Below are 51,290 nucleotides of genomic sequence, written 5' to 3' on the forward strand. Positions count from 1 at the left end.
GGCACGACTACCACGGCCGGATCGCCGCACTGGCCGATGCCGCTCGCGAAGGTGGGTTGAAATTCTGATGCGTAGCCTGCGAAGCATCCAGGAAACACAGCTGAGCGTTCAGCTGATCATGAACGGAAGGAACGTCTGATGCCGGGACGTCAGAGGCGTGACGGCGGAAGCGGACCCGCCGGACAGAATGGCAGCGCCCCCGAGGGCGGCCGCGGCGACCGCCGCGGTGGTGGCGACCGTCGGGGCGGCGGCGACCGTCGCGACAACGCCGCCGAGAAGAACCAGCTCGAGCGGGTCGTCGCGATCAACCGCGTCTCCAAGGTCGTGAAGGGTGGTCGTCGCTTCAGCTTCACCGCCCTCGTGATCGTGGGTGATGGCAACGGTCTGGTCGGCGTCGGCTACGGCAAGGCCAAGGAAGTTCCCGCGGCCATCCAGAAGGGTGTCGAAGAGGCTCGCAAGAACTTCTTCCGCGTCCCGATGATCGGCTCCACCATCACGCACCCGGTTCAGGGTGAGGCCGCGGCCGGTGTGGTCATGCTGCGCCCGGCCTCGCCGGGTACCGGTGTGATCGCCGGTGGCGCGGCTCGTGCCGTGCTGGAATGCGCCGGTATCCACGACATTCTGGCGAAGTCGCTCGGTAGCGACAACGCCATCAACGTCGTGCACGCGACTGTCACTGCCCTCAAGCAGTTGCAGCGTCCGGAAGAGGTCGCGGCCCGTCGTGGCCTGCCGCTCGAGGACGTCGCCCCTGCCGGCATGTTGCGTGCGCGCGCTCAGGCTGCCGGAGGTGTCAAGTAATGGCAGATCTCAAGGTGACCCAGATCAAGAGTTCGATCGGCGCCAAGCAGAATCAGCGGGACAGCCTTCGGACCCTCGGCCTGCGCGGTATCCGCAAGACCGTGGTCCGCGAGGACAATGCCCAGAACCGCGGGCTGATCAACGTCGTGCGCCACCTCGTGACCGTTGAGGAGGTCTGACATGACCATCAAATTGCACCACCTGCGTCCGGCTCCCGGCGCCAAGACCGAGAAGATCCGCGTGGGTCGCGGTGAGGGCTCCAAGGGCAAGACCGCGGGCCGTGGTACCAAGGGAACCAAGGCGCGCAAGAACGTCCCGGCCGCCTTCGAGGGCGGGCAGATGCCGCTGCACATGCGGCTGCCCAAGCTGAAGGGCTTCACGAACCCGTTCCGCACGGAATACCAGGTCGTGAACGTCGGCGCCATCGCGAAGCTGTTCCCCGAGGGCGGCGAGGTCGGCAAGGCCGAGCTCGTGGCGGCCGGCGCGGTTCGCAAGAACCAGCTGGTCAAGGTCCTCGGCGATGGTGAGATCGGCGTCGCGGTCCAGGTGACCGTGGACAAGGTCACCGGCTCGGCGAAAGAGAAGATCACCGCCGCCGGTGGCACCGTCACCGAGCTGGGCTGACGGTACTCTGCATGACAGCGGCACCGGACGAGTGAACGGCTCGTCCGGTGCCACTGTTAGAGTTCAATTGTTGTCTGCCAAGCCTCGTCGTGGTTTTCGGCGTCCCTTCTGTGTCGAGCAGGGACATCGCTGAACATCCATGTCATGACCATGTCGTTCGCCAGGAGGATCAGTGCTTTCCGCCTTCGTATCGGCCTTCCGGACTCCGGACTTACGGCGGAAGATTCTCTTCACGCTGGGGTTGATCGCGTTGTACCGGCTGGGTGCCTCGCTGCCGTCCCCCGGCGTCGACTACAAGGCTGTCCAGGAGTGTATCGACCTGGTCTCCGGTGGTGAATCGGGCGGCATCTACCAGCTGATCAACCTGTTCTCCGGTGGTGCGCTGCTGCAGCTGTCGGTCTTCGCGATCGGCATCATGCCCTACATCACCGCGAGCATCATCATCCAGCTGCTCACCGTCGTCATCCCGCGGTTCGAGGAACTGCGCAAGGAAGGCCAAGCAGGCCAGACGAAGATGACGCAGTACACCCGATATCTGTCGATCGCCTTGGCGATCCTGCAGGCCACCGGTCTGGTCGCACTGGCGGCCCGCCGCCAGCTGCTGCAGGGCTGCGAGAAGGACATCCTGGCCGACACCAGCATCTTCGGCATGATCATCATCGTGCTCGTGATGACTGCGGGCGCGGGTCTGGTGATGTGGTTCGGCGAGCAGATCACCGAGCGCGGCATCGGCAACGGCATGTCCCTGCTGATCTTCGCCGGTATCGCCGCCCGCATCCCGAGCGAGGGCAAGGCGATCCTGGACAGCCGGGGCGGCCTGGTGTTCGGCCTGGTGTGCGTCGCCGCGCTGGCGATCATCGCCGCGGTGATCTTCGTCGAGCAGGGCCAGCGCCGCATCCCGGTGCAGTACGCCAAGCGTGTGGTCGGCCGCAAGATGTACGGCGGCTCCTCGACCTACCTGCCGCTGAAGGTGAACCAGGCGGGTGTCATCCCGGTCATCTTCGCCTCGTCGCTGCTGTATCTGCCGAACCTGGTTGCGCAGCTGACGGGCGCGCAGAACAACCAGAACCCGAGCTGGTGGCAGGAGATCATCCAGAAATACCTGGTGAACCCGGGCAACCCGGTGTACATCGCGATCTACTTCAGTCTGATCGTGTTCTTCACCTACTTCTACGTCGCGATCACCTTCAACCCGGAGGAGCGCGCCGACGAGATGAAGAAGTTCGGCGGCTTCATCCCGGGCTACCGGCCCGGCAAGCCGACCGCCGACTACCTCAACTTCGTCCTGAGCCGTATCACCCTCCCCGGCTCGATCTATCTCGGTCTGGTCGCTGTGCTGCCGAACCTGTTCCTCGACATCGGCGCCTCCGGTGGTACCCAGAACCTCCCGTTCGGCGGTACCGCGGTGCTGATCATGGTGAGCGTCGGTTTGGACACCGTGAAGCAGATCGAGAGCCAGCTGATGAATCGAAATTACGAAGGGTTCCTCAAGTGAGAGTTGTACTGCTCGGTCCGCCGGGCGCCGGTAAAGGCACCCAGGCTGTCCTGCTGTCGGAGAAGCTGGGCGTTCCGCACATCTCCACCGGGGACCTGTTCCGCGCGAATATCAGCCAGCAGACCCCGCTGGGCCGCGAGGCGCAGAAGTACATGGACGCGGGCGACCTGGTGCCCAGCGACGTGACCAACCGCATGGTCGAGGCGCGGGTCAACGAGCCCGACGCCGCCAACGGGTTCGTACTCGACGGATACCCGCGCACGGTGGACCAGGCCGACGCGCTGGAGAAGATCCTCGAGGACATGAGCACCAAGCTCGACGCGGTGCTGCGCTTCGTCGTGCCGGAGGACACCGTGGTCGAGCGGATGCTCGCCCGTGGCCGCACCGATGACAACGAGGGTGTGATCCGCAACCGCCTGCGGGTGTACCGCGAAGAGACCGAACCGCTGCTGGAGCACTACGACGGACTGGTCGTCTCGGTGGACGGCGTCGGCGAGGTCGATGACGTCAACGCGCGGGCACTGCGCGCGCTGGGCCACTGAGTCGGTTCGCGATGGAGCGCTGAGGCGGGATGGTCTTCAACCGCAAGAAGAAGGTCGTGCCGTTCCGGACGGCAGGCGAACTGGATGCCATGGCGGCGGCCGGCGCGATCGTCGGCCGCGCCTTGGTGGCCGTGCGCGCGGCCGCCAAGCCCGGGGTGTCCACCCTGGAACTGGACGAGGTCGCCGAGCAGGTGATCCGGGACGCGGGCGCGGTGCCATCGTTCAAGGGCTACCACGGCTTCCCCGCGTCCATCTGCGCGTCGGTGAACGATCGCGTGGTGCACGGGATCCCGACGGCGGAGGAGATCCTCACCGAAGGCGACCTGGTCTCCATCGACTGCGGGGCGATTCTCGACGGATGGCACGGTGATTCGGCCTGGACTTTCGGTGTGGGCATGATCATCGAGGCCGACCGCCTGCTCAGCGAGGCGACCAAGTCGTCGATGGAGGCGGGTATCGCGGCGATGCTGCCCGGTAACCGGCTGACCGACGTTTCGCACGCGATCGAGCTGGGCACCCGGGCGGCCGAGAAGGAGCACGGGCGCGCCTACGGCATCGTCGACGGCTACGGTGGGCACGCCATCGGCCGCGAGATGCACCTCGACCCGTTCCTCGCCAACGAAGGCGAGCCGGGTAAGGGCCCGAAGCTCGTGGTCGGGTCGGTGCTCGCGATCGAGCCGATGCTCACGCTCGGCACCACCCAGACAAAGGTGCTCGACGACGACTGGACCGTGATCACCGTGGACGGCAGTCGTGCGGCACATTGGGAGCACACTGTCGCCGTCACCGAGGACGGACCCCGGATCCTGACGCTGCGTCCGGAGTAGCGGCCGTCGGGCGGCCCGGTTCGGTAACACTGCGCGGCGAGGAAACGAGCCGCACCGACGCCAGTCTTCCTGGTCGATCTCGCCGCGTCTCCGCGTGCCGACACCTTGCGCCGACACGCCCATCGGGCGATACCCAGCTTTCGCTGGATCGGTGACGTCGTTCCTTGCACCCGCGTCCTGCGCGTTGAGCCGAAGCGGTGCGCCCGGGGCGGTGCCCGTGCGGGGTGGAACGGTTACTTTCTCCTTGGTTCGATACGGTTCTGAACGATGCCGTCAGCGTATGGCCGGGAGGGTCACCCGCACGTGAGTAGGCCGCTACTCGAATTGGCTTGGCGCGGTCCGCAGTTCGATGCGATCGGGCTCGTTCGCCGCCTCCGCCTTGGCGACGGGAGCGTTGTGGCCTGGGCGTTTCGTCTGCGTAAGTAGCCGTTCAGTCCGCGGTGCGCAGGGTGGCTCGCGGTGCCGATGTGATGATGGGCAGGTCGAATTCGCCCTCTGCTGTCTGCGGCCGCGTGCGCAGATAGTTCATGATCCGGTCGAGCAATTCGGCCCGTTCCTCGGGCGGGATCACCAGTGTGTGCGATTGCGTGCCGATCGTCGCCGTCAAGGACTCGGCCGTGCGCCGATGCCGATGCGGGAACGTCGATCGTTCGAACTCGTGCTCATCGAACAGCGGGTGCGTGGGCAGAACGATTTGTCCGCTCGGTGGCTGCGCCGCCGACACGCTCGACCGGTCTACCTCTTTCAGCCCGGCGACCCACTCCACCGAGTCGTCGGCGGTGTTCCACAGGGCCGCGAGAGCGCCGCCCGGCCGCAGCACCCGGAGGAATTCTGGATAGGCACGGTCCAAGTCGAACCAGTGGAACGCCTGCCCGGCGACGATCGCGTCCACCGAACCATCCGGGAGCGGGATTGCTTCGGCCTACCGATGTGGGCGGTGACGTCCGGGAACCGGCGGATCAGTTCGGCGAGCATGTGCGTGTCGGGTTCCACCGCGATCACCGACGCACCGGTGGCGAGAAGCCCCCGGGTCAGTTTGCCGGTGCCCGCGCCGAGATCGAGGACGACGGGTGGTCTCCGATCGGCGACGCGAGCCAGAGCCCAGCGGATGGCCGCGGCCGGATAGTCGGGCCGGTGCTGCGCGTAGGCCGCGGCACGGGCGCCGAAGGAAACCGCCCTGCTGTTGTGCAGGGCGAGCGCCTCATCGGCATGGTCGTCCGGACTCCCCACCCGTCCCAGTTTACGGATGGGGAGCCGCGGCGGAACCTACGATGCGCCAGGGAGTCTGCGCACGCCCGCGCAGACCTCGGCGGCCAGGTCGTCGTAACCGACGGCCAGCTCGGCCAAGCGCTGCCAGGCGTCCCACAGATCCCATTCCGAGGCGCTGGCCAGCGCCGCATAGGCGTTCGCGGTGAACTGGGCCAGGCGGTCGATCACGGCGCCGACGGTCTCGGTGTGCACGTGTGCGGCGCCGTGCGCGGGCGGCAGCTGCACGGTGATCCAGCGATCTATGTCACGAATCAAGCTCGCGCGCAACGCGTCTATCTCGTCGAGCGAATCTTGCGCCGCGCCGAGCCTGCGTTCGTGCAACGTGGTGAGTTCGTGCGCACTGCGCAGCAGCGGGTTGCTTTCGGGCAGTTCGCCTCGGCAGGCTTGCAGTACTTGATGTTTGGCGGGCAGTGCCCCGGTCGTCATCGTGCAGCCGTTCTCGTGCAGGAACGGACGGCATCGACGATGGACGAGCCGGAAGGCCGGAAACCGTTCTGCGGAGCAACGATCCAGTGCCGGTAATCGGAATCGGCAGCGGCGGGGGAAGGTAGGGCGATCTCACCGCCGCTGGGCACGATCGAGACGTTCAGGCGGAACAGCTCGGCGAACAGCCGGACGTCGTCGGGTAGGTCGGGGCGAGTCAGAAAGGTCCACCGTTTGGACCGGACGTGCGAGATGATCGGACCCAGACCGATTCGGCGATGGGTGAGATCGTCGCGCACTCGCTGCCCCAATGCGGCGGGCATCGTGATCGCGCCGACGAATCCGGCGCGTAAGACGATTCGGCCGATCTCCGGATGAACTCCGGCGGGCAGGTCGCAGGTGTGTCGATAGAAGGCGCATCGGGCGGTCGGGGTGTCCGCCAACGCCAGTTGGTCCATGGGGCCCTCGGGTAGCTTCGTGTGACTTTTTCCAAGCCGCTCGGACGATGCTGCGGCATCAGTGCTGTGATCCGGTACACCGTGCGAGCGTTGTTTCAGTAGAGCACTCCATGGAGCGGATCAAACATTCCGTTCAATTAGTTCTCCAAAAATTGGTTTTCGTGCTGGTTACCGGCGGGTGCGGTGACCGGCCGGGGGCGCGGCACAGCTCCCCACCCACTTCGGCAGATGCATGACCTGGTCGAATTACCTGTGGCGACGCGGGGTGGGACGCCGGGAATTTTGTTCAGCGCCGCCGCGGCGACATGTGCTACGTTGCCGCAAATCCGTGCCGCGACAGGCGTATCCGGAGTCGGCCTCAGGGTGTCGTACGGAAGAACAGCACGCGGTCGCCGTGCTCGGACAGCGGCGTGTCGACACTGATCTGGCGCAGGCCGCAGTCCGGCAGATAGGTGAGGTTGGCGAACACCTTGGTGTTGCCGAAGGCCGCGCGCAGCTTGCTCTCGGTCGCCCGGTCGGGGTTGTACAGAGCCAGCGTTTCGAAGTTCAGTGGCGCGAGCGGCTTGTCGAGGGGCGCTTGCCCGGCCGGACGGCCGAGCGCGGCGTACTGGGTGGCCGCGCCGTGCTCGTACCAGCACAGCTCATAGGCCACGTTCTCGGTGACCGTGATCGCCGCGACCGGCCAGTCCTGGGACAGGCGTAGCGCCAGCGGGTTTTTCGCCACCGGCGTGAGTTCCCAGTTCAGGCTCATGACCGTCACCCAGCCGCCGTAGGGCTGATCGATCAGCACGATGTCGTCACCGAGGGTGGGCGAGGTGTTCAGCTCGGGCTCGCGGATCTTCCACTTCGACTCGTGCGTACCGAGGTAACTCTCCCGGTCGAGAGGGTAGGCGTCGTCAACGGCATAGGCCGCGATGATCGCGGCACGTACCTGGGCTATGGCGTCCCGTGCCGGCAAGTACACGCTCAGCGCGCCGAAGGTGGAGCCGATCTGCACGGGCGTGGCCGGCTGATCCTGTTCGGTCCCCGGCGCGAGCGGGCGCAGGCCGACCAGGGCCAGTTTCCAGTTGATCTCCTCGACGGTCGACAGGTCGCCGGAGGACTTGAACATGACCTGCTGCTGGGTGAGCCGTCCCGCCTGTTCCAGCGTTCGGCAGCCGAGTTCCACCAGCGCCCGGTGCGACTTCGGGGTGAGGTCGAGGTCCTGGATACCGCACGCGCGCAACCGGATCGACATGGTGGTCGAGGTGAACGCGGCGTACCGCTCCCGGTACATGGCGATGGCCTGCTTGCGCGACCGGCCGACCATGAGCGTCCGCAGCAGCGTGCTCAAACTGGCCAGGTACTTGCCGGACAGTTCCGGGTTCGCCGCGGCCAAGGCGGCGCGGATGCGGGCCGCCTCCTCGGTCGCGGCCACGGCGGCGTCTTGGTCCAGCCTGCCCAGCCAGACGCCGCATTTGGACAGGCCGTCGGCGCACGGGCCAGCGACCTCGGGATGCTCGCGCGCCACTTGACGGTAGACGTCACAGGCACGACGGATCGTCGTGGTGGCCAGTTCCCTGCGGCCGCTGTGCCGTGCCGCCTGCTCGAAGGAGCGCAGCGCGTCGTTCAACTCACCCGCCAGGCGGGCGGTCAGCACTTGGCCCCTGGACAGCAGGCGCAAGCGGATCGCCACCGCTTCCTCGGCGGGCGCCAGCGCCTCCCGCGTGCGATCGCGCATCGAACCATTGGTCTTGGTGGCGATCAGTCCCTTGGCGAGTTCGCCGAGGGAGGTGGCCAAGCGCAATTCGGATTCGACCGTACGGTCGAGTGCCGCATATCGATCCGCGGCGATCTGGCGCTCCATCGCGTCCAGATCCATCGCGCTCCTCGTTTCCAGCATGATCCTCCGCCAACGCGCGGCAACCGCGCAACATAACCTTCTGCGCACCGAGTTTGTCACGCTTGCCGCCTGCGCGCACCTGTATCCGGCCAGGCTGGCGGGGTCGTTCGGCAGACCGCCACCCGTGCGGCGGCGACTGCCGCAGCGGCAGGCATGATCGAGGGTTGTGCGAGCCCTATTGCAGCGCGTCAGTTCGGCGCGGGTAACCGTCGACGACCAGGTCGTCGGCCGGATCGACCCGTCGGCCGACGGTATACCGCACGGCCTGGTCGCCCTGGTCGGTGTGACGCACTCCGACACCCAGGCGACCGCGACGGCCTTGGCCGACAAGGTGTGGCGGTTACGCATCCTCGACGGCGAGCGCTCGGCCGCGGATGTGCGCGCCCCGATCCTGGTGGTCAGCCAGTTCACGCTGTACGCGGACACGAAGAAGGGCAGGCGCCCGTCCTGGTCGGCGGCTGCTCCCCGAGCGATCGCCGAACCGCTGGTCGACGTCTTCGCACACGCGCTGCGCGAACTCGGCGCAACAGTCGCTACGGGGCGATTCGGTGCGCACATGCACATCGACTTGGTGAACGACGGCCCGGTCACCGTCATGCTGGAGTTGTGAACCGGAGCCGCATTGCCCCGAGAATTGGGGTCCTGTGGCCCGAGGGCACGAGGACCAGATGTGGGCCTCGGGCGGAGACCGGCGCACCGCCGCGAGCGAGTCGCGCTCGGTCATCCCCGATATCGGGGCGGCGCACGGCTTGTCGTGCGGCATCCACCTGATGATCGCCGTGCCGCCTGGACTCCGACTCCGATCCGGGCAGTATGGCCGACGGTGTCGCGCGAGCGCGGGCCGGACTCGAGCAGCAGTACCCGCGCATTCGAGTCAGTTGTTCGGGCGTGGCGTGCGCAGGAACGGCGAGGGTGCCGCGTGCGCCACCGCCGAAACCGGCACGGGCAGTTCGTCGTCCCAGCTGTCGACCCGCCGTTCGAACAGCGCGCGAGAAGGCCCCACCGCGAGCGGCCCCGCGATGCGCACCAAGCGGAACCCCGCCGAGCGGTAGTAGTCGTGCAAGTCGGCATTGGTGGTCCAAGCGTCCAGCCGGACCCACTCGCGTTGCTGGTGGCGGGCGAGCATGCCGGCGTGGGCGAGCATCCGGTGACCGACACGATGGCCCGCGAAGCGCAGGTCCACGATCATGAAATGGACGATCACCGCCCCGTCGAGTTCCCACCGCGACCACAGACCGGCGTCGGCGCGGTCGTTGACCGTGATGGTTCCCGCGGGCTCGCCCGCGATCTCGGCGATCCAGGTCTCACCGGCGTCCAGCGAGCGTCCGACGGCGCGGGCGAAGATCTCGATGGGTAAGCCGCGTCCGGCGACCGTCCACTGGTCGGAGCCGCGCGCCGTGAGCCATGCCGTGCGCTGCACGCGCAGGCGGCAGATCATGCCGAGATCTCCTATTGTGGCCTGGCGCAGCACGATCGTCATGGGCTAAGCCGAACCGGACCCGGGCGGATTGGCCAGCGTGGTCCGGATGACCGCGGTGCCTTCGGCATCGCCGAGTTCGTAGGCGAGCCGGTTGCCGGTCGCCAGCGAGCGATGCCGCGTGGCCCGGGTGACCCGCTCGTGGGTGGCGCCGATACGTAGGTGGTCGAGCAGGATGGTGCCGGTGGCGACGCCGAGCACCAAGGCTTCCTCCGCACTGGCGGGCCGTGCGACGAGGGTGTCGCGGTGCGCGGTCTCGGCATGCCCCCGGTCGGCGAGGCGGCGGGTGGTGCCCTCCGGAATGTCGTGCGGAGAGTCGATCCCGGTGGCTTCGGCCAGGTCCCGGGGATAGAAGCTGACCTCCCACGACCACGGTTCGTGGTCGAGGAACTGGACCACGGTCCTGGCCAGCACCCACGACTCCGGCGGTATACCCAGCCAAGTCGCGACTTCGGGGCTGGCCGGCTCCATCTTCGCGCTGAACTCCTTCGACGGTTCCCGGCCCGCGGCCCGCGCGATCTCCTCGAAGATGTCGTGCGGTGTCTGCGGCCGGTCAGGACGGATAGAGTCGGTGACCACGGATTCCAGAACTTCTTGGTTTCGAACGATCGTCCCGCGGGAAGTAGCTGTATAGACCAGATTTTCGGTCACCAGGACCTGGATCGCGTTGCGGGCGGTGGTTATCGAGACCTGCATTTGGTCGGCAAGCTCGGAATGACTGGGCAGTCGGTCACCCGGTTTCCACTTCGCTGCGCGGATCTCCTCGCGGAGGAGGTCTGCGATCCGGTGATACGTCGGACCGTCCGCCATCATGCTCCTCGGTTGGTCATGCAGGTAACGAAGTGTACTCTTCGTGACTCCCTACGGCCGGGTAACGCTTGACAGGTGCCTTCAGAGGTTTATTGTAATGAAGTCCTGATCCGGTGTTGTGCGGCGATGACGGCGAGGCAACGTGGCAGGTTCGGATACAACGGTCGTAATGGCCCTCCCCGGCACACCAAGGTGTGTCGATCCTTCGGTGCGCTCTCCGGCACCGGGATTGCTTCCCACGTCCGACCTATTGGTTCGGGCGTGTCGCGGGCACCGGGTAGTCGGTGGCCCGCTCCTGTGGTTCGCTCGTGATCTGGCAGTGCTACATGAGCGCCGCCTGGTCGGCCGCGGTGGATCGGTGGATACCGCCGTGGCGGTGATCCGCGAAATCGAGCGTCGCAGAGTCGAATTGGTGATGGCCATCGATGACTGGGTGATGCGCAGCGTGCCGCAGCATCGGCTCGGCGCCACGCTGCACACCGAAACGGTGGGCGCGGTGATCGATCGCCTCGCCGAGTCGTCGGTGCGCGCGCACCACGCGTTGATGACGCTGAACGCGCACGACGAGTTGTTGCACAACGCTTGGCATCATCTCGCCGAACTCGCGGACGCCTACGACGATCTGGTGCGCGACGTCATGGCGGGCAGGCGGCGTCTGCCCGAGTGGTGAGCGGCTGATCCGTTCGCCCTTCTTGCCCGCCGGGCCACGGCCCGGCGGGTGTCAGGGGTGGTAGCGGCGGTGATCGGTGGCGAAGTCGTCGGCGACGGTCGCGGCCAGTTCGACGTAGGCCCGCTTGGTCTGCTTGTGCAGCCGGTGCAGATCGATCTCCGCGCCCTCGGACATATGCGGGTCGAACGGGATGATGTGCACCGCGCGGCACCGGGACAGGAAGTACTCCCGTAGTTGCTGGATACCGACATTCGGCGATCCGGCCCGCGGGGAGTTGATCACCACCACCGCGTTGCGCACCAAGTGGTCGTGGCCGTGCAGCGACAGCCAGTCCAATGTCGCTGCGGCGCTGCGCGCTCCGTCGATGGCCGGCGAGGAGATCAGCACCAGCGAGTGCGCCAGGTCCAATACGCCTGCCATGGCCGAATGCATGAGTCCGGTACCGCAGTCGGTGAGGATGATGTTGTAGAACCGCTGCAGGATCCGGGCGACCGCACGGTACTCGTCTTCGCTGAACGCCTCCGACGCAGCCGGATCACGTTCGCTGGCCAGCACTTCCAGACGGCTCGTCGCCTGCGAGGTGTGCCTGCGCACGTCCGAATAGCGCTGGATGGACGAATCGAGGAGCAGGTCGCGCACGGTGGACCTGGTTTGCAGCGGCACCCGCTGCGACAGTGTGCCGAAGTCGGGATTGGCGTCCACCGCGATCACCCGGTCACCCCGGATGGAGGCGAAGATGGAGCCGATACCCATTGTGGTGGTGGTCTTTCCGACGCCACCCTTGAGCGAGAGCACCGCGATCCGGTAGTCGCCGCGGACGGGCTGCCTGATCCGCGCGACCAGTTCCTGGAGTCTGCGCTCCTCGGCGGACATGCCGGGGTTGATCGAGCCGCCGGACACGTGGTGCACCGCCTTGCGCCACCCCGATCCCGGCGCTTTCTTGGCGCGGCGCAGCGGCACGTTGTCCAGCGAAGGCTGCTGGAACGGCGCGCCCGGCGGCTGCGTGTGCGGCTGCGGGTAACCCGGCGGCGCGCCCCACTGTCCGGGCTGCGGTGCGGGTTGTCCGGCGACGCGATGCTCGGGGTGATACTGCGGAGGCGCGGAATGCGGGCCTGCCGGACCCGATTCAGGCGCAGGAGCCGGTGCGGCGGCATTGCCCCACTGGTCGACGGGGGCCTGAGGTGGGATACCCGGCGTCTGACCGCTCGCGAACTGTGTTGGCACACCGGCGGGTACGCCGCTCGCCGCGTGCGGGCCGCCGGCGTTGTAGGCGGTCTCCGGCTGGTGCTGCGGAACCGGCTGCTGGTCGGCATTCGGTGCTTGCTCGACCGGTGCCTGCGGAGCCGATGGGTCGCTGGACTCGGCGGACAGCCGATGCCGCCCGCCACCGGCGACGGGTCGCATCGACGCCGGACCGGCTTCCGTCGTACTGATCCAGCTCGGTGCGGAGGCCCCCGGATCCCCTTGCGCACGAGTCGTGTTCACCCACCCGGCCGGATCCGGCTGCGCGTCGGTTCCCGGCGCAGGGACGGAGACAGGCGCGGCGCCGATCGCGGAGGCGCTTCGGGTTGCGGGCGAAACCGGGACGGCCTCGCCCTGCGGGACGGTCGCGGAGGGGGCGAGGAACGGTTTCGTAACACCGTGATCGGCGGGCGCTTGATGCGATGCAGGTGGGGAATCGACAGGCGGATGGGGTTCGCGCGTAGCGCTGTCGGCCTGTGCGACAGCCTCGTTCGGTGCGGGCGGGAGACCGGGCCGACTCGGACGACCGGTCTGTTCCGACGCGGTGTGACCGAGCCAGGGTGGCGGCCCGTTCGTACCGCGCGTCGGCCGGTGCTCGTCGTGCGCCGGAGCCGTCGCGGGCGTGCCGGACCCGCCGCTGTGCGGCCGCTCGTGCGGCGCGGGCGGATCGGGCAGTGGTGGAAGACGAGGTGCGTCCGTCGCGGATGCCTCGGCCTGTGCGGGCTGCGGCGCGGCGAGCCAGGGCGGCGGCCCGTCCGTCGTCACCGCGGCGGGCCCGGCCTGGGCGGCCTGGGGTGCCGGCGCCCGACGATCACCCGGGAGCGTCCGGTGGGCATCGATCGGCGGCGCGGCGGTGTCGCGCGCGTCCGGAGTCGGACCACCCGTCGGTGTCGTCGGAGGCTGAACCGGCGGCGCGCTCGACTTCGGCACAGCAGCGGTGTTCTGGTCGCGCGCCTGCTCGGCCGGGCTTTCGCCGCTGGGCGGCATCGCCGGGTCGACGGCAGGCGGCGGCGCGAATTGTTGCGCGCTCGTCGGCGGGGGTCCGCTCTGCCGAGCCGTGGGGTCGGGGGCCGACTGGTCTCCGACCCGGGGCGGCGGAGCGGACGGGTCGCCGCCGGTCGGAGCGGTCGGCTGGTTGCCGGTCGGCCACGCCGAATTCGGGCCGGTCGCCGGTGTCGCCCGGGGGTCGCTACCCGGCTGCGCGGGCTCGACCGGGGCCATCGGTGCGGCGGCGGCCTGGCCGGGCGGTGTCGAGGTGGGCCATTGGCTCGGCCGCACCGCCGATAGCGCGGCGTCGAGCCGAGGGTTGCCCGTGGACGGCCATCCGCCGATCTGCGGTCCGAACGCAGGTCGGCCGCCACCGGCGACCTGGGCGCTCTCGCCGCGCGAGGGCGGAACGGGCTCGTCGTTCGGTGCCCGACCGGGCTGCTCGTCGGCCGATTGCCGCGGCGGCGGTGGCGGGAGATCCGGCCTTTCGGGCTGCCGGTGCGTCGGCTGGTCGTTCGATACGGGCGGGTTCGCGGCCCTGCTGCCCAGCGGCTGGAAACCGGGGGAGGGCTGAGAGGGGTTGCGGGTGGGCAGGCTGTGCTGCGGAGTGTTGTCGCGCTGCGGGATGTGGTCGCGCTGGGGCGGTGCCTGCCACGAGTTGTCCTGCGCCGGTGGTGTGCGGTCGTAGCCGGGGTGCTGCCAGGTCTCGGGTGGGAGCTGAGCCGGTGCGGGCTCGTCCGGGACCGGCGCCGGCGCGCGGCTCGCCTCGCTCTGCCGCTGTTCCTCGTCGGCGGCCCCCTCGTGCTTGTCACGGCGCCAGCCCTTGCGGCGCTTCTCCGGGCGCGCGGCGTCCGGGCGGTCCGCCTCGGGCGCGCGGTTCTTGAAACGCCCGCGCCTGCGGCCGGGGGTTTCCTCGATGAGTTCTTCGTGCGGAAGGTTCTGTACCGGCGCTTCGTAGCCGCTCTGGCCGACCTCGCTCTCCGACAGCCAGGGCGGCAGCATGGGCAGGCCGTCGTCGCTACGGCTCACGACTGCGCCTCGCTGCCGCTCGGCGTGCCGACGACTCGCTCGCTGCGTTCACTCACGACTTCCCTCGCTGCCGCTCGGCTCGGTCGTGGCCAGGGGCGCTCTGCCGGTGACTCGCTCGCTACGCTTACTCACGGCCTCGCCTCCCTGCCGCTCGCTTCGACCCTGACCGAGGGCGCCTCCGCCGGTGGCTCGCTCGCTGCGCCGGCTCACGCATCCCCCTCGATCTGCTCGACCCAAATACCTGGACAGCGGCCAGTTTACGCGACAACCCGGCCCGGTCGCGGCGCAGCGTCCGAGGCCCGCCAGGAGTGGGAAGGCGGCTGCGGAACACCAGGCGACACGGGTATACAGGGAGGCATTTTTGCCCGATCCGGAACGGATCGGTAAGCTGGAGCGGCGGTGCACCTACGCGCCGCCTGTTTGTGTGCGAGCGGTCCGCTCCGGCGGTCGATCCATTCGAGCAGACTCAGGCAAACAAACCAGGTTGAGCGTAACCGGGATCGCGGAGGACATGGCGAAGAAGGACGGGGCCATCGAGGTCGAGGGTCGAGTTGTCGAACCGCTGCCCAATGCGATGTTCCGGATCGAGCTCGAGAACGGGCACAAGGTTCTCGCGCACATCAGTGGGAAGATGCGGCAGCACTACATTCGCATCCTCCCCGAGGACCGTGTGGTCGTCGAGCTCTCGCCCTACGACCTGTCGCGCGGCCGGATCGTCTACCGCTACAAGTGATCGTGCCCGGCGCGATCGGGTCGGTGCGAACCCGGCAGTCCCGGCGTGAGCCGGGGCCGAGTCGAAAGACTCACTACAGAACTTCCCCAGTCGCCGACTGGGGAAAAACTGTGTTCACACCCCTGTGAACCACAACAGATTGGACGGACGTGAAGGTTCAGCCGAGCGTCAAGAAGATCTGCGAGAAGTGCAAGGTGATCCGCCGTCACGGCCGGGTCATGGTGATCTGCGACAACCTGCGCCACAAGCAGCGTCAGGGCTGAGCGGAGGCGAGGGAGACCTCGTCCCACCCGCCCGAGGCTTGCCGAAGGCGCCGCTCGACGCAACACCAGCCAAGCACCGAACCGCAGTTCGGATTGGCAAGAAGAACTCCCAGCACCAGCCGCACGCTGCGGATATCAGGGTTCGCCCTGGGCGTGTGCGCCTACCACCGGTTCGGAGGCCGGTGCCCCACCAAGACGAGGGGACGGACAGGGAGCAGACCTCCGCAACGATTAAGGAAGCTGCCAGATGGCACGTCTCATGGGCGTCGACCTCCCGCGCGAGAAGCGCATGGAGATCGCACTGACCTACATTTTCGGCATTGGCCGTACCCGCTCCAAGGAGATCCTCGACGCCACCGGCGTCAGCCCGGACCTGCGTTCGAAGGATCTCAGCGACGACGATCTGACGAAGCTGCGTGACTACATCGAGGCTTCGGAGTTCAAGGTCGAGGGTGACCTGCGCCGTGAGGTGCAGGCCGATATTCGCCGCAAGATCGAGATCGGCTGCTACCAGGGTCTGCGCCACCGTCGTGGCCTGCCCGTGCGTGGCCAGCGCACCAAGACCAACGCGCGCACCCGCAAGGGCCCGAAGCGCACCGTCGCCGGCAAGAAGAAGTAGGGATAACCGATGCCTCCGAAGTCCAGGGCCTCCGGCCCCAAGAAGACCCAGAAGTCGCGTCGCCGGGAAAAGAAGAACGTCCCGCACGGCCACGCGCATATCAAGAGCACGTTCAACAACACGATCGTGTCGATCACCGACCCGAGTGGCAACGTCATCTCCTGGGCGTCGTCGGGCCACGTCGGCTTCAAGGGTTCGCGCAAGTCGACTCCGTTCGCCGCGCAGCTCGCCGCAGAGAACGCCGCCCGCAAGGCGCAGGAGAACGGCGTCAAGAAGGTCGACGTGTTCGTAAAGGGCCCCGGTTCGGGCCGCGAGACCGCGATCCGCTCGCTGCAGGCCGCAGGCCTCGAGGTGGGCACGATCTCCGATGTCACCCCGCAGCCGCACAACGGCTGCCGTCCGCCCAAGCGGCGTCGCGTCTAGCGGGAAAGGAATAGCGAACAATGGCTCGTTACACAGGCCCTATCACCCGCAAGTCGCGTCGTCTGCGCGTCGACCTCGTCGGAGGCGACCAGGCGTTCGAGCGTCGCCCCTACCCGCCCGGCCAGCACGGCCGCGCGCGGATCAAGGAGAGCGAGTACCTGCTCCAGCTGCAGGAGAAGCAGAAGGCCCGCTTCTCCTACGGCGTCATGGAGAAGCAGTTCCGCCGGTACTACGAAGAGGCCAACCGCCTCAAGGGCAAGACCGGTGACAACCTGCTGCGTCTGCTCGAGACCCGGCTGGACAACGTCGTGTACCGCGCCGGTCTGGCGCGTACCCGCCGCCAGGCTCGCCAGCTGGTCTCGCACGGCCACTTCCTGGTGAACAACAAGAAGGTCGACGTTCCCAGCTTCCAGGTCACCCAGTACGACATCATCGATGTCAAGGAGAAGTCGCTGGGCACCCTGCCGTTCCAGGTGGCGCGCGAGACCGTCGGCGACCGCCCGGTGCCGGGCTGGCTGCAGGTGATCCCGGGCCGGCTGCGGATCCTGGTCCACCAGTTGCCGGAGCGCGCCCAGATCGATGTGCCGCTGCAGGAACAGCTGATCGTCGAGTACTACTCGAAGTAATCGGCACGTGCTGCTGGTGTGTGGTCGCCCGGACACGGGCGGCCACACACAACCCCTGAGACGAGGCGTCAAATAGCGGGCGCCCAAAAAGGAGGATGATCCTAATGCTGATTTCACAGCGTCCGACGCTGACCGAAGAGGTCGTCGCCGAGAACCGCTCGAAGTTCACCATCGAACCGCTCGAGCCGGGCTTCGGTTACACCCTCGGCAACTCGCTGCGGCGTACCCTGCTGTCCTCGATTCCGGGGGCGGCGGTCACGAGCATCCGCATCGACGGCGTCCTGCACGAGTTCACCACCGTCCCGGGCGTGAAGGAAGATGTCACCGACATCATCCTGAACCTCAAGGGCCTGGTCGTGTCCTCGGAGGAGGACGAGCCGGTCACGATGTACGTGCGCAAGCAGGGTCCGGGCACCGTCACCGCCGGTGACATCGTCCCGCCCAGCGGCGTCGTGGTGCACAACCCGGACATGCACATCGCGACCCTGAACGACAAGGGCAAGCTGGAGATCGAGCTCGTCGTCGAGCGCGGTCGCGGCTACGTCCCCGCCGTGCAGAACAAGGCCTCCGGTGCGGAAATCGGCCGGATCCCGGTGGATTCGATCTACTCGCCGGTGCTGAAGGTGACCTACAAGGTCGAGGCCACCCGCGTCGAGCAGCGCACCGACTTCGACCGGCTCATCCTGGACGTGGAGACCAAGAACTCCATCAGCGCGCGGGACGCGCTCGCCTCGGCGGGCAAGACCCTGGTCGAGCTCTTCGGCCTGGCCCGTGAGCTGAACGTCGAAGCCGAGGGCATCGAGATCGGCCCCTCGCCTGCCGAGGCGGATCACATCGCCTCGTTCGGCCTGCCGATCGAGGACCTGGACCTCACCGTCCGGTCCTACAACTGCCTCAAGCGCGAGGGTGTGCACACCGTGGGCGAGCTGGTCGCCCGCACCGAGTCGGATCTGCTGGACATTCGCAACTTCGGCCAGAAGTCCATCGACGAGGTCAAGGTCAAGCTGCACGCGCTCGGCCTCTCGCTCAAGGACAGCCCGGCGTCGTTCGATCCGTCCAGCGTGGTCGGCTACGACGCGAGCACCGGCACGTGGAGCGACAGCGGCACGTTCAGTGACACCGATGGCGGCGAGCAGGACTACGCCGAGACCGAACAGCTCTAGGCCGCCGGGAAGGCCCCCGGCCCGGCCTCAGCCCGCGGCGTGAGCGACGCGCCAGGAGGCGGTAGCAGAGCGTAACCACGCAGGGCGCCGGGAGCGCCGCAAAAGACACACAGGAGAACACCACAATGCCCAAGCCCAAGAAGGGTGCCCGCTTCGGCGGGTCGGCGTCGCACCAGAAGGCGATCTTCGCCAATCTGGCGACGGCGCTCTTCGAGCACGGCCGGATCACCACCACCGAGGCCAAGGCCAAGGCCGTGCGCCCCTACGCGGAGAAGCTGATCACCAAGGCGAAGGGCGGCACTCTGGCCGACCGTCGCGAGGTGCTGAAGGTCATCCGCAACAAGAACGTCGTACACGAACTCTTCGCCGAGATCGGTCCGTCGTTCGAGGGGCGCGAGGGTGGCTACACCCGCATCACCAAGACGCTGCCGCGCAAGGGTGACAACGCGCCGATGGCGATCATCGAGCTGGTCCGGGAGAAGACCGTGACCAACGAGGCCGATCGCGCCCGTCGCGTCGCCGCGTCGAAGAAGGCGGAGGAGGCTCCGGCCGCCGAGGTCGTCGAGGAGGAGGCCGAGGAGGCCACCGCCGAGACCGCCGAGGCTCCGGCTGCCGACGAGGCCGCCGAGGACAAGAAGGACGCCTGACGCTGAGCGTCCGGAGTTCGCGCACGAGCCCGCCACCCGCCCTGGGTCGGCGGGCTCGTTCGTTTCGACCGGAGGATCATGTGACCGTGGAGGAATCGGTGGGACCGAGTGCGGGCCGGCCGCCCGAGGACGTGCCGGAAACCGGCATGTCGCGGGTCCGGCTGAGCATCGCCTACGACGGCACGAATTTCACCGGCTGGGCACGTCAGCCCGGTCTGCGCACCGTGCAGGGCGTGCTGGAGGACGCGCTGAGCAAGGTGTTCCGCGAGCCGATCCAGCTGACCGTCGCGGGGCGAACGGACGCGGGCGTACACGCCGAGGGGCAGGTCGCGCATTTCGACACGTCCGGCGAACTGGACGCGGAGAAGCTGGTGCACAGAATGGCGCGATTCCTGCCGAAGGACGTGCGTATCACGGGGGCGCGCCCGGCCCCGCCCGAGTTCGACGCCCGGTTCTCCGCCGTCCGCCGCCACTATGCCTATCGGTTGACCACCGCTCCGTACGGGGCGGAGCCGCTGCACGCGCGCAGCGTGGTCGCTTGCCGATCCGGTGTCGATGTCGGGGCCATGCGGGAGGCTTCGCGAACACTGTTGGGGCTGCACGATTTCGCCGCGTTCTGCCGCCGCAGGGAGGGCGCGACGACGGTCCGGGAGTTGCAGCGCTTCGACTGGGTGCGCGAGGGCGATCTGCTGGTCGCCTACGTCAGCGCCGACGCGTTCTGCTGGTCGATGGTGCGCAGCCTGGTGGGCGCGGTGCTCGCCGTCGGCGAGGGGCGGCGCACTGTGCCATGGGTCGCCGCGCTGCTGCGGGAGACGGAACGCTCCAGTTCGGTCGCCGTCGCTCCCGCACATGGCTTGAGCTTGATCGGCGTCGACTACCCGGCCGACGGGGAACTCGCCGCCCGCAACGCGCAGACGCGGGAGATGCGGTCGGTCCCGGTCCCGCAGGCGGGTTGCTGCGGCGACTGAGCTGCGCGGCTGCCCGCACCCGTGCTCGGGTGCGGGCAGCGCGGCGCTCACTTCGATGATTGCGGGTACTGCTGGGACTGCCCCTGCTGCTCGGCCTGCGCCGGCTGTCCGGAACGACCCGTTTGCGCTTCGATCGTCCTCGGTTCCTGGGACGCCCCGGAGATCTGGATGCGCCGCGGCTTCGCGCGCTCCGCGATGGGAATCGTCACCGACAGCACACCGTTGTTGTAGGTCGCGCTGATGTTCTCGACGTCGACGTTCTCACCCAGCGACATCTGGCGCATGAAGGTGCCCGCGAAGCGTTCCGAGGCGATCCACTGGACGCCTTCCTCGCTCGGCACGGTGCGTTGGGCCCGCAGGGTGAGCGTGCCGTTGTCGACGCTGACGTCGATCGAGCCGGGATCGACGCCGGGCAGGTCCGCGTTCAAGACGTAGTGATCTCCCGCCTTGAACAGATCCATCGGCATAAATCGCGGTGCGCGACCGGTTCCGGCGCTTTCACCGAGCAATTGGCGGGCGATGGTGTCGATGTCATGAAATGGATCGAATCTCAGCACAGCGATCACCTCCATCTCGTAAATGGTGACGCCTACCACGGCGGCGGGCGCCATAGCTGTGCAATAGCCACAGTAGCCCTTCTGAAGCGGGAGAGCATCAAGCCCGACGGGTCCGCGACCGCGGGATCCGCCGGCCCGGAATAGCCGCCCCCGGGCACGTGTTGGCTCGGGACATGGCATTCGACAGTCTCGGACGGTTCGGTGTGTGGCGGGCGTTCAACGGGTTCGGCCCGGAGGACGCACGGGAATTGGAGCAGCTGGGCTACGGCGCGCTGTGGTTGGGGGCCTCGCCGCCCGCGGATCTGGCAGCCGTCGAACCGCTGCTGGAGGCGACCGAAACGATCACCGTGGCCACCAGCATCGTGAACATCTGGGCCTCGCCCGCGAAGGAGACGGCCGACTCGTTCCACCGGATCGAGGCGCGCTTCCCCGGCCGGTTCCTGCTCGGTATCGGTGCGGGACACCCGGAGCACACCGGCGAGTACCGCAAGCCATACGACGCGCTGGTCGAATACCTCGACGACCTCGACGCCGCCGGTGTGCCCGCCGAACGCCGCGCGGTGGCCGCACTCGGTCCGCGGGTGCTGAAGCTGGCCGCCGAGCGGTCCTTGGGGCCGCTGCCGTACTTCGTGCCCGCGGCGCACACCGCGAAGGCTCGCGAGATCGTCGGCCCGGACGCCCTGCTGGCCACCGAGCACAAGGTGGTGCTGACCGATGACGCCCGAGCCGCGCACGCCGTCGCCGACGGGACCGTCGAGTTCTATCTCGGTCTGACCAACTACGCGTCGAACCTGCGCCGGTTCGGCTTCACCGACGCCGACCTCGCCGTCCCGCCCGGCGACCGCGTGTTCGACGCCGTCATCGCGTACGGCACACCGGAGCGGATCGCCGCCCGGCTGTCGGAGCACCTCGACGCCGGCGCCGACCATGTCGCGGTACAGATCCTCGGCGACAACTACCTCCCCGCGCTGCGCACCCTCGCCCCGCTGCTGACCGCGAAAGCCTGACAATCGGCGCGATCGCCTCCGGCCCCGGCCTCTTGCCGGGGCCGGAGGTGTTTTCCGGTGATCGTCCTAAGGGACTGTTAGGAAGCAGCGAGAGCCATTCCGCGAGCTTGTGACTGTCGCCACACTGATCTGCGACGACGTGATGAGGCGTCGGAGGAGGAGATCTTGTGACTACGACACAGCCCGTGAGTGAGCGCCGGGTGGTCGCCAACGTGCTACGCGGATCCATCGGAAACCTGGTCGAGTGGTACGACTGGTATGTCTATGCCGCGTTCAGCGTGTATTTCGCGAAGACGTTCTTCCCCAAGGACGATCCGACGGCGCAGCTGTTGTCCACCGCCGCCGTGTTCGCGGTCGGCTTCCTGATGCGCCCGATCGGCGGTTGGGCGCTGGGCCGGTACGCCGACCGGTTCGGCCGGCGTTCGGCGCTGACCCTGTCGGTGACCGTGATGGCGGCGGGTTCACTGTTGATCGCGGTGACACCCGGCTACCAAACCATCGGTGTGGCCGCGCCGGCTCTGCTGCTGGTCGCCCGGCTCCTGCAAGGTCTGTCGGTCGGCGGTGAATACGCCACCAGCGCGACATACTTGTCCGAGGTGGCCTCGGCGGGCAGACGCGGGTTCTACTCGAGCTTCCAGTACGTGACCCTGGTGGCCGGCCAGCTCGTCGCGCTCGGGGTGCAAATCGTGCTGCAACAATTCCTCGACGCCGACCGGATGAACGCCTGGGGCTGGCGGATTCCGTTCGTGATCGGCGCCGCCGGTGCGCTGATCGTGATGTGGCTGCGGCGCGGCATGGACGAGTCCGAGCAGTTCCGCGCCGAAGCCGGGCAGGCGTCGCAGAAGAAGGCGGCGGCCGCCGAAGCAGGGCAGTCACGTGGTTCGCTGCGGATCCTGTTGCAATACCCCCGCGAGTGTCTGCTGGTGGTCGGCTTGACGCTGGGCGGAACGGTCGCGTTCTACACGTATACGACCTATATGCAGAAGTTCATGATCAACACCTCCGGCATCTCCAAATCGACGGTGGCGTGGATCAACTTCATCGCGCTGCTGGTCTTCGTGGTGCTGCAACCGCTGGCGGGCGCGCTGTCGGACCGGGTGGGCAGGCGCAGATTGCTGATCTTCTTCGGCGTGGCGGGCACGCTGCTCACCGTGCCGATCATGACGGTGCTCGCGCACACCACCAATCCGGTCGCCGCGTGGGGCCTGATGATGGTTGCCCTGCTGATCATCACGGGGTACACCTCGATCAACGCGATCGTGAAGGCCGAACTCTTCCCGACGAAGATCCGCGCGCTCGGTGTCGGGCTGCCCTACGCCCTCACCGTCGCCATCTTCGGCGGCACCGCGGAGACGATCGCGCTGGCGCTGAAGAAGGGCGGCCACGAGTCGCTGTACTTCTGGTACGTCGCGGGCTGCATCGCCATCTCGCTGGTCACCTACTACTTCATGCGGGAGACCTCGGCCTCGTCGCAGATCGACAGCGAGCCCACCGGCGCCGCGGCGGCCGAGCCGGGACGGCGGATGGCCACCGTGCGTGACTGACCGTCCGGCACACGCGCCGGTCCCCCCGCTGTGGGAGGATCGGCGCGTGCGGCTTGCGGTGGTCGAGGATGACGACGGCGTGGGAGACGCGCTGGTCGAGGCCTTGAACGCCCGCGGTTACCGCGCCGAGCGCATGCGTCGCGGAGCGGATCTGCTGGTCGCGCATCGCGACTTCGACGCCGTGGTCCTCGACCTCGGACTGCCCGATGGCGACGGCCTACAGGTGTTGCGCAGACTGCGCGAGGTGAGTTCGGTTCCGGTGCTGATCCTCACCGCGCGCAGCGACGAACGTTCGATTGTGCGCGGTCTGCGCGGCGGTGCGGACGACTATCTGGTCAAGCCGCCGCGGATCGCGGAACTCGTCGCGCGGCTGGAAACGGTCACCAGGCGGGCGGCGGCCGCAGCGCGGCAGGCGCAATCGGTGGTCGTCACCGGTGACGTGCGGGTGGACCTGGGGGCCCGCGTGGTGGAGGTCGCCGGGGCGCCGGTGCCGTTGACCCAGAAGGAGTTCGAATTGGTCGAGGCGCTGGTGGAACGGCCGGGGGCCGCGGTGAGCCGCCAGCAGTTGATGGATCGCATCTGGGGTGACGCCTTTGTCGCGGTCTCGCGTTCCCTGGATGTGCACATGACCGGTCTGCGGGCGAAGCTCAACCGGCCCGGCCTGATCACCACCATCCGCGGATATGGGTACAGGTGGGGACAGTGAGCGCGGTCCGGGGGGCCGGAGGTATGCCATGCGGCGTCGCTTGCTCGTCGCGCTGACGTTGTTCGCGGCCATCGCGGTGCTGGCGTTCGCGGTGCCGCTGTCGCTGACCGTCGCCACCAGCCGCACCCAGCAGCTGGTGCTGGCCCGGTCCGGGGACGCCGACCGCTTCGCCACCCTGGCCGACGACGCGGTCACCGCGGGAGACAGCCGCGCGCTGGCCGACGAGGTCCTGCGCTACCACGACCTGTACGGCGAGAACGTGCTGGTGGTCGACGCCAGGGGGGCGACTACGGTGAACGCGGGCGCGGACGTGAACGATCGCGACGTCGACGCGGCGGTGGCGGCCGCACGCCGCAACCAGCGCCCGCACGCGGCGGACAAGCTGACGCCGTGGGGCGCGCCGACCATGCTCGTCGCGCGGCCGGTCGGCACCGGCGTGCAGGTGAACGGCGCCGTGGTGATCGAGGCGTCGACGGCGCGTGCCCGCAGTGACATCGCGCGGGCGTGGGCGGTGATCGTGTTCGGCGGCGTCGTCGCGATGGTGCTGTTCGTGCTGCTGGCGGTGACGATCGGCCGCTGGGTGCTGCGGCCGCTGGCGGCGCTGTCGCAGGGTGTGGCGGAATTGACCGCGACGCTGCCCAAGCCGCGCGCGGGGACAATCGCTCCGGTGTCGATCGCGGGCCGCTACGGCGGGCCGCCGGAGATGCGCGCGCTGGCGGAGTCCTTCGACGCGATGGCTCTGGCGGTCGCCGATTCGGCGGACGCGCAGCGCCAACTGGTCGCCGACACCGCACACGCGATGCGCAACCCGCTGGCCGCCCTGACCATTCGCCTGGATTCCCTGGAGCCCGCGATCCCGGCGAGCGCGGCGAGCACCTTCCGCGGCGCGGGCGCCGAGGTCGACCGGCTCACCGCGTTACTCGACGGCCTGCTCAGCTTGGCCGTCGCCGAGACACCCGCGGCCTTCGACATCGCGCACACCGCCGAGGGCGACAACCAGTGCGATGCCGTGCAGGTGGCCGCCGACCGATTCGACGCCTGGTGCTCGGCGTTCGAGGCGGCCGGACAGCGACTGCGGGTGCCGCCCATGACCGAGCGCGCCGACGTCGCGGTCCCCGCCGACGTGCTCGCGCAGATGCTCGACGTACCGTTGAGCAACGCCACGCGCTACGCGGGGGCGGGCGCGCACGTCGATCTCGTTGTCGCGACGGAGCCGGGCTGGGTCACCGTGACCGTCCGCGACGACGGCATCGGTGTTCCCCCCGACGAGATAGACAAGCTGACCACGCGTTTCTTTCGTGGTTCGTCCGCGGGGACCGGTGGCTCGGGGCTGGGCCTGCCGATCGCCGCGGCGTTGGCGCAGGCGCGCGGTGGCGTTCTCACCGTCGTGGCGACGCGTCCGCACGGTCTCGCAGTGAGTGTGCGATTGCCTGCGGCGGAGGCACGGTGACCGGCCGCGAGTCGATCCTCCGGCGCGGCATCGATCGGCGCGGCTTTCTCGCGTTGGCTGTCGCCGCGGGTATAGCAGGCTGCGCTCCGAGCGGCGGGGAAGCCGTGGTGCGGCTGGCCTCGGGCGAGGTCGGCGGCTTCTATCACGCCTTCGCGGGGTTGCTCGGCCTGGCCGCCGAGAACATCGGAGACGTGCGGATCGAGCGGGTGGCCACCTCGGGCTCGCAGGCCAATCTGGCTTTGCTGGCGCGCGGCGAGGTCGATGCCGCACTAGCGCTCGCGGACTCGCTGCGAGACGACGCCGACCGGGTGTGCGCGCTGGGGCGGGTCTACGAGAACTACCTGCAGTTGGTCGTGCGCTCGGACAGCACGATCGGCTCGGTGGCGGATCTGCGCGGAACCCGGGTGAGCCTGGGTGCGGAAGGGTCGGGCGCGGCCCTGACCGGCGAGCGGATCTTGCGTGTCGCGGGGCTGGACCCGCATGCCGACGTGGCGATTTCGCACCGCCCCTTGGCGGAGGCGGTGGCCGCCCTGACCGCAGGCGAGGCCGATGCGCTGTTGTGGGCGGGCGGCGTCCCGACCAGGCTGCTCGCGGTGCCGAGCCGGATGCGGCTGGTGGACATGGGCGACCTGGCCGCACCGATGCGAGAGCTGTTCGGGCCGGTGTACGACCGGGTCGCGATCCCCGCGGACGCCTATCCGGGCGGTGTCTCGGTGCACACCATCGGGGTGGCCAATCTCTTGCTCGCCGCCCCCACCATGCCCGAGGAAGTGGCCGCTTCGATCGTCGAACTGCTGGTATGGCACGCCGACGCGCTGGTGCCCACCGAAGCGGCGGGCACCCAGTTCCTCGACGGGCGCTCGCTGATCAGCACCGGCTCGATTCCGCTACATCCCGGCGCGGCCGCGGTCTACCGCCGCTGGCACGGCTAGCGACGTCAGGACCGGACCAGGCGGGCGATGGCGTCGGTGGCCTCCTTGATCTTGGCTTCGGCCTCCGGGCCACCCGCGACGGCCGCGTCGACCACGCAGTGGCTGATGTGGTCCTCCAGCAGGCCCATCGCTACCGCTTGCAGGGCTTTCGTCATCGCGGAGACCTGGGTGAGGATGTCGATGCAGTACTTCTCCTCCTCGACCATCCGCTGCAGACCGCGCGCTTGGCCCTCGATGCGCCGAAGCCGTTTGAGGTAGTCGTCCTTGGCGGTGATATAGCCGTGCGCGGCGTGCTCGGCCGCCGTGTGGTCGTGGGGGGAATCTGCCACCGATGTCTCCTCGCTGCCTGCCGGTCGCCGAAACCGGTTCAATACCCCCCTAGGGTACAGTTTTCGGGCTGTCTTGTCAGGTCGGACCCGTGTGACGACCACCCGGCTGCCGACCGCAACAGTCGATGAGCCGCTCCGAAGCAGGGTAACGCGCAGCCCGCCGCGCGACGGCCGTCGCGGGACGAGACAATCGGAGTATGAGTTCGCACCCCCGGCCCGCGCTCGCCGTCATCGGCGGCAGCGGCTTCTACGATTTCTTCGACAACGAGGCGACCACCATCGAGGTCGAGACTCCTTATGGCGCCCCGAGCGCGGGGATCGCCGTCGGAGAGGTGGAGGGCAGGCCGGTGGCGTTCCTGCCGCGACACGGCAAGAACCACGAATTCGCGCCGCACACCCTGCCCTACCGGGCCAATCTGTGGGCCCTGCGCTCGCTGGGCGTGCGGCGCGTCTTCGCGCCCTGCGCGGTCGGCAGCCTGCGGGCGGACTGGGGCCCCGGCACGGTCGCGGTGCCGGATCAGCTGGTCGACCGGACCTCCGGCCGTCCGCAGACCTACTTCGACGGCGGCGGCATTCACGTGTCCTTCGCCGATCCGTACTGCGAGGAACTGCGTGCCGCCGCCATCAAGGCCGAGTCCGACGCGTTGCACATGATGCACGCGGGCACGATGGTCGTGGTCGAGGGACCACGCTTCTCCACCCGCGCCGAGAGCCGGTGGTTCGCCGCGCAGGGCTGGGACCTGGTGAACATGACCGGTCATCCGGAGGCGGTGCTCGCCCGCGAACTCGAAATGTGCTACGCCGCCGTCGCTCTCGTGACCGATCTGGACGCCGGTCTGGAGGAGGGCGAGGGAGTGCACGCCGTCGAGGTCTTCGCCGAGTTCAAACGCAACCTCGCGCCCTTCAAAGAACTCATTCGCCGCGCGGTGGCCGGGGTGGACAGCACCGACACGTGTGACCGCTGCCGCATCCACGCGGGAGTGTCGCTGCCGTTCGAACTGCCCTGAGTCCGATGGTGGTCACTGCGGCGTTCGGCGGGCTCTGACCGGCTTCCTCGCATCGAATATCGCTTCGGGACGCCTGTTCACGCTCTGGGCGAGGTGCTCTCGACCATGCTGCGCTTGTGGCGGTCCCGCGCCCGGCGTGAATAGCTGTACCGCATCGGTGACGCCCGGTATCGGCTCGGCCGGAAGCCGTCAGCTCGGTGTCGGCGCGAAGGCTTCGGCGTGGTCGGTCGCCCACTGTTCGAAGGTGCGCGGCGATCGGCCGGTCACCTGCTCGACGGTCGGGTAGAGCGTCGCCTCGTCCAGCGTGCCCTCGACGAAGAAGCTGAGAAACGCGTCGACGTACTCCCTCGGCATGGTGGCGGCCAGTTCGGCCTCGGTCTCCGCGTCGCCGAGTTCGTGCGCCACGAGCGGCCGGTTCAGCACCGCGGCGAGCACAGCGACCTGTTCCGCCGGTCGCAGCGCCTGCGGGCCGGTGAGCTCGAGCACCTGCCCGGCGAGTCCGTCTCGTGTGAGCGCCGCGGCCGCGACCGCCGCGATGTCTGCGGGGTCGATCGCACCGACCCGGACTCCGGGAAACTGCACGCGGACGACGTCGCCCGCGGCGAGTTGCGGCAGCCAGCGCAGCGCGTTCGACATGAACGACCGCGGGCGCAGCAAAGTCCAGTTCAGTTCGGAGGCGCGCACCGCGTCCTCGGACAGCGTCATGTAGCGGGATACGGCGTTGTCCATCTCCCGCAGCGCGGCCGAACCGCCGGAGAGCAGCGCGACCCGGCGCACCCCGGCCTTGTTCGCGCGTTCCAGCAGGTCCGGCAGGTTGTCGTAGCCGGGGAGCAGGAACATTCCGTCCACGCCGTCCAGTGCGTCGGCCAGCGTCTCCGGGCGGTTCAGATCGCCGGTGACGGCCTCGACGCCCGGTGGGAGCGTCGCCTTGGCGGGGTCGCGCACCAGTGCTCGCACCTGCTCGCCCGATTCGGTGAGGGTCCGCACCAGTTCCGCGCCGACATTGCCGGTGGCGCCGGCTACCAGGATCATTTCGTCTCCGTCTTCGTCTTCCAGCTCGGCGGTGCACAGTGTTCGCGGCCCGCTTACGGTGAGCCGGGCCGCGAACGGGCAATGCTCGGCTCGATGGACATGGTTGGGCCGACGTCGTTGCGTGGGGGATATACGCGGGATCGAACGCCGGCTGGTCCAGTTGTGTAGTCGCCTTCAGCGCCTGCTCAACGCTGTGCTCGTTCGGGATGTCTACAGCCGCGCGAAGGGTAGGGGTCTGATCGGCCAAAGCGTATCCACTGTCACGGGGCCGGGTATTCGCCGCTGCCGGGAAGCCGGTTCGCTGCAACTCTTCTGTGTACGTCCGTGCCGGGCCAATTGCGACTTGCGTATCGGTACTCAGTGGTGGCCCAACAACGGTGGCAAGCCCGGCTCGCGGGGTTGTTCCGCGCGCGGCGGTGCCCGGCGGTCGACAGGTCCCGAGTTAGGCTCGCGCGGTGGATACTCCGTTACGGCTCGAGGTCATCGTGGCCAGTGTGCGTCCGGAGCGGTTCGCGCCGGTGGTCGCGGACTGGTTCCTGCGTACGGTGCGCGCACATCCCGAATTCGACACCGGTGTCATCGATCTCGCGCACACACCGTTGCCGGTGGAACTCACCGAGAACGACGAGACCGTGGCCTATCGCGCGCGTCTGCGGCAGGCCGACGCTTTCGTCGCCGTCACCTCCGAGTACAACCACGGCTATCCGGCGTCGCTGAAGACGGCCTTCGACACAGCGAAGCACGAGTGGCGCGCGAAACCCATCGCTTTCGTCTCCTACGGCGGACTTTCCGGGGGGTTGCGTGCGGTAGAGCAACTACGCCAGGTCGTCGCCGAAATCCACATGGTGTCGGTGCGCGAGACGGTCAGCTTCCATCAGGCCAAGAAGTCGTTCGATGAAACGGGCGACACTCGTGACGGCGCCGCCATCGACGCGGCGGAACGAATGTTGCGCCAATTGAGCTGGTGGGCGCGCACTTTGCGATCCGCCCGCGCTGCTGACCGGTATCCCGGTTGACCGCTACCCGGCTCGGCCCGACCGATGTGGTCAGCTCGTCGGAAACCGATACCAGCGCCAGGTCGGCCTGCACGGTGCCGGTGCGTAGTACCAAGTGGTTGCCGATCACGCCGAGTCGGTGGATATCCGGATCGGCGCGATCGGCAGGCCGTTCTGTCAGGACACTCGTCAGAGAAACCGCGGACGAGTCCGTATCACTTCATTCACATTCACGACTGAAGATCGTCGCCACCGGGTATTTCCGTTGTACGGCGCACCTTGACCGGCGGAACGACTTCGGTCGATCACAGGCAGGTGAAACTTCCGGCGTGGATCGTTTGTCGCAATGTGAGCCGACGACTACCAGTTCGCCGACCAAACGTACTTGAATTTTTCCTTGTCCGGCTGCTGGGAATAGCAGCGGCTGATCGACGGATGCTGCTTTTTGAGTTCCGAGCGCGCCGATTCGCAGTCCTTCTTGGTCGTGCAGCTGACACCGAAGCCTCCGGTGTGACAGCCGGACGGCAGCGCGTTCGCGACGCCCGGATTCAGCACCGCCGAAGCGATGCCGACGGTCAGCAACGACGTGAAGACACAGGCCGATACCCTCATGAATTTCCCCTCCTGGAACTCCCGACCAGGACGGCCCGATCTCGAGCCGCCTTGCCAGACATTAGCTTTCCGATTTTGGGGCGTCAAACGAATGTCGCCACCGGGTGAGTCGGCGTCGAATTCTTTCGGGCACGGAGACTCGCGCTGTCTACTGCGGTTGCATTGCCCGACGGCCGCGCGGATGACCGATGTAGGTGGCTTCGCTGGGAATGGACACTAGGGTCAGATCGACCTGCGCGGTGCCGGTGCGCAGCACCACATGGTTGCCGATCGCGCCGGGCTGGTGGATGGCCAAGTCGGGACGGCTGGCGGGCCAGCCCATCGGATCACCCGTGACATAGATGGTGGTGACGCCCGCGTGCGGGGCGGGCGCGAGTACCCCGTCCACCACCGTGGCGGTGAATCCCGCGTCGGACTGGTGTGTTTCGGCCGCGATGGTCAGTCGCTCCGGATTGCCGATCGTGGTGACAAGGTTCTCCCATGCCCGCGCCCGATCGGTGCGGATCAGGATCCGTTCGCCGACCGCGAGCGCGCGGAACACCAATTGCTGCGCCAGATACAGCTCACCCGCGACATACACCGTCGAGATGCCCGCGCCGACGATGCGCACCGCCACGCCGTTCCCCTCGTCGTCCGACCCGATCAGCTGGCCGCAACCGGAGGAGGGCAGGTGCAGATCGTCGACGATATCGATCAGGTGCTCGATCATCGGGACGGTGTCGTCCACACCGGGAACCGCGAGCGGCAGGTGGGCCAGCAGCCCGTCGCGATGGCGTCCGTTCATCGAGATCATGCCCGGCAACTCGGACCGTTCCGGCAGCTCCCGCGCGGTCAGCCGCCACGCGGCGCCGATGCTCACCGACTCGGCCGAACTGCCGGGACGCAGCCGCACCGCCACCGTCGTTCCGCGTGAGGGAGCCACCCACAGCTGGGCGAGCAGGTCGGACTCGAGCCGCTTGGGATCGACGGCGCTGCCGATGTTCACGTTGTTGCCGACTTCGGCATAGCGCCAGCGGTGTTCGAGCGTGCGCGGGTCGTAGCCACCGGTGATCTGCAAGACCGCTTTGCGAATCTCGGGCGCCGTCAGGATGCGGGCGTTGCAGTCGGCGTCTTCGAGTGTGCGCATGATCCGCTGGGTGGCGATGGTGACCGCGCGCGAGGCGCCTTCCGCTCCGCCGCCGCGCCGGTCCGCGGCCTCCGGGCAGGCCACCGCGTCGAAACCGATCGCGAGCCACACCGTGCGGTGGGCGGTGGCGGGCAGCGGGCCGAGCAGCGATTCGTAGATCTTGCCCGCTGGTGTGCCGGAACGGCTGCGGTGCCCGTGGCTGATGATGTCGATGCCGCTGAGCAGGATGTCGTGCTGGTTCAGGCATTTCGCCAGCTCGGCGAGCGGAAGCAGGTGCGAGGCGTGCACCGTGGTGCGGGCGATCCTGGTCAGCCCGCCTGGCGGGGGCAGCACCTCGACCACCGTCACCACGCGGCTGCCGTCCCAGTACAGGCCGAGCGAACGGCCGTCCGTGCCGCGGAAGTCGACGGTGTCGCCGAGCTCGTAGTCACGATGGGTGAGATAGCGCCAATACGTGGCGATCCAGTCCAGCAGGGTGCGTTTGGCGACGGGAATCAGCGGGATCAGCGCGACGACGACCGCCGCGGCGAACGCGGGAAGTCCCGGCAGGCCGGCGAACAGTGCGACGACTCCGGCGATCAGCCCGATGATCTGCGCGATCAGCAGGTTCTGCATCGAGACGCGCCCGAGAAGCGGTCGTGGTGCCGCGCCTGCCGGTTCCGCCATCCTCGTCCCCCAAAGTACCCGATATCGGCCGGTTCGCTGTGGCCGAGCTGAACAAGAGTCCTCGGGAACTGTACTGTGTTCCGCGAACGTGAGCACTGTTCGGGGGAGGAATAGTGCCTTCGAAATCCACCACACGCCGGCAAGCGGCTACCGCTTTCTCGTCCGGCGGATGGAGCACGCCATGGTGCGCCGGGACGTGCGAATGCTGCACGACCCCATGCGATCCCAGTCCCGCGCGTACGCGCGGGACTGGGTGAGGCGGCCAAGCCCGCCACCGTGAAGGAGTCCGAGCTCGGCAAGAAACCGCGCGACCAATTGATCGGCATCCCAGCCGCTCCCGGGTCGCTGCACTTCGACGTCGCTGCACTTCGACAAGGAGGGTGAGGGGCGGGCCTGGACGGTGTGTGACTCGTTGAAGACCGACGGCACCGACGACCGAAACGCCTCCGTGTTGATCGGCGACCTGGAACTCGGCGACAAGGCGTCGGCGATGGGTACGGACAAGGCGTGCGCTGCTGGTGAAGGGCAAGGACGCGACTTGCCTCATCTGGAATAAGACACGCGCTCGTGTAGACATGAACGAACCGGCCGTCACAGGCGCCTCGGGGATCCGCGGCATGACCCCGCGCCCGATCGGTGAAGGTCTGCTGAACGCGATTCCCGAAGTCGACGCCATCGTGCCGCAAGCCGCTGCATTCTGGACTCGCGCACTGGAAGGTGCTGTCGCATACCATGGCTCAGTAGAAGCGTAATCGACAAGGGGCTCGGTAATGGCTGAGCCCCTTGGCCCATGTCCCTATGAGCAAGAGTGTTCGAGAACCGCTCCCCGCCCGCTACGTATCGTCCCTGCTGATGCCGAATCTACGCCGGATGGGGAATGACGCGAGCATTCCGAGGACGAGCAGCGCTGCAATGGCTCCACTCCCGATGAGCGCGACGTCGCGCGCGCGATGATTCGGCGGCGGTGCCGGCGCTGGTATCGGAAGCTGAACAGCCCTGGCCGGGGACGGTCGCTTCGGTGGCAATGCACTGCCTACCTCAGCGGTCAACGCCTGTACTGGATCGACGGCGCCATAGCCGACGTAGGGGTTCCATCCCTCCGCAGGGGCGTGGGCGGTGGCCTCGATGCGCTTGATGACCTCTAGCGCGCTCAACTCCGGAAAACGTGCTCGCACCAGGGCGGCTACGCCGGATACCAACGGGGTGGCAAAGCTGGTGCCCTGAATCGGCCCCAGCTTTCCTGATTGCTGCACGCTACCGATTTGGACCGCGGTTCCTTTGCTGTTCGCATCATTGAAGAGTGGATCCAGGGAAGTGATGTTCTCGCCGGGCGCCGCCACACCCAGCCATGGCCCAGGCACTGTGAACGTCGACGGCTGCCCGTTCCCGTTGATCGAACCCACAGTGAGCACATAGTCGTCATAGCGCGCCGGCGACACGTTCAGATCTACCTTGCCCCATGGGTCGCCAGCGGGATCGAGAGGATCGATGACCGCGTTGGAGCCCTTGCAACCGTCGGCGCTCTCGCCGCTGTTGCCGGCTGCTACCACCACGACCACGTCCTTCTCGATCGCGGCATACCGGACCGCAGCACCCAGATCGGTATCTTCGAAAGGCTCAGAAGTCGGCTTGCACGCGACTTCGGATACATTGATCACGGTAGCTCCCATGTCCGCCGCGCGACGGATCGCCGACGCCATGGTGCGAGTGGTGCCGTATCCCTGGGGTAGCGCATCGGGCCCTTTGTCCCGATTTGCGCCCTCTTTCTGGTAGAGCTTGCTGGTCTGGCGGATAGTGAGGATTCGCGCCTCCGGGGCGACTCCAGAGAAGCCCTCTCCGTCGACCTCCGTCGCCGCTATCAGCCCCGCGACCAACGTCCCATGCGCATCGCAGTCCTCGGTTCCGTCACTATTGCTCACATAGTCGCCGCCCGCGATCAATCCCGGTAGGCGCGGATGACGCGCGACACCGGTGTCGATAACGGCCACGAGTTGGCCTGCGCCCTTGGAGAATCGCCAGGCGTGCTCCAGGCCGAGGGCGCGTTGTGCCTCTGGCGTCGATGGCCCGTTGCCTCCGGAACCGGTACTGACGCATGGAGTATTCGACGCCCGCTCGGTCTTGTCCGGCGGAGCGGCCGGCTCACCCGGCGGCGGTGGCGTATTCGGGCTCACGGTGGGCTTGTCTGCCCGTGCATGCGGGATTCCGGCGGGTGCGCCGAGCCCGACGGAGACGCCGAGCGCCAGCACGCATGCTGCCGTCCCGAACCGAACCGCCCGGAAACAACTGTCGTGCCGCTGTTTCGAACTCATCGGCGCGAGCTCACAGCCCGCGGACGAGGGCGTAGAGATCCGTCACCCAGAAGACCAGCGGCAGCACTGCGGCGACGAACGTGTACTCCAGCAGTTCGACGCCACGGCGCATCGGCGGGGTGGCCGACTGGTTCGGAATGATGATGCCGAGGATCAGCGCCGCGACCAGGACCACCATCGCCGCGCCGAAGACGGCCAGCGGCTGGCGCATCGCGAAACCGGCGCCCACCAGCATGATCAGCACGATGCCCGCGCCACCGGCGATGAGCACGACGGCCTGCTCCGCGCCCGCGTAGGTGCGGCTGCGGAACATCAGCACCGCCGCGCAGACCAGTGCGAGCGCGATGCCCTGCCAGTACGGGTCGTCGGAGGACGGGTCGGTGGCGGCGAGCGCGCCCGCGGCGGTGACCAGCGTGGTCGCCGCGACCAGGCCCGCGAGGTACATGCGGGCGTGTTCCGACTTCAGCCGCAGCGCCTCCATGGTCGGCAGCGCGCGGTGATCGTCCGGGTCGTCCTCGGTGGGATCGATGGGGGTGCCCGGCGAAGGAACCGGCGGCAGCGGCAGTTTCGCCAGCAGCATGGACACCCGGGGCGCCAGGGAGAGCCCGCCGAGGCCGAGCGCCGCCGCGCCCGCGCCGATCGCGCGCTCCGGATGGTCGGTGAGCAGGCCGACCAGCGCGGCGGGCGCCGCGTACGTCGCGAGCGTGGCCACGCCGATGAACAACGCGAGACCGACGCCGATGACCCGCCAGGCCAGGATCGCCGTCGCCCAAGCGAGAACCGATCCGAGCAGGATGTGCGCCCAGCCGTAATCGTCCGGCACGAAAAGCATGCCCGCGCTGAACGCCGGGGGCAGTGCGCACCCGCCGAGCACCAGTGCGGTACCGGTGTCGCCGTACATCCTGCTCAACACCATCGCGCTCACGACGAGCAGAATCGCGACCACCAGCGCGATCGAGCCGCCCACCCCGATCGGCAGCGAGCCGGGGGACAGCAGCAGACCCAGGCAGCCGACCATCATGGTGACCGCCGCGAGCACCGAGCCGGTGATCCGCGCGATCCGCGGGGTCCAGCTGCGGTAGTGGTCGGTGTCGGCGATCGCGACGTTGTACATGATGTCGTCGAACAGCGGTGTCGGCGCGGTGTGCGAGGCGCTTTCCAGCATCAGCAGTTCGCCGTCGCGGACGCCGTGCTCGCCGAGGCTGAGCGAGTTCGAGAACGGCGGATGGCCGATCCGGGCGAGTACCCATTCCGCGGGCTCGTAACGCTCGCCCTCGTTGTCGAAATCGTTGCTGCGGCTGTGCTGGGCGACCATGTCGACCACACTCGGAATCACCAGCGCGACCGGCACGTCGACCGGTATGGCCATGTCGACCTGAGTGTGCTTGGCCAGAATCGTCACCCGGGCGAGATCGGGAGCGCGGACGATCCCCCGCGAGGATTCTTCGTCGATGTGGTCAAGTCGCGCGTGCGTCAAGCTTCCCCCAACTCGGTCTTCTACCTCGTGATTCCGCGGCCCCGCAGGCCGGGGGCGAGCTTGCGAACCCACGGTCCGGGCAGCAGAATGCTGGTCGAACTGTACGACATGTCGGCTGTGACCTCTACACTGAGGCCGGATCACAGCTGGCCGAAGGGGGAATCTCGTCGATGAGCACTGTCCGCTTCCAGCGCCGTGCGCGCCGCGAGATGCCTCGAACACCCGGTGGCGAGGTCACGCTGCAGCCCCCGCCCGAAATCCCCCGGGTCACACCGGGAAACCTCGTCATGAAGCTCATGCCCGTCGTGATGGTGATCGGCATGGTCGGCATGATGGCGTTGTTGTTCACCCAGGGCGGCGGTATCGCCTCCAACCCGATGAGCATGATGTTCCCGCTCATGATGATGTTCTCGATGGTCGGCATGTTCGCCGGTCAGGGCGGAGGCAAGGGGCAGAAGGCCGCCGAGGCGAACGAGGATCGCAAGGACTACCTGCGATACCTCGACCAGGTTCGTAAGGACGTCGACGAGACCGCAGCGCAGCAGCGGGCTTCCGTCGAATGGAGCCACCCGGAGCCGGGACTGGTCTGGATGCTCGCAGGCACCAGCCGCATGTGGGAACGACGGGCGGGGGACAAGGACTTCTGCCACGCCCGCATCGGTCTCGGCGGGCAGCGCCTGGCCACCAGGCTGGTCGCCCCCGAGACCGGTCCGGTCGAGGAACTCGAGCCGATCGCCGCCGTCTCGCTGCGCCGCTTCGTGCGCGCCCATTCGACCGTGCCCGACCTGCCGACCGCCATCGCGGTGAAGGGCTTCGCCACCATCGCGCTGGACGGCGACCGGGCACAGGCGCGCGACATGACCCGCGCGATGCTGGTGCAGCTGTGCATGTTCCAGGCGCCTGACCAAGTGCTCGTCGCGGTCGTCTGCGGACCGGACACCGCGCCGGAGTGGGAGTGGACCAAGTGGCTCCCGCACACCCAGCATCCCGACGCGCAGGACGGCATCGGCACCCAGCGCATGTTCTACGGCTCGATCCGGGAGGCCATGGCCGGGTTGCATCCGTTGCTCGGCAATCGGGTCCGATACTCGCGCAACCAGCCCGCCAACGCGAACATGGTGCATATCGTCTGCGTAGTCGACGGCGGTCTGCTCGAGGCCGAGGACGATCAGCTGCGCGAGTCCGGCTACGAGGGCGTCACCATCATCGACCTGTGCGGCTACGCCCCGCGCTTGGCGGTGTCGCGCGGCATCAAGATGATCGTCGAGAACGGCGAGTGCGTCGGCCGTGGCGCCACCGGCAATCAGGAGCGCTTCGCACTGATCGACAGGATCAGCCCCGAGCAGGCGCAGCAGGTGGCGCGCAGGCTCGCGCCCTACCGTGCGGCCACGCAGCGCAGCAGCGACGTGGAAACCGACGACTCCGAGGTGATCTCGACCTGGAGCCAGCTGATGGGCCTCGGCGACATCGGCGCGTTCAACCCGGAACACGCGTGGCGGCCGCGCTATGGACGGGAACGCCTGCGCGTGCCGTTCGGGGTGGGCGCCGACGGCCTTCCGGTGGAGCTGGACATCAAGGAGGCCGCCGAGAACGGCATGGGCCCGCACGGTCTGTGCATCGGCGCCACCGGTTCCGGTAAGTCGGAGTTCCTGCGCACCCTCGTGCTCAGCCTGCTGGCCACGCACTCACCCGACCAGTTGAACCTGGTGCTGGTCGACTTCAAAGGCGGCGCGACGTTCCTCGGCTTGGAGGGTGTTCCGCACGTCGCCGCCGTCATCACCAACCTGGAGGAAGAGGCCGACCTCGTCGACCGCATGAAGGACGCCCTGGCCGGTGAGATGAACCGCCGCCAGGAAGTGCTGCGGGCCGCGGGCAACTTCGCCAACGTCTCCGAGTACGAGAAGGCCAGGGCGGCCGGCGCCGACCTGGATCCGCTGCCCGCGCTGTTCGTGGTGCTCGACGAGTTCTCCGAACTGCTCACCCAACACCCGGATTTCGCGGAGCTGTTCGTCATGATCGGCCGCCTCGGCCGCTCGCTGCACGTACATCTGCTGCTCGCCTCGCAGCGCCTGGAAGAAGGCAAGCTCAAGGGCCTCGAGGCCCACCTGTCCTACCGCATCGGCCTGAAGACGTTCTCCGCCAACGAGTCCCGCCAGGTGCTCGGTGTGCCGGATGCCTACAACCTGCCGAACAATCCCGGTGGCGGCTACCTGAAGGCGGACTCCGGCGAGATCCAGCGCTTCCAGGCTTCGTATGTCTCCGGCCAGTACGTCGGCGGTGGCTCGCAGCGCGACATGATCGTGGCCACGCAATCCGGCGAGATCGATGTCAAGGCAAGGCCGTTCACCGCGACCCATGTCGACTTCCGCGCGGCGGATCGCGTGCCGCTGCCGCCCGAACCGAGCCTCGAGCCGGAGCAGGACGAGGACGGCGAGCAGCTGTCCAACCTGAACATGCTGGTCTCCCGGATCCGCGGCCACGGCCGCCCGGCGCACGAGATCTGGTTGCCGCCGCTGGACGAGGCGCCGACGCTCGACCAGCTCCTCCCGCGCTCCATCCTCACCGGCGAATACTCCGCGGTGTCCACGCTGCGTGCCCCGATCGGCATCGTCGACCGGCCCTACGACCAGCGCCGCGACCCGATGGTCATCGACCTGTCCGGCGCCCGCGGCAATGTCGCCATCGTCGGCGGTCCGCAGTCCGGTAAATCGACGGCGCTGCGCACCCTCATCATGGCGATGTCGTTGACGCACACCGCCGAGCAGGTGCAGTTCTACTGCCTCGACTTCGGCGGCGGCACCATGTCGAGCCTGCAAGGTTTGCCGCACGTCGGCTCGGTCGCCAGCCGATTGGACGAGGACCAGGTCCGGCGCACCATCGCGGAGATGACCACCATCGTCCGGCAGCGCGAGGCGCGCTTCCGGCAACTCGGCATCGAATCGATGACGGACTTCCGCAGACTGCGCGCGATGGATCCGGCCAGTAGTCCGGGCGCCGCGGGCGCGCACGAGGATCCGTTCGGCGACGTGTTCCTGGTGATCGACGGCTTCAGCTCGATCCGCCAGGACTTCGAGATGCTCGAGCAGACCATCATGAACCTCGCCGTGCAGGGTCTGTCCTACGGCGTGCACGTGGTCATCGCGCTGAACCGCTGGGCGGAGGCGCGGCCCGCGCTGAAGGACCAGATCGGCACCAGGATCGAGCTGCGCCTCGGTGATCCGATGGACTCCGATCTGGGTCGCAAGTTCGCCTCGCTGGTCCCGCAAGGGCGGCCGGGCCGCGGTATGACCCCCGAGTGCCTGCACATGCTGACCGGCCTGCCCCGCATCGACGGCACCCCCGACCCGACCAACCTCACCCAGGCCGTCGCGGACGCGGTCGCCACCATCGCCAGGCTGACACCGGGCCGTCATGCCCCGCAGGTGCGCATGCTGCCCGAACAGCTTCCGCGCGAACAGCTGCTGTACCTGGCCGGCGATTGGCCCTCGCAGGTCGACCCGAACGCGAAGTGCCTGCGAATCCCGTTCGGTATCAACGAATCCGAGCTGGCACCGGTGTACATCGACTTCGCGGAGAGCCCGCACTTCATCATCATCGGTGACACCGAATCGGGGAAGACGACGCTGTTGCGCTCGCTGATCGAGGGCATCGCCGCATCCAACACCCCCGACAAGGCCCGCTTCATTCTCGGCGACTACCGGCGCAGCATGCTCGGGCTCGTTCCGGAGGGGTACCTCGCGGGCTATGGTTCCACGGCGCCGCAGTTCACCCAGAACATGAACGACCTGGCGGCCTATGTCAGCAAGCGCACTCCTGGCTCGGATGTCACGCCGCAGCAGTTGCGGGATCGCTCGTGGTGGAGCGGTCCGGAACTGTACGTCATCATCGACGATTACGACTTGGTCGCCACCTCCGCGGGCAACCCGGTACAGGCGCTGCTCGAGCACTTGCCCCATGCCAGGGACCTCGGCTTCCACGTGATCATCGCCCGCCGTTCTGGTGGTGCGAGCCGGGCGATGTTCGAGGCGACGCTGGCCAGGATGCGGGACCTGGGCTCGGCGGGCCTGATTCTGAGCTGCAGCAAGGATGAAGGCGTCCTGATGGGCACCAAGCGGCCGAGTCCGATGCCGCCGGGTCGAGGCACCTATGTCACCCGGAATATGGAGGGCCTGGTGCAGACGGCGTGGATGCCGTCGCCCTGATGTCCGAGGTCGAGCTCGTCGTCACGGAAGCGCGTATCTGGGCGCGCGGCGCCGACACGCACTGGGACATGCCGCCGTCGGTCGTTCTGGGCAGCAACGATTTCGACCTCGTGGTGGGGCAGTCGCTGACGCCGCCCACCCAAGTCGGTTCGGTGATCCATTTCGTGTCCGCCGACGCCATCGCCCTGCCGCCACGCACGCCTTCGGTGGTGGACGCGATGGGCGCTGTCTTCGCGGGTCTGCTCGAGAATCTGCGTGTCGCAGCCCCGTGTGCCCGGATGACATTGATCTGCCCGACCGAATGGGGCGCCGGCCGTCGCGGCGTGCTCGACCAGGCGGCGCGCCGCTACGCCACGGACGTCGTGTTCGAGGACATCGCGGTGCGTTCGGTCGCGTCCGACGAGGGCACCAGCCATAGCAGGCGAACCCTGGTACTGGAATTCGGAACGCTGGCCACCACGGCCTCAGCGGTCATCCGCAGCCATCGCGGCGTGCATCTCGAATCCTGTGAATACGAGCCGACCCTCGCGTTGTCCGAAATCTGCTCGGACTCAGCGGGATACACCGGTCTGTGCGGCCTGATCGCTCGGCTGCTGGACAGCGGATCGATCGATCTCGTGCAAGTGGTCGCTGTCGCGGACCCCTCGAAACTCGCCCTGCTGCGTGCCGCGATCGATCAAACCGCGGGCACGGGCGTCGAGCTACGCACCGTCGCCGGTGCCGATCTCGTCCAGGGCCGTCGAGTCGAGCCGAACGACCGACACGAGGCGTCGACCGCGCCCACCGAATGGATGCAATCACTCCGGGAACGCGCCGCTGCCCAGCAGCCTCGACACAGCACAGCGCGTTTCGCGGTCGTCGCGGTCGCGGCATTGGCGGTCGTCGCTCTGATAGTCGCCGGCGCCGTTATCTTGTCCGTTCGCCGAGGTGCGGAGACGGCAGCGGCGCACGGAACGGGAGTGGTATCGCCGACCGCCGCGCCGCCGTCGGTCGGCCCACCGGATGAGGCGCCACCGGAAGCGTTCGGCCGCCTTCGGTTCCGCGTCCCGCCCGGCTGGCGCGTCGCTCAGTCGCCCGATACCGGGCGTGCTCGTCTCGATCTGGTACCCGAAGCCGGTGCTCGGCAGCGAATCACGGTGATGCAGGCACCGCTGACGGCGTCGTCCAGTTATGCGCAGGTCGCGGCGAAGCTGGAGACACAGATGGCCCAGCGGCCGCCGGGGGTACTGACCGACTTGCAGCGCGACGTCATGTTCGGTGGCCGTTCCGGCTTGGCGTACCTGGAACATCCGGGAGACGGATCAACCGTTCACTGGCATGTCCTGCTGGAGTTCGGCATTCAGGTCAGCGTCGGCTGCCAGTACGCGGGCGACGAGTGGGGGCAACTGGAGGCCCCGTGCTCGCATTTCGGAGACACCGTCCGCGTCGTCCCGTGACCTGCGCGCCGTGTGTAATCGAATATTGCTCAGTGCAAAATGATTCGAGCCCCCGATACCGAGGTACCGGGGGCTCGAATCAGCCGAGACGGGATCTCAGAAGAGGCCCGCCAGCGCGGTGTCGGTGCCCTGCAGGTCGGAGTTTCCGCTGCTGACCATCTTGCCCGCGCTTTCCAGCGTGGTGTTGAGCTGCGTGACCTGTGTGTTCCACTGGGCCTGCAGCGAGGCGAACGCGTCGTTCGCGTCGCCCTTCCAGTAGTTCGTCACGAAGTCGGTGACCTGCTTGTGGAAATCCTCGAGCATGGTCATGACGCTGCGCGCCTCGGCCACGATGGCCTGGGCGCCCGCCTCGACCTCGCCGAAGTTGGAGGCAATCCGACCGGGATCGTTCGCTACCATGTGGAGCTCCTTGTTGTCTGTGGTACGGCTATCGGATCAGGGAAGGTCCAGGCTGGAGGCCTGCGCGGCCACCTGCTGGGCGAACTGCTGGTCCTGATCGGCGAACTTCCGTCCAGCGTGGGCGAGCTTGTCCGACGTCTGATCCAGCTGGTCGTTCAGCTTCCGCGCCTGGGCGAAGTAGCTGTCCATGAAGGTGTCGAACGCCTGACGCGCCGCACCGCTCCAGGTGGCGGTGGTCTGATCCGACTTGCTGTTCAGTGCGGTGATCGCGGTCTGCAGATCCTGGTGCCGCTGCCGGCAGTTGTCCACAAACTTCGAGATCGCCTCTTCACTCGCTTCGAGCTGTCCTGCCATTTCGGCTCCTTTCGGTTCCCGTCTCGGCCAACGGCGGAAGCCTCAGTTGGCCTGTACATCTGGTTGGACGCGGTGTGGCTCTGATCGGTTCCCTCCGACTCGAGAAAGTTCGGCATCACCCCACGGGATCAGGGCCCTGCGCCCTTCGGCCCGGCTCGTCCGTGATTTCGGCGGCCGCGTACGGGCCTGCTCGGAAGACCACGACGCAATCCGGGTCCGCATGACTTGTAACGCCAGCGCTCGGCTCCCCTCCTTCCCCCTGCTCGCTGCTGTAATGATCGGCGAGTGGGCTGGCTGCGGTACACCTTACCGAACGCCTAAGTTCGCCGCTACCAGCAGAATGGCGAAAACCAGTGGCCGCGGAATTCGAAAAGCTCACGAAGCCTTCGCTTCAGCGAAGGTGGCCGAATCACTTCACGCGATTGCGCAGCACCGGTACCAGACGGTCGAGCAGGGTCTGTTCGGAGGATTCGCTCCAATTGCGGACGGCGGCGACGGCCGCGGGATCGTCCAGCGGAATCACCGTGGCGCGCGTGCCCGCCACTTGGTAGGGCAGACCGAGCAGTCCACCGCCACCGGCCTTTTCGTCGCTGCGCACGGCCAGCACGTAGCCGTCCGCCGCGGCCTCCAGCCTGGTGGAGCCGGTCAGTTCCCGAGGCGATGCCTCGTCGCCCTGACGTGCGTAGTTGAGGTTGTAGACGAATCCGAGATCCTCCAGGAATTTCGTCTGCGGGGTGCCACCCAGGAAGATCGAGACCTGCGAGCCGCGTGGCACGTCCACCATCGTGATCGTCTTGCCCCGGAACACCGGATTGTCCGCCCGCGCCCGGTCCAGCGGCGCCAGGGCGGCCGTGCTGCTCGGCGTGGCGGCCGCGGACACGGGGCCGGACTCGTCCCGGTTCAGCGCCCAGATGCCGATTCCCGCGGCGAGGGCGACGGCCACGATGCCGGCGGCCGCGGCGAGCAGCCAGTTCTTGCGCGGGGGCGCAGCGGTCACCTGACCGGAGACGGCGACTCGGGGATCGGTCCCCGGCCGCGGATCGAAGACCTGGACCGGATAAGTGGGGGAAGTGTTGGTTGCGACGGGGTTGTAGCCGGGAGTGAGAGCGCTCGCGGCGGCGTCGGTGAATTCGCGGCAGCTGGGGAATCGTTCGGCCGGGTTCTTCGCCATTGCTCGGGCGAAGACGTGGTCGATGGCCTGCGGAAGGCCGGGGCTGACCGCGGTGACCAGCGGCGGGGGCTCGTGGAGATGGCCCATCATCACCAGCGCGGGTTGCGTTCCCGGGTAGGGGTTACGTCCGGTGAGCAGTTTGAAGAACGAGCACGCGAGGCTGTAGACATCGGCGCGGTGGTCGAGCGGGCTGCCGGTGAGCTGCTCGGGTGGGGCGTAGGCGATGGTGGCGACGAAACTGCCGGTCTGGGTGAGTTCGGTGGTGTCGTCATTGGATTTGGCGACGCCGAAATCCGTGAGCAGGACGCGTTCTTCTTCATCGTCGGCGGGGGAGGAGAGCAGGAAATTCGCCGGTTTGACGTCACGGTGCAGCAGGCCCTTGCGGTGCGCGTAATCGAGTCCTTTACCGACCTCGGTCGTAATACGCAGGGCGCGTAGCGGATTCATCGCGTGCGGATCACGGGCCAGTTCGGCGGCGGCATCGGTGCCGTCGACGTATTGCATGGCGATCCACAACTGGCCGTGTTCCTCACCGCGGTTGTAGACCGAGACGATGTTCGGATGGTCGAGCCCGGCGGCGAGATTGGCTTCGCGTTCGAAACGGGTGCGGAACTCGTAGTCGCGGCTGAGTTCGCCGCTGAGCACCTTCAGCGCGTCGGTTCTGGGCAGGCTGGGATGTTTGGCCAGATACACCGTGCCCATGCCGCCCGCGCCGAGCACCCGCAGGATGCGGTACCCGCCGACGATGGTCCCGGGGCTCATCGGCATCTTCACGATCTCCTGACTCCACGCGGGCCGCTGGCGTTCGCCCCGCAGCATACTCGACCCGATGTGCGACGAAAATGCGGCATTATCGGCTGTTCGCGAAAACGGAATATTGTGCGGCAGCGCGCTGCTGAGCGTCCAGCAGTTGATTGGCCGCGACGAATCCGACGTATTCTTTGTACGCGACGACGCAGGTGAATCGCCGGTCGTCGAAAAGTCCGGACCGGTTCTCCACACATGCCGAATCGGGCAGACGCTGCGGCGGATCGGCCGGACGGGCAACCACCGTGGGCGTGATACGTTCCGTGACGACCCGCCGCGCCGTCTCCGCATCAGCGGTTCGGATCACCAATGTGTCGCCGTTGGCCGCGAATTTCTCGGCGCCCATCGCTGTGAAACGTTGTTTCGCGTAATCGAGGTCTTCGGTGTAATGCATGATTCCGCGCAGACCGAACAGCGCGTTCGAATCGTCGTAGCTCGGAGACTGGACCTCGGCCGGATTCAGGGTACGGCTCAGCAGATGGTCGGGATCCCAGGGCAACCGCAGCATCTCTTCTTCGGTCAGCGCCGGGAGCTGGTCGAGCAGGGGCAGCTGAACGTCGTACGCCTTCTCCGCCAGCGCGACGAGGGCGGCGCGGTCGGGAGCGTTCGCCGAAAGGAGGAACGCCACTACATAGGAACCGTGCGCGAGCATCGTGCGCAGGAAAGGCGAGCCGGGACGCCAGTGCGCTCGCGCCTGTGGCTGCCGTGGCAGCGTGACCGGCTCGTTCTGCTCGCGGTAGGCGCCGAAATCGGCGTCGTAGAATTCGGTCGCGGCCTGCCGGGCGCGCTCCGGGTCGGGGAACTGCATGACGATCGTGGCGACCGTCGTGGAATTGGGCCGGGGCTTGGTCGGCCACCCCGACGCGATCAGGCTGATGTTCTGATCCGAGCCGTTGGTGTGGAACCCGAACATCATCCGGTTGCGTTCCGCGATCGGCTTCAGGTCTACCGGGTTCCCGAGTTCGCCGGGGAGCGTCCCTTTGCTGATGCTGGAGGGCGTCCAGCTGTACTTCATCCTGGGGTCGATGTCGTAGGCCGACGCGACGTGGTCGGCCAGCCGCATCGCGGCGACCTTGTTCATGTCGATGAACAGCGGCTGGTAGTCGTCGTCGTGCGCGTTCGGCGGCTCGGTGGGGTAGTTGCCGGTGTCGAGATTGCGAATGTCGATCTCACCCGGCTGCGCGGTCCCCGCCATCGTCGAACCACAGCCGGTGAGGATCGCGGCGGCCACCGTGCACGCGAGCGCGGCGACGGCGGTGCGGAATTTCGTCATGCGGCATTCACCAACAATGCGTACTGGGCGGAGATGCGTTGTTGCGCATCGAGCAGCTGATGCGACCACGCGAACGCCGTGTAGCGGTCGTAGGCCACCGAGCAGTAGAACCGGACGACCACCGTCTTGTTGCCGATGTATTCCTTGCAGTGCGCGGCGGGCAGGCCTTTCGGCGACTCGGCGGCGCGGAATTTCTTCGACAGCCCGCCGCGCTGCTCGCGCAACTGGACGGCGGCGTCGGCGTCGCGCGTGCGGAACAGATCGGTCCCGTCGGTGGCGTACCGATCGACCCCCGCGGCTTCGATGATCCTGCGGTCCTCGGCGGAATCGGTGGTGAAGTGCAGGGCGCCTGCGCCGGTGTACGCGCCCGGCGGGTCGATCCAGGAGTCTTCCCGGGGTCGCGGCAGAGCCCGGTTGAGCATGCCGTCCATATCGATCGGCGCTGTCATCAGCTGATCGACGGGGGTCGGAGTGAACCGGCCGATCGCCGGGACGACGGTGTCGAGGCTCTTCTCGACCAGGGTGAGCAGCGGCGGGAGGTCGACCTTCTCCAGGAAGATCTTCATGTAGTCGAAGACCCAGGTGTAGACGACGAATTTGCCGGTGGCGAACCACGACCCGATCGACTGTTCCTGCGGCTGCCAATGGGCGTGCGCGGCGGGGTACTTCGGGATCTGCACCGGCGTGTTCCGGTTGTTCGCCTCGAAGTCGACGCGCTCCAAAGCCGCTGCTGCGGCCGCCGCCTTCTGCTCGTCCGGGAAGATCAGCACGGCGTTGACCAGGTCGATGCCCCGGTTGTCCGGCGCGCTGCCCGCGCTGCTGAGGAACCCGGCCACGAAATCCGGTGCGGCCTCCGCGAAGCGGGATACTTCCATGATGCGGCCGAGTGAACCCTTCGGATCGATGAACACCTTGGCGATGGACGGATTCGCGGAGACGAACGCCGGGTCGATATCCGACGACAGCGGGATGAAGTTCGCCAGCCGCTCCGCCTCGATCATGCGCGCCTGCTCGGGATTCTTCGCCGTAGCGAGCGCACGCGGCGTCGTCGGGTAATTGCCCACGTCGAGCTGAGCCAGATCGACGGGCTGCGCGGGCCGCTCCGTCGCGGCCTCGGAGCCGTCGCACGCGCCGCCGCCCAAGGCGACGGCGCCGGCCAGCACCAGGGCACAGGCGGTTCGAATCGGTCTGGACATAGCGCCGTGCTGCACTCTTCCCTCCCCTGACTGCGGTAGTTGCGCCGGATCCTACGTGGGCCGACCCGTGGCCCGGGATCGCGAAGGCGCCGGGCGCCTACCGCTGCTCATCTCAGAAACTGTTCGCCAACAGCGCGTACTCCGCGGCGACCTTCTGTCGTACGTCCGGTTCCTTATCACTGGTGACGACTCCGACGTACCGCTTGTACGCGACGTAGCAGCGGTACTTGTACTCCCGGTCCGGGTCGCCCTTGCTGTTGAGCTGTAAACACTTGGCACCGGGGACGTCCTTGGGAGCGCCGAGGGTGTCGTAGTGCGCGCCTTCGCTTTCCAGCAGGCCGGTGACCAGCTTCTGGGCCGCGGCCGCGTCGCGGGTGCGGGCGACGTAGCTGTCGTCGACGAGGCCGATGTGGTCCACGCCCGCGTCCTCGATCAGGCGCAGGTGTACCGACTCGTCGTCGGCGCGGTGCACCGTGTGGTATCCGCCGTACACGGCGAAGGTCGCCGGGTCGGGCGCGCGGTTCTTGCGGTCGGCGACCGCGACGCGGGCGAGCAGGTCGTCCGGGTCGGCCTTCAGGGTGCCGAGTTTGCTCACCGGCGTCGCGGTGAACTTGTCCAGTTGCGCGACCTGGGCGGCCAGCGTTTTGTCGACCCACTTCACCAGGTCGTCGCCATCCGCAACGGGACGCTGGATGAACAACGAGATGACGAATTCCTTGTGCGCCATGAAGGCACCGACGTTCGGGACGCCCGGCCGCCAGTGGATGTAGGCGTCGGCATACTTCGACGACGTCAGTTTGCGGTTGTCCGGCGAGACGGCGATGTCGACATCCTCGAGTTCGCGGGCGGCGAGTTCGGCGGCGGCCTCGTCGGGAAAACGGAACAGGGCGTCGGTGACCGCGGTGGCTTCCGGCGCCGGATTGGTCTGGCCTGCCGGATCGGGGCGGTCGGCGCCGCTGGCCGCGTATCCGACGACCAGTTTGCGGTTGTCGAAGACCGGCCTGGACACCTTGGCCACGAAGCCCAATGCCTGCTCGACATCCGCGACGACGGTGCTGCCGCGACCGAACTTCAGCACGGGGTCGATGCGCACGGTGGGGACCACGGCGTCCGACATCCGCATGCCCTCCAGCAGTGCGCCTTTGCCGCCCGCATCCTGGCTGTACTCGTGCTTGTCGACGGGATAGGTGCCGACTTCCAGCGTGCGTACGTCGATCTCGCCCGCGGTCGGCGTCCCCTGCACGCCAGAGCAACCGGCCAGCATCCCTGCCAGTGCCAGACATGACGCGGTGAGCGCGATGCGTTGCGTCCGAACCATCTCAGGCCCCTCGTTCCTCCCGTTGCTGACACTGAAGTTACCCGACAGACGCCGGGGACGGGGACCGATGGCCTTCGTATCGCAATACCCTTTATCGGTACCCTTGTCGGTGTGACGACGACCCCGAACCACACCTCCGGCGGAGGCCGATACCGGTGAAGGATCGGCAGGTCGAGGTCGTCGTAGGCAGCCACGCCGTGGCCCGGGTCGCGGGCGCGGTGGTCGTGGTCGCGCACCGCAAGCCGGGCAGGCCGACCCAGGACTCGCCCGCCGTCGTCGCCCTCGAGTCACTGGCCGAACTGGTGCGCGACGCTACCGATCGGGAGCCGGGCGGCCCCGGTGCCCTGGTGGCGCGGCAGGCGACGCGCTGGCTGATGAAACACGCCGAGCAGATCAGCCCGGGTGAGCCGATCGACTTCGGCATCCTCTCCGCCGCCGAGAACGGGGGCGTGGCGATCTTCCTGCACGGCGCGATCACCGCCGTGCTGGCCGGCGACGGCGTGCTCGAGCGATATCGCGGCAGCGACGCGGCCTTCACTGTGGATCGGGTCGCGGCGGTCCCGGCGCGGGCCGTGGCCCTGTTCGTCGACGACGGGAAGGGCCGCATTCCGGACCTGCCGCCCGAGCGTGGCATCGGCATGCTGGTCGAGGGCATCGCCCAGGCGGGTGGCGCGATCGTCTGGTCGGAGGGCCCCCGCGCGCGGGTATCCGGTAACGGCAGCGAGTCCCGATCAGCGGGCACGCATCCCCGCCCGGAGACACCGTCGCTGCCGACGGCGCGCGTGGAACACGAGCCGCCCGTCGAAACCGGACGGCGGGAGCCGCCCGAGCCGCAACCGCAGCCCGTGGCCGGGCGCCCGCGGTATCCGACCGCGCCGTCGACCGCGATGCTCGACGCGGAGACCGAGCAGACCCCGATCGATCCCCACCACGCACCCACCCAGGTGGGCGGCACCAATCCCGCACCGCGACCCGACCCGGAACTACAGCGCAGGCTGGAGGCGACCGCGAAGGCCACCGTGCTGACCGTCAAGGTGATGGGGTTCAAATGCGCGCGTGCGCATCCCAGCGATCCGCGGGCGGCGTTCTGCACGGTCTGCGGGATGCCGGTCGATCAGACCCAGGCACTGATCGAAGTGGTCCGCCCGCCGCTGGGCATGCTGATCCTCGACGACGGGATGACCTACATGCTCGCCGCGGACGCGGTAGTCGGTCGCGATCCGGAGCGGTCCCCGGCCGCGGAGAGCGGACTCGTGCCGCTGCGCGTCGATGACGCCTCCGGCGGCATGTCCAGGGCCCACGCCGAAATCCGCCTGGTGAACTGGGATGTCACGGTGGTGGACTGTGGTTCGACCAACGGCACCCGCACCCGCCTGCCGGGCTACCGCGATTGGGTGCACTTGGCGCCGCACCAGTCCATGGTGCTCGTACCGGGCACCGAGATCATGCTCGGCAACCGCGTGCTGCGCTTCGAACTCGCCGCGCCGCCGCCGTTCGGCCGCTGAGCCCACGCTACGAATAGCGCGCGGCGCAGACGCTCTCGCCGTTCAGGACTCCCGCCCGGAACGCCTCGACGCGCGAGAAACCACTGGGCACGGTTCTGCCTTGGGCGTCGCTCGCGGCAAGGCCGTCGGTGAGCAGACCCGAGACCGCCTCGTCCAGATCACCGGTGGCGAGCTTGATGTCACCCTGACTGATCGGCCGCCCGGATTCGGCGAGCTTGCCGGTGACCACTCCGGACAGGCAGGCCGCGCGCAGCCCGGTCTTGGCGCCGACCAGGCTCTCGCCGCGACTCTGCTGGACGGCCAGGGTGTAGCGGGAGATGAATACGACGTAGCCGTTGTAGTCGCCGCTCACCTTGAGCGGTAGGGGGTCGTCTTCACCGGAATTCGACGTCCCCCGCTCGGCGAGGCCGGGAATGTCGGTGGCGATCGTGTTCTTCGCCGGGCAATACGACACCGGTTCGGTGACCACACCGTCGCGGCAGTCGATCTCGGCCCGGGAGTAGTCGTAGGTCGGCTCCTCGTCGATCGGCAGAATGGCTTCGAGCGCCTTGGTGAGTTCGATCAGCGTCTCCTTCGTGATCGGGAACTCACCATGCCCTTGGTCGTCGCTGAAACTCTGCGGCAGATTCGCGCGGCGCTGGTCGATCTCGTCCTGATCGATGCCCTTGCATCCCTTTGGGCCGTCGGTGAAACCGATCTGCACCGCGGTGACGCGTTCGAAGGCCGAGCCGTGCACGCTCTCCGGATCGTCGGGGTCGGAGTCGCGGATGGCGACGGTGGCCGCGAGCACCGAGTTGAGGCCGTCGGAGGTGTTGATCGTGAAATGCCTGGACTTGCCTTCGGCGACGTGCCGCATGAACGCGCCCGCGAAGCAGTCCGCCTGCTGCTCCTTCACGATCACCGGGTCCTTCGGGCCGACGATCTTGGCCATGGTTTGCACCGCGTGCCCGTACTCGTGCGCGAGCACCATCACCACGGACATCTTCCCGAAGGCCTCCTCCATGGTGGGAAGCAGCACCGACCGATCCCAGCCGATGGAATTGTCCAGGCGGCAGTAGGCGGCGTTCACCAAGCGGTAGGTGGTCTCCTTGCAGAACTCGACCGCCTCGCTGCGCCCGGACTTCGCGCTCCAGGACAGCAGCTTGTCCACCGGCTTGAACTCGCCCTGGAACTCCTTGCCGAACTCGCCGCGCCAAAAGGTCTGGATGTCATCGATGGCGTTGAGCGCCAGCTCATCCATGGACCCGCCGTCACCGTTCGTCGCGGTGAGCGTGCTGTCCGGGACGCCGGTGCGCGGGCCGCTCGGGCCGCTCGTGGTGGGCAGTCCGGCGACCTTGAACGGGTCATCGTAGATGGAGACGGCCCGGCCGTCGACCACTCGGACACAGCCCCCGACCAGCGCCAGAATACTGAGCAGCGCCGCAACAAGCACGGTCGCACGGACTCTCGGCAAGGCTCCCCCTCGTCGGCCGCTATACGTTCACATCGGTCGCCGGATCGGGGCAATTGGCGCATCGGGGGCACCGCCGATGTCCGGGTGATGGAATAGTATCCGCTGCATGTCTTCACCGGGGGCGCAGACCATCACCGTGCGCCATGATGGAAACGAACGAGTATTCGATTCGAGCCAGCAGGTCACGATGGGCCGTGCGCCGGAGGTGACGCTGTTCGTCGACAGCCCGCTCGTTTCGCGTGTGCACGCGACGCTGGCCTGGCAGGGCAGCGCCTGGGTGTTGACCGACAACAAGAGCACCAACGGGGTGTTCGTGGACGCGCGCAGGTTGACCCAGCCCGTGTCGATCGACCGCCCCACCCAGGTCAGGCTCGGTGACGCGATCAGCGGCCCGCTGTTGCACCTGCTGCCGGCGAACCCGCAACCACCGCAACGGCCCTCGGCGCGCCCGC

The 51,290-nt window shown here is 67.8% G+C and carries 52 protein-coding genes and 1 pseudogene (1 of these 53 only partly in view); 32 read left to right on the forward strand and 21 right to left on the reverse strand.

The window, feature by feature from the left end; all coding sequences use genetic code 11:
- The 7 genes from rplR to map all read left to right on the forward strand — a co-directional run.
- On the forward strand, positions 1-68 hold the end of the coding sequence (rplR, locus tag NA8_RS21400) for a 50S ribosomal protein L18 (protein WP_051174870.1). The gene continues 340 nt to the left of window position 1, outside the view; only the last 68 of its 408 coding nucleotides appear in the window; the start codon falls outside the window, past its left edge; its stop codon occupies positions 66-68.
- 70 nt (positions 69-138) lie between these two features.
- On the forward strand, positions 139-798 hold the full coding sequence (rpsE, locus tag NA8_RS21405; protein ID WP_039795557.1) for a 30S ribosomal protein S5: 660 nt from the start codon (positions 139-141) through the stop codon (positions 796-798).
- Positions 798-977, forward strand: coding sequence for a 50S ribosomal protein L30 (gene rpmD, locus NA8_RS21410; protein WP_040864898.1), 180 nt, complete (start codon positions 798-800; stop codon positions 975-977). Before rpsE ends, rpmD begins: the two co-directional genes overlap by 1 nt.
- A 1-nt stretch (position 978) precedes the next feature.
- Complete coding sequence (gene rplO, locus NA8_RS21415; protein ID WP_051168540.1) at positions 979-1,422, forward strand: 50S ribosomal protein L15; 444 nt, start codon at positions 979-981, stop codon at positions 1,420-1,422.
- Positions 1,423-1,594: 172 nt separating this feature from the next.
- Positions 1,595-2,917, forward strand: a complete 1,323-nt coding sequence (gene secY / locus NA8_RS21420) for a preprotein translocase subunit SecY (RefSeq protein WP_063052148.1) — start codon at positions 1,595-1,597, stop codon at positions 2,915-2,917.
- The gene (locus NA8_RS21425) at positions 2,914-3,459 is read left to right on the forward strand and encodes an adenylate kinase (protein ID WP_063052149.1); all 546 of its coding nucleotides are present in this window, start codon (positions 2,914-2,916) and stop codon (positions 3,457-3,459) included. Before secY ends, NA8_RS21425 begins: the two co-directional genes overlap by 4 nt.
- A 29-nt stretch (positions 3,460-3,488) precedes the next feature.
- A complete protein-coding gene (gene map, locus NA8_RS21430) occupies positions 3,489-4,286 on the forward strand; it encodes a type I methionyl aminopeptidase (protein WP_063052150.1) in 798 nt (265 codons plus the stop codon).
- A 430-nt stretch (positions 4,287-4,716) separates the two neighbouring features.
- Here the strand turns inward: map and NA8_RS35235 are convergent, their stop codons facing one another.
- The 4 genes from NA8_RS35235 to NA8_RS21450 all read right to left on the reverse strand — a co-directional run bounded on the left by NA8_RS35235 (position 4,717) and on the right by NA8_RS21450 (position 8,318).
- Entirely contained in the window at positions 4,717-5,178 is a 462-nt protein-coding gene (locus tag NA8_RS35235) for a class I SAM-dependent methyltransferase (RefSeq protein WP_245663935.1), read from the reverse strand.
- Between the two features lie 374 nt (positions 5,179-5,552).
- Positions 5,553-5,981: a DUF4254 domain-containing protein gene (locus NA8_RS21440; protein WP_040864902.1), complete on the reverse strand. Its 429-nt coding sequence runs from the start codon at positions 5,979-5,981 to the stop codon at positions 5,553-5,555.
- On the reverse strand, positions 5,978-6,436 hold the full coding sequence (locus NA8_RS21445; protein WP_063052151.1) for a hypothetical protein: 459 nt from the start codon (positions 6,434-6,436) through the stop codon (positions 5,978-5,980). The genes NA8_RS21440 and NA8_RS21445 overlap by 4 nt, the downstream gene beginning before the upstream one ends.
- A 358-nt stretch (positions 6,437-6,794) precedes the next feature.
- Positions 6,795-8,318, reverse strand: a complete 1,524-nt coding sequence (locus tag NA8_RS21450; protein ID WP_245663936.1) for a hypothetical protein — start codon at positions 8,316-8,318, stop codon at positions 6,795-6,797.
- 166 nt (positions 8,319-8,484) lie between these two features.
- On the opposite strand from NA8_RS21450, the gene dtd reads away from it, so the two are divergent.
- A complete protein-coding gene (gene dtd / locus NA8_RS21455; protein ID WP_063052153.1) occupies positions 8,485-8,928 on the forward strand; it encodes a D-aminoacyl-tRNA deacylase in 444 nt (147 codons plus the stop codon).
- Positions 8,929-9,192: 264 nt separating this feature from the next.
- On the opposite strand, the gene NA8_RS21460 is transcribed toward dtd, so the two are convergent.
- Both NA8_RS21460 and NA8_RS21465 read right to left on the reverse strand, forming a co-directional pair.
- Positions 9,193-9,798, reverse strand: a complete 606-nt coding sequence (locus NA8_RS21460) for a GNAT family N-acetyltransferase (RefSeq protein WP_084466972.1) — start codon at positions 9,796-9,798, stop codon at positions 9,193-9,195.
- 3 nt (positions 9,799-9,801) lie between these two features.
- Positions 9,802-10,608 carry a GntR family transcriptional regulator gene (locus tag NA8_RS21465; RefSeq protein ID WP_040864909.1) on the reverse strand — a complete coding sequence of 269 codons (807 nt, stop codon included), beginning with the start codon at positions 10,606-10,608 and terminating at the stop codon, positions 9,802-9,804.
- A gap of 355 nt (positions 10,609-10,963) precedes the next feature.
- Here NA8_RS21465 and NA8_RS35240 point away from each other — a divergent pair, with 355 nt between their 5' ends.
- Complete coding sequence (locus tag NA8_RS35240; protein WP_245548824.1) at positions 10,964-11,275, forward strand: DUF4254 domain-containing protein; 312 nt, start codon at positions 10,964-10,966, stop codon at positions 11,273-11,275.
- Positions 11,276-11,326: 51 nt separating this feature from the next.
- Here the strand turns inward: NA8_RS35240 and NA8_RS35785 are convergent, their stop codons facing one another.
- Complete coding sequence (locus NA8_RS35785) at positions 11,327-14,533, reverse strand: nucleotide-binding protein (protein ID WP_369690265.1); 3,207 nt, start codon at positions 14,531-14,533, stop codon at positions 11,327-11,329.
- Between the two features lie 511 nt (positions 14,534-15,044).
- On the opposite strand from NA8_RS35785, the gene infA reads away from it, so the two are divergent.
- The 8 genes from infA (at position 15,045) to truA (ending at position 19,975) form a co-directional block, all read left to right on the forward strand.
- Positions 15,045-15,266 carry a translation initiation factor IF-1 gene (gene infA, locus NA8_RS21480; RefSeq protein ID WP_003418601.1) on the forward strand — a complete coding sequence of 74 codons (222 nt, stop codon included), beginning with the start codon at positions 15,045-15,047 and terminating at the stop codon, positions 15,264-15,266.
- 149 nt (positions 15,267-15,415) lie between these two features.
- Positions 15,416-15,529 carry a 50S ribosomal protein L36 gene (rpmJ, locus tag NA8_RS21485; protein ID WP_011207363.1) on the forward strand — a complete coding sequence of 38 codons (114 nt, stop codon included), beginning with the start codon at positions 15,416-15,418 and terminating at the stop codon, positions 15,527-15,529.
- Positions 15,530-15,776: 247 nt separating this feature from the next.
- A complete protein-coding gene (rpsM, locus tag NA8_RS21490) occupies positions 15,777-16,148 on the forward strand; it encodes a 30S ribosomal protein S13 (RefSeq protein ID WP_040864911.1) in 372 nt (123 codons plus the stop codon).
- Positions 16,149-16,157: 9 nt separating this feature from the next.
- Positions 16,158-16,571, forward strand: coding sequence for a 30S ribosomal protein S11 (gene rpsK, locus NA8_RS21495; RefSeq protein WP_014349147.1), 414 nt, complete (start codon positions 16,158-16,160; stop codon positions 16,569-16,571).
- Between the two features lie 20 nt (positions 16,572-16,591).
- Positions 16,592-17,197, forward strand: a complete 606-nt coding sequence (gene rpsD / locus NA8_RS21500) for a 30S ribosomal protein S4 (protein WP_043719990.1) — start codon at positions 16,592-16,594, stop codon at positions 17,195-17,197.
- Positions 17,198-17,301: 104 nt separating this feature from the next.
- On the forward strand, positions 17,302-18,360 hold the full coding sequence (locus NA8_RS21505) for a DNA-directed RNA polymerase subunit alpha (protein ID WP_039796155.1): 1,059 nt from the start codon (positions 17,302-17,304) through the stop codon (positions 18,358-18,360).
- 125 nt (positions 18,361-18,485) lie between these two features.
- Positions 18,486-19,007, forward strand: coding sequence for a 50S ribosomal protein L17 (rplQ, locus tag NA8_RS21510; RefSeq protein WP_063052154.1), 522 nt, complete (start codon positions 18,486-18,488; stop codon positions 19,005-19,007).
- A 146-nt stretch (positions 19,008-19,153) separates the two neighbouring features.
- Positions 19,154-19,975 carry a tRNA pseudouridine(38-40) synthase TruA gene (truA, locus tag NA8_RS21515; protein WP_084466977.1) on the forward strand — a complete coding sequence of 274 codons (822 nt, stop codon included), beginning with the start codon at positions 19,154-19,156 and terminating at the stop codon, positions 19,973-19,975.
- Positions 19,976-20,022: 47 nt separating this feature from the next.
- Here truA and NA8_RS21520 read toward each other — a convergent pair whose 3' ends face one another.
- Positions 20,023-20,532, reverse strand: a complete 510-nt coding sequence (locus NA8_RS21520) for an Hsp20/alpha crystallin family protein (RefSeq protein ID WP_084466978.1) — start codon at positions 20,530-20,532, stop codon at positions 20,023-20,025.
- A gap of 173 nt (positions 20,533-20,705) precedes the next feature.
- On the opposite strand from NA8_RS21520, the gene NA8_RS21525 reads away from it, so the two are divergent.
- From NA8_RS21525 to NA8_RS21545, 5 genes are all read left to right on the forward strand, one after another.
- On the forward strand, positions 20,706-21,539 hold the full coding sequence (locus NA8_RS21525; protein ID WP_063052155.1) for an LLM class F420-dependent oxidoreductase: 834 nt from the start codon (positions 20,706-20,708) through the stop codon (positions 21,537-21,539).
- A 167-nt stretch (positions 21,540-21,706) separates the two neighbouring features.
- Complete coding sequence (locus tag NA8_RS21530; protein ID WP_063052156.1) at positions 21,707-23,083, forward strand: MFS transporter; 1,377 nt, start codon at positions 21,707-21,709, stop codon at positions 23,081-23,083.
- 46 nt (positions 23,084-23,129) lie between these two features.
- Complete coding sequence (locus tag NA8_RS21535; protein ID WP_040864915.1) at positions 23,130-23,789, forward strand: response regulator transcription factor; 660 nt, start codon at positions 23,130-23,132, stop codon at positions 23,787-23,789.
- Positions 23,790-23,817: 28 nt separating this feature from the next.
- The gene (locus NA8_RS21540; RefSeq protein ID WP_063052157.1) at positions 23,818-25,239 is read left to right on the forward strand and encodes a sensor histidine kinase; all 1,422 of its coding nucleotides are present in this window, start codon (positions 23,818-23,820) and stop codon (positions 25,237-25,239) included.
- The gene (locus tag NA8_RS21545) at positions 25,236-26,171 is read left to right on the forward strand and encodes a TAXI family TRAP transporter solute-binding subunit (RefSeq protein WP_245663937.1); all 936 of its coding nucleotides are present in this window, start codon (positions 25,236-25,238) and stop codon (positions 26,169-26,171) included. Before NA8_RS21540 ends, NA8_RS21545 begins: the two co-directional genes overlap by 4 nt.
- A gap of 5 nt (positions 26,172-26,176) precedes the next feature.
- On the opposite strand, the gene NA8_RS21550 is transcribed toward NA8_RS21545, so the two are convergent.
- Positions 26,177-26,500, reverse strand: a complete 324-nt coding sequence (locus NA8_RS21550) for a metal-sensitive transcriptional regulator (RefSeq protein WP_063052158.1) — start codon at positions 26,498-26,500, stop codon at positions 26,177-26,179.
- Between the two features lie 197 nt (positions 26,501-26,697).
- On the opposite strand from NA8_RS21550, the gene NA8_RS21555 reads away from it, so the two are divergent.
- Complete coding sequence (locus tag NA8_RS21555) at positions 26,698-27,507, forward strand: S-methyl-5'-thioadenosine phosphorylase (protein ID WP_063052159.1); 810 nt, start codon at positions 26,698-26,700, stop codon at positions 27,505-27,507.
- 189 nt (positions 27,508-27,696) lie between these two features.
- On the opposite strand, the gene NA8_RS21560 is transcribed toward NA8_RS21555, so the two are convergent.
- The gene (locus NA8_RS21560; protein ID WP_063052160.1) at positions 27,697-28,539 is read right to left on the reverse strand and encodes an NAD(P)H-binding protein; all 843 of its coding nucleotides are present in this window, start codon (positions 28,537-28,539) and stop codon (positions 27,697-27,699) included.
- A gap of 455 nt (positions 28,540-28,994) precedes the next feature.
- Here NA8_RS21560 and NA8_RS21565 point away from each other — a divergent pair, with 455 nt between their 5' ends.
- Positions 28,995-29,555, forward strand: a complete 561-nt coding sequence (locus tag NA8_RS21565; RefSeq protein ID WP_063052161.1) for an NADPH-dependent FMN reductase — start codon at positions 28,995-28,997, stop codon at positions 29,553-29,555.
- Positions 29,556-29,894: 339 nt separating this feature from the next.
- On the opposite strand, the gene NA8_RS21570 is transcribed toward NA8_RS21565, so the two are convergent.
- The gene (locus NA8_RS21570) at positions 29,895-30,116 is read right to left on the reverse strand and encodes an HMG-box domain-containing protein (RefSeq protein WP_063052162.1); all 222 of its coding nucleotides are present in this window, start codon (positions 30,114-30,116) and stop codon (positions 29,895-29,897) included.
- Between the two features lie 178 nt (positions 30,117-30,294).
- Positions 30,295-31,938, reverse strand: coding sequence for a type VII secretion protein EccE (gene eccE / locus NA8_RS21575; RefSeq protein WP_063052163.1), 1,644 nt, complete (start codon positions 31,936-31,938; stop codon positions 30,295-30,297).
- 169 nt (positions 31,939-32,107) lie between these two features.
- Here eccE and NA8_RS35930 point away from each other — a divergent pair.
- The 4 genes and pseudogenes from NA8_RS35930 to NA8_RS35575 all read left to right on the forward strand — a co-directional run.
- Positions 32,108-32,170: pseudogene (locus NA8_RS35930) on the forward strand (hypothetical protein); the annotation flags it as partial.
- 44 nt (positions 32,171-32,214) lie between these two features.
- A complete protein-coding gene (locus NA8_RS35565) occupies positions 32,215-32,322 on the forward strand; it encodes a hypothetical protein (RefSeq protein ID WP_281199124.1) in 108 nt (35 codons plus the stop codon).
- A gap of 28 nt (positions 32,323-32,350) precedes the next feature.
- The gene (locus tag NA8_RS35570) at positions 32,351-32,494 is read left to right on the forward strand and encodes a hypothetical protein (RefSeq protein WP_218019490.1); all 144 of its coding nucleotides are present in this window, start codon (positions 32,351-32,353) and stop codon (positions 32,492-32,494) included.
- Positions 32,457-32,690 (forward strand): type VII secretion protein EccB, encoded by a 234-nt coding sequence (locus tag NA8_RS35575; protein WP_281199125.1) that lies wholly within the window; start codon positions 32,457-32,459, stop codon positions 32,688-32,690. The genes NA8_RS35570 and NA8_RS35575 overlap by 38 nt, the downstream gene beginning before the upstream one ends.
- Positions 32,691-32,771: 81 nt before the next feature.
- Here NA8_RS35575 and mycP read toward each other — a convergent pair whose 3' ends face one another.
- Both mycP and eccD read right to left on the reverse strand, forming a co-directional pair.
- Positions 32,772-34,247 (reverse strand): type VII secretion-associated serine protease mycosin, encoded by a 1,476-nt coding sequence (gene mycP, locus NA8_RS21585; protein ID WP_084466974.1) that lies wholly within the window; start codon positions 34,245-34,247, stop codon positions 32,772-32,774.
- A 10-nt stretch (positions 34,248-34,257) separates the two neighbouring features.
- Positions 34,258-35,724, reverse strand: coding sequence for a type VII secretion integral membrane protein EccD (gene eccD / locus NA8_RS21590; RefSeq protein WP_063052165.1), 1,467 nt, complete (start codon positions 35,722-35,724; stop codon positions 34,258-34,260).
- Between the two features lie 170 nt (positions 35,725-35,894).
- Here eccD and eccCa point away from each other — a divergent pair, with 170 nt between their 5' ends.
- Both eccCa and NA8_RS21600 read left to right on the forward strand, forming a co-directional pair.
- Positions 35,895-39,926: a type VII secretion protein EccCa gene (eccCa, locus tag NA8_RS21595; protein WP_063052166.1), complete on the forward strand. Its 4,032-nt coding sequence runs from the start codon at positions 35,895-35,897 to the stop codon at positions 39,924-39,926.
- Positions 39,926-41,362 (forward strand): type VII secretion-associated protein, encoded by a 1,437-nt coding sequence (locus NA8_RS21600; RefSeq protein ID WP_157106823.1) that lies wholly within the window; start codon positions 39,926-39,928, stop codon positions 41,360-41,362. Before eccCa ends, NA8_RS21600 begins: the two co-directional genes overlap by 1 nt.
- Before the next feature lie 96 nt (positions 41,363-41,458).
- On the opposite strand, the gene NA8_RS21605 is transcribed toward NA8_RS21600, so the two are convergent.
- The 6 genes from NA8_RS21605 to NA8_RS21630 form a co-directional block, all read right to left on the reverse strand.
- Entirely contained in the window at positions 41,459-41,761 is a 303-nt protein-coding gene (locus tag NA8_RS21605) for a WXG100 family type VII secretion target (RefSeq protein WP_062973176.1), read from the reverse strand.
- A gap of 36 nt (positions 41,762-41,797) precedes the next feature.
- A complete protein-coding gene (locus tag NA8_RS21610; protein ID WP_039795679.1) occupies positions 41,798-42,115 on the reverse strand; it encodes a WXG100 family type VII secretion target in 318 nt (105 codons plus the stop codon).
- Between the two features lie 409 nt (positions 42,116-42,524).
- A complete protein-coding gene (locus NA8_RS21615; RefSeq protein WP_063052179.1) occupies positions 42,525-44,054 on the reverse strand; it encodes a serine/threonine-protein kinase in 1,530 nt (509 codons plus the stop codon).
- A gap of 82 nt (positions 44,055-44,136) precedes the next feature.
- Positions 44,137-45,366, reverse strand: coding sequence for a DUF7373 family lipoprotein (locus tag NA8_RS21620; RefSeq protein ID WP_063052168.1), 1,230 nt, complete (start codon positions 45,364-45,366; stop codon positions 44,137-44,139).
- A complete protein-coding gene (locus NA8_RS21625; RefSeq protein WP_245663938.1) occupies positions 45,363-46,562 on the reverse strand; it encodes a DUF7373 family lipoprotein in 1,200 nt (399 codons plus the stop codon). Before NA8_RS21625 ends, NA8_RS21620 begins: the two co-directional genes overlap by 4 nt.
- Positions 46,563-46,674: 112 nt before the next feature.
- The gene (locus NA8_RS21630) at positions 46,675-47,880 is read right to left on the reverse strand and encodes a DUF7373 family lipoprotein (RefSeq protein WP_063052170.1); all 1,206 of its coding nucleotides are present in this window, start codon (positions 47,878-47,880) and stop codon (positions 46,675-46,677) included.
- Positions 47,881-48,035: 155 nt separating this feature from the next.
- On the opposite strand from NA8_RS21630, the gene NA8_RS21635 reads away from it, so the two are divergent.
- A complete protein-coding gene (locus tag NA8_RS21635; RefSeq protein WP_063052171.1) occupies positions 48,036-49,385 on the forward strand; it encodes an FHA domain-containing protein in 1,350 nt (449 codons plus the stop codon).
- Between the two features lie 7 nt (positions 49,386-49,392).
- Here the strand turns inward: NA8_RS21635 and NA8_RS21640 are convergent, their stop codons facing one another.
- Entirely contained in the window at positions 49,393-50,838 is a 1,446-nt protein-coding gene (locus NA8_RS21640; protein ID WP_063052172.1) for a neutral zinc metallopeptidase, read from the reverse strand.
- 106 nt (positions 50,839-50,944) lie between these two features.
- Here NA8_RS21640 and NA8_RS21645 point away from each other — a divergent pair.
- The coding region (locus NA8_RS21645) for an FHA domain-containing protein (RefSeq protein ID WP_157106824.1) at positions 50,945-51,290 on the forward strand (346 nt) is incomplete at its 3' end.

Origin of the sequence: Nocardia arthritidis NBRC 100137 (genome assembly GCF_001612765.1) — a bacterium.
Taxonomy (GTDB): domain Bacteria; phylum Actinomycetota; class Actinomycetes; order Mycobacteriales; family Mycobacteriaceae; genus Nocardia; species Nocardia arthritidis.

Coding starts and splice junctions, on each gene's coding strand:
- rpsE (WP_039795557.1), top strand. CDS start 139: ATGCCGGGACGTCAGAGGCGTGACGGCGGAAGCGGACCCGCCGGACAG.
- rpmD (WP_040864898.1), top strand. CDS start 798: ATGGCAGATCTCAAGGTGACCCAGATCAAGAGTTCGATCGGCGCCAAG.
- rplO (WP_051168540.1), top strand. CDS start 979: ATGACCATCAAATTGCACCACCTGCGTCCGGCTCCCGGCGCCAAGACC.
- map (WP_063052150.1), top strand. CDS start 3,489: ATGGTCTTCAACCGCAAGAAGAAGGTCGTGCCGTTCCGGACGGCAGGC.
- NA8_RS21440 (WP_040864902.1), bottom strand. CDS start 5,981: ATGACGACCGGGGCACTGCCCGCCAAACATCAAGTACTGCAAGCCTGC.
- NA8_RS21445 (WP_063052151.1), bottom strand. CDS start 6,436: ATGGACCAACTGGCGTTGGCGGACACCCCGACCGCCCGATGCGCCTTC.
- NA8_RS21450 (WP_245663936.1), bottom strand. CDS start 8,318: ATGCTGGAAACGAGGAGCGCGATGGATCTGGACGCGATGGAGCGCCAG.
- NA8_RS21460 (WP_084466972.1), bottom strand. CDS start 9,798: ATGACGATCGTGCTGCGCCAGGCCACAATAGGAGATCTCGGCATGATC.
- NA8_RS21465 (WP_040864909.1), bottom strand. CDS start 10,608: ATGATGGCGGACGGTCCGACGTATCACCGGATCGCAGACCTCCTCCGC.
- infA (WP_003418601.1), top strand. CDS start 15,045: ATGGCGAAGAAGGACGGGGCCATCGAGGTCGAGGGTCGAGTTGTCGAA.
- rpsM (WP_040864911.1), top strand. CDS start 15,777: ATGGCACGTCTCATGGGCGTCGACCTCCCGCGCGAGAAGCGCATGGAG.
- rpsK (WP_014349147.1), top strand. CDS start 16,158: ATGCCTCCGAAGTCCAGGGCCTCCGGCCCCAAGAAGACCCAGAAGTCG.
- rpsD (WP_043719990.1), top strand. CDS start 16,592: ATGGCTCGTTACACAGGCCCTATCACCCGCAAGTCGCGTCGTCTGCGC.
- NA8_RS21505 (WP_039796155.1), top strand. CDS start 17,302: ATGCTGATTTCACAGCGTCCGACGCTGACCGAAGAGGTCGTCGCCGAG.
- rplQ (WP_063052154.1), top strand. CDS start 18,486: ATGCCCAAGCCCAAGAAGGGTGCCCGCTTCGGCGGGTCGGCGTCGCAC.
- truA (WP_084466977.1), top strand. CDS start 19,154: ATGTCGCGGGTCCGGCTGAGCATCGCCTACGACGGCACGAATTTCACC.
- NA8_RS21525 (WP_063052155.1), top strand. CDS start 20,706: ATGGCATTCGACAGTCTCGGACGGTTCGGTGTGTGGCGGGCGTTCAAC.
- NA8_RS21540 (WP_063052157.1), top strand. CDS start 23,818: ATGCGGCGTCGCTTGCTCGTCGCGCTGACGTTGTTCGCGGCCATCGCG.
- NA8_RS21555 (WP_063052159.1), top strand. CDS start 26,698: ATGAGTTCGCACCCCCGGCCCGCGCTCGCCGTCATCGGCGGCAGCGGC.
- NA8_RS21560 (WP_063052160.1), bottom strand. CDS start 28,539: ATGATCCTGGTAGCCGGCGCCACCGGCAATGTCGGCGCGGAACTGGTG.
- eccE (WP_063052163.1), bottom strand. CDS start 31,938: ATGGCGGAACCGGCAGGCGCGGCACCACGACCGCTTCTCGGGCGCGTC.
- mycP (WP_084466974.1), bottom strand. CDS start 34,247: ATGAGTTCGAAACAGCGGCACGACAGTTGTTTCCGGGCGGTTCGGTTC.
- eccCa (WP_063052166.1), top strand. CDS start 35,895: ATGAGCACTGTCCGCTTCCAGCGCCGTGCGCGCCGCGAGATGCCTCGA.
- NA8_RS21600 (WP_157106823.1), top strand. CDS start 39,926: ATGTCCGAGGTCGAGCTCGTCGTCACGGAAGCGCGTATCTGGGCGCGC.
- NA8_RS21605 (WP_062973176.1), bottom strand. CDS start 41,761: ATGGTAGCGAACGATCCCGGTCGGATTGCCTCCAACTTCGGCGAGGTC.
- NA8_RS21610 (WP_039795679.1), bottom strand. CDS start 42,115: ATGGCAGGACAGCTCGAAGCGAGTGAAGAGGCGATCTCGAAGTTTGTG.
- NA8_RS21615 (WP_063052179.1), bottom strand. CDS start 44,054: ATGCCGATGAGCCCCGGGACCATCGTCGGCGGGTACCGCATCCTGCGG.
- NA8_RS21620 (WP_063052168.1), bottom strand. CDS start 45,366: ATGACGAAATTCCGCACCGCCGTCGCCGCGCTCGCGTGCACGGTGGCC.
- NA8_RS21625 (WP_245663938.1), bottom strand. CDS start 46,562: ATGTCCAGACCGATTCGAACCGCCTGTGCCCTGGTGCTGGCCGGCGCC.
- NA8_RS21630 (WP_063052170.1), bottom strand. CDS start 47,880: ATGGTTCGGACGCAACGCATCGCGCTCACCGCGTCATGTCTGGCACTG.